Raw genomic sequence first — 55,215 nt, 5'->3', positions numbered from 1 at the left:
GCGATCTTCCCGGCGTCATGCAGCACTTCAACATCCCGGCGAGCACCTTCGACGAGGAGGCCATCGCGACCGGCCAGCTCTTCGACGGCTCGTCAATCCGCGGGTTCCAGGCGATCCACGAGTCGGACATGAAGCTCGTCCCGGATCTGGAGACCGCGTATCTCGATCCGTTCCGCGATCGCAAGACCCTCATCATCAACTTCTCGATCGTGGATCCGTTCACGGATGAGCCGTACTCCCGCGATCCGCGCACCGTGGCGTCGAAGGCCGAGGAGTACCTGAAGTCGACCGGCATCGCAGACACCGCGCTGTTCGCCGCGGAGGCCGAGTTCTACATCTTTGATGACGTGCGTTTCAAGACCACGGTCAATTCCGGCTTCTACAGCATCGATTCCGATGAGGCGGTGTGGAACACCGACCGCGACGAGTCCGAGTTCGGCGGCAACCAGGGCTACAAGACGCGCCTGAAGGGCGGCTACTTCCCGGTCCCGCCGAACGACCAGATGGCGGATCTGCGCGACGAGATCTGCGCTGTGCTGGAGGAGACCGGTCTGCAGGTCGAGCGTGCTCACCACGAGGTCGGCACCGCGGGCCAGCAGGAGATCAACTACCGCTTCAACACTCTGCTGCAGGCGGCGGATGACGTCATGAAGTTCAAGTACGTCGTGAAGAACTGCGTGTGGGACGCCGGCAAGACGGCGACCTTCATGCCCAAACCCCTGTTCGGTGACAACGGCTCCGGGATGCACACCCACCAGTCGCTGTGGAAGGACGGCGAGCCGCTGTTCTACGACGAGCGCGGCTACGGCGGTCTCTCAGACCTCGCGCGCTGGTACATCGGCGGGATCATCGAGCACTCCCCCTCGCTGACGGCTTTCACCAACCCCACGGTGAACTCCTTCAAGCGCCTGGTGCCCGGCTACGAGGCCCCGGTGAACATGGTCTATTCGGCCCGCAACCGCTCCGCCGCGATCCGCATCCCGGTCACCGGCGCCTCGGCGAAGGCGAAGCGTGTCGAGTTCCGTGCACCGGACCCCTCGGCCAACCCGTACCTGGCCTTCGCGGCGCAGCTGATGGCCGGCATCGACGGCATCCGCAACCGCATCGAGCCGCCCGAGCCGATCGACAAGGATCTGTACGAGCTGCCCCCCGAGGAGCACAAGCAGATCAAGCAGCTGCCCGAGTCCCTCGGCGAAGCCCTGGATGCTCTCGAGCTCGATCACGACTACCTCACCGAGGGTGACGTCTTCCCGGCGGACCTCATCTCGACCTGGATCGAGCTCAAGCGCACCACGGAGATCGATCCGTTCCGCTACCGCCCGCACCCGCACGAGTTCGAGCTGTACTACGACATCTGAGTTTCAGCTCCCTCGAAAGAGGCCCCCGATGTGCATCACTGCAGATCGGGGGCCTTTTCTTGAGCTTCCGTGAGCGCTGACAGATTCTCCCGCGCCGTTCAGGGCAGGTGGTCCATCGCCTCGCAGGGGCTGGAGCCGGGCTGGGAGCGGTGGATCTCCATGGCGAGGCGGCCGACGAGGGCGATCAGATCGTCGGATTCTGAGTCATCGAGCGCCACCAGCAGTTGCTTCTCGGCCGCGGTGACCCGCTCTTCGTATCGGGCCAGCACGGCGCGGCCCTGGCTGGTGGGAACGATCTTGCGTGCCCTGCGGTCCGTGGGCGCCGGGACGCGTTCGACGACTCCGGCGTCGACCAGATCGTCGAGCAAGTAGGTCAGCACCGTCCGGTCGATGACCAGATGCGTGCCGAGCGCCTGCTGATTGGGTGGATCTCGATGCGCGACGGTCGAGAGCACCTGGAAGCCGCGCACGCCGGAGGGCATCCCTTCAACGGCCTCCTCGAGGAGCGTCTGGTAGCCGCGGAGCACCATGCCCAGCTGCCATCCCAGCTCTCCCGGCGGGGCGACAGATGCACCGCTCTCTGCCGGTGTGCTGGTGTCGTTCATGCCGTCGATGATACCTGTCGATGATCGCTCCACCAGATCATCTGTCAGTCATATAGTCTGCTCAGCAACCTATATGTTGCGGTGTGCGGCGGTGCAGAGGTGCAGCCCGGCCACTCGCTCCTGACACCTGGAGAGACCATGGAAATCGGCGCCTACAGCTTCGGCGACACCCCTTTCGACAGCACCAACCAGCAGAAAGACACTGCGACCGCGACCCGCAATCTGCATGAGGCGATCCTGCACGCCGATGCCGCAGGCCTGGACTACTTCGGCGTCGGCGAGCACCACACGATGAGCATGCCCGCCTCCTCCCCCGGCACCGTGATCGCGGCTGCCGCCGCGGCCACCTCACAGATCATCCTGGGCAGCGCGGCCAGCATCATCGGCACCGACGACCCTGTGCGCATCTTCCAGCAGTTCGCGATCGCCGACGCGATCTCTGGCGGCGGGCGCATCGAGATCACCGCCGGTCGCGGCTCCTCCGTGGAGACCTTCCCCCTGTTCGGCCACGACCTGAACGACTACGACGAGCTCTACGCGAACAAGCTCGACCTGCTGATGACCCTGAACAACAGCCGCGAGGGGATCGTCACCTGGAAGGGTGAGCGACGACCAGACATCCCGGGCCTCGCGGTCGTACCGCGGCCCGCCTCCGGGAAGCTCCCGATCTGGCTCGCCACCGGCGGCAACCCCGGCTCCTCGGCCCGCGCCGGACAGCTCGGACTGCCGATCTCCTACGGGATCATCGGCGGCGCGCCCGAACGCTTCGCTCCGCTGGCCGAGCTGTACCGGCGCTCCGCTGCCGCGGCGGGCCACGCCGGGGCTGACATCAAGGTGTCCGTCGCCGCACTCGGACTGGTCGCCCCCACCAAGGACGAGGCACTCGAGCGGATGTATCAGGGCTGGTACAACCTGAATGTGGAGATGGGTCGGCTGCGCGGCTGGCCCGAGCCCGACCGGAACACCTACCTGGTCCAGGCCGAGGCTCCCGGCGCCTACTACGTCGGCGATCCGGACGAGGTCGCCGAGCGGATCGTGCACCTGCACGGATTCATGGGCCACACCCGCCACTTCCTCCAGATGGACATCGGCGGACTCGCCCAGGAGCACTTCTTGGAGTCACTCACCCTGCTGGCCAGCGAGGTGAAGCCCCGCGTTCAGCGGCTGCTCGCACGACAGCGCTGAGTCCTCCGGCCACGGCGGATCCGCGGCGGTCTCCTCGATGCTCACCGCGGCGTGCGCATGCTCTCCTGGACCCGACTGGCCTCAACGGCCCGGATGAGGTGAAATAGGGGCATGAGCAGTATCGAGATCACCGTCATCGACCGCGAAGGCGTCGAAACCCCCGGCGTCGATTGGGAGGACGACGAGTCCCTCATGGAGTGCCTGGTCCGCAACAGCTTCCCGATCCTCGCGATCTGTGGTGGCAATGCGTCCTGTTCCACCTGCCACTCCTTCCTCGACCAGGTCTCCTTCGTGACCGCGGGCGAGATCGATGAGGACGAGGCCGACGTGCTGGACAGCCTGAACGACTCGGAGCGCGAGCCCACCTCCCGGCTGACCTGCCAGATCGCCTGGGACACGGACCTCGCCGGCGCCGTGGTGCGGATAGGCCCGTTCTGATCCACGCTCGGCCTTGAGTCACCGCCGGCTCTGAATCACCGCCGGCACTGACCCACCGTCGGTGCCGGGCGCGGAATGTGCCCGGTCCGACCCTCGGACCTCAGCTCTCCGGATCGTCCCCGAACACCCGTACCTCTTGGGCGCAGCGGCAGGCCACGGCGAGCCGGCGAGCCCAGTCCAGCGCCTCCTCGCGAGTGGCGAGGTCGAGCACGGCGTAGCCGCCCTCGATATGGCGGGTCTCGGCGTAGGTGCTCTCGAGCACGGTGCCGGTGCCGTCGACCATCACCGGCGGCACGCTCTCGTCGATCCCGCCACCGAATACCCACACGCCGGCCGTCTTCGCCTCACGCACCACAGCGTGGGAGGCGTCCGCGACCGCCTCCAGCTCCGGTCCTCGCACGGTCATCGCACTGCTGGGGAAGGAGATCAGGTACTTCGACATCGGGCCCGCCTTTCGTCGGCCGCGGGGCGTTCATCCCGCGGGGCACTCTCTCCGCGCAGTCCTGCCTGCGTGCTGGAAGTCTCCTCCCTGGACGCAGCCGTCGCTAGCCCGCCGCGAGATCCCGTCGTCGCAGGGCCAGCAGCCCGGCCACCCCGAGCACGGCAGCCAGCCCGCCCATCACCAGCAGCGGCAACCCCTCGAATTCCACCGATGGCAGCAGCGGGACGTGGTTCAGCGGGGAGAGGTCCTTCACCCAGTCCGGCAGCCCCAGCATGTCGCCGAGGAAGGTGACCAGGGCAGTGAAGATGACGAGCAGCCACGCGAGCCCTGTGGCGCGCAGATGCAGTCCGTAGGTGGCCAGTGCGAAGGCGCCGAAGAGCGCGATCGCGGGCAGGTACGCGAGGGCGGCGAGAGTCATCTCCCCGATCCATGAGGCGTCATCGGTGGCTGCCCACACACCGATCCCTACCCCGAGCCCGAGCAGCACCTGCATGAGGGCGACCTCGAGCAGCACCACCAGGGACCACGTCGCCGCCAGGTGCACGCGTGAGGTGCCGGCCACCAGCACCCCGGCCAGTCGTCCGGCGATCTCCTCGGTGCGCATCCGGAGCACCCCGGAGACGATCAGGGCGACCGGCCCGATGGCGAGCATCATCAGCACGAAGGCGGAGAACGAGCCGGTGAGGTCGTCCACGGAGATCGGGGCGAATTCCTGGATCGTCGGCATCTGCTCGACGAGGTCCGTGAGCGAGGAGGCCAGCGAGCCGAAGGCGAGGGCGAACAGGAACAGTCCGATGCCCCAGGCGAGCATCGACCCGGTCACCAGGCGCCGAGCGAGACCGCCAGGAGCCAGCAGCGCGGGCGAGGCGCGGCGCGGCCCCGCAGAGGCGGCGCGCAGCCCGGCTCCCACATCCCGGCGCCGGGACAGGGCCCCGGCGAGCACCAGCAGGACGACCACCGCGGCGAGGGAGACCAGCAGCGGCCACCAGCGCAGGTCCACGAACACACGGGTCTGCTGGGCCCAGGCGAGTGGTGAGAACCAGGAGAGCCAGGAGCCCTGTCGGTCGATCACGTCCCCGATGCCGCGCACCATGAAGGCCAGAGCCAACAGTCCCAGCGCCATCCCGGAGGCAGTGCCGGCATGCTCGGTCAGCTGGGCGACCACGGCGGTGATCGCAGCGAAGACCATGGCCGTCAGTGCGGTTCCGAGGCCGAGCGCGAGTGACCCTGGGAGCTCTCCGCCCACCCAGAGGGTGCCGAGAGTGATCGCCGCACCGAGGGCGAGGTTCGCGAGCGTGACGATGATCAGTGCCGCGGCAGCGGGTGCGAGCCGTCCCGTGGGCAGCGCCCGAGTCATCTCCAGGCGGCCGGCCTCCTCCTCGCCGCGGGTATGGCGCACGGTGAGCAGCACGCTCATGATCGCGGCGGGGATCAGGATGTAGAGGAACAGCTCATTGGCGACCATCGCCCAGAAGGTGTACTGCCCGGTGGCGAAGTAGGGCCCGGTCATCATCACGGCCGAGGGATTGTCCAGCAGCATCGCTCTCGCATCGAGCGCTCCCTGGTCGGGGTACGCCTCTTTCATCGCGTATACCGAGGCGGGAACGAGCACGAGCATCGCGAGCGTCCAGACGATGATCGTGCGGCGCGAGATCCGTCCGTAGAGCCGGACCAGGGCCCCCAGGCCCGTGAGCGGCGAAGCCTTTGCCGGGTTCGCCCGGTGAGTATGGACGGCAGGGGCGTGGGTGGTGGCGTTCATGATTCCTCCACTCCAGCGGCCTCTCCCGCAAGGTCATCGCCGTAGTGGCGCAGGAAGAGATCCTCGAGGGAGGGCGGGGTGATCGTCAGCCCGGTGACTCCCAGGCGGGTCAGCACCGGCAGCACGTCGTGGAGCGCTGCGTCGTCGACGTCGAAACGGAGCCGCTCTCCGTCGATCGTCAGGTCGTGCACACCGTCCATGGTGGTGAGCGGGGCGGGATCCGCATTCGAGGTGGCGGCGACGGTCGAGCGGGTCAGGTGCCGCAGCTGGGCGAGGGTCCCGGATTCGACGTCCTTGCCGGCGCGGATGATCGTCACCGTGTCGCAGAGCTTCTCGACCTCGGCGAGGATGTGGCTGGAGAGCAGCACGGTGCGGCCGTCGGCCCGCAGACGCGCGACCTCATCGGTGAAGATCGCCTCCATCAGGGGATCCAGTCCCGAGGTGGGCTCGTCCATGATGTAGAGATCCACGTCCCGCGACAGCGCCGCGACCAGTGAGACTTTCTGCCGGTTGCCCTTGGAGTAGGTACGGGAGCGTTTGGTGGGATCGAGTTCGAAGCGCTCGACGAGCTCTCCCCGGCGGCGCCGGTGGGCGGCGCCCTGCTCACCGCGGGTGAGCACATCGATCGCCTCTCCCCCGGTGAGGTTCGGCCAGAGGTTCGTATCCCCCGGCACATAGGCGAGGCGGTGGTGGATCTGCACGGCATGGGACCACGGGTCCATCCCGAGCACCTCGGCGGTGCCCGAGCTGGCTCTCAGCAGTCCCAGCAGCACGCGGATGGTGGTGGACTTCCCGGCGCCGTTGGGACCGAGGAAGCCGGTCACCTGGCCGCGCGGCACAGTGAGGTCGAAGTCGTCCAGCGCGCGGGTGGAGCCGAAGGTCTTGGTCAGGCCGCGGACCACGATCGCCGCATCGGCGGGAGCCGATGCTGCCGTGGCCGGCTCGGAGGCTGCGGGCTCGGGGCTGGTGGCGGGTGCGGTGGTCATGAGGTGGTCCCTTCGGTCGTCGTCGGTGCCTGCTCGCCGCTTGCTGCCGCGCCGCGATAGGCATCCAGCAGAGTGCTGTCCTGCAGCAGCGGCGTGGTGAAGAGCTCGAGCATGGGGAGGAGCAGGGCGTCGGTGTAGCTGCGGATCCAGGTGGGGAGGTCGGCGAGATCGAGATGATCGCGCTGGGCAGGCAGCTGGAGCAGCAGGGCCCCGAGCGCCATCTCCGTGAGCACCCGGGCGCGCGCCTCGGGGTCACGGCTGGGACTGACCAATCCGGCCTGAACGCCCTGCTCCAAGTAGTCGGCGGCGTCGCGGACGAAGTCCGTGACCAGCTGCTGAGCCAGGGGTCCGCCGGCCTGCAGCCGGCGCAACACATAGCCGATCACCGGGGCGTAGCGCTCGACCTCGGCGAGCTGGGCGAGCATCACGCCGGAGCCGCCGGTGAAGGTCTCGAGCTTGGTCTCATGGGTGACCTCAAGAGCCCGTCGGTCGCAGACCTCGAGGAGATGTTCGCGAGAGCCGTAGTGATGGATGATCAGGCCGGCGCTGACCCCGGCGTCCTGGGCCACAGCTCGCAGCGGCGCACTCAGCCCGTCCACGGCGAAGCGCTGCAGGGCGGCGCGGAGGATGCGTTCCTCGGCGGATGGGGTGAACTCCATCGACGCTCCCTCGACACGATACACAGCACGGTTGAACTGATGTTCAGTAGGCTATACGCGTGTTCAATGCGTGGCAAGGGGAGGTTCGGAGTAGTCCGAAAGGGGGCGCTCAGCCCAGGCTGTCGATCCCGCCCTTGCTGCGCAGCAGCGAGAGCAGCAGGTCCTTGGGGCCGGAGGCCGGCGGGAGCGCGCACTCGTCGGGCTCGAAGGACCAGGCCGCACGGAGCGAGCGGAACACCTCGAACTCCGCATCCCCCGTCTTCAGCGGTACCGCCTGATAGCCGCCGGCCTCGGGCAGATGGATGACGAACGCGCCGGTCAGCTCCGGCATCTCGCGGGTGGTGCCGTCGTCATCCAGCAGCAGCTCGGCGCGGCACACGGCCACGCCCTGCAGGGCGTAGTCCCCGCGCACCTTCTTCGAGGTCTTGATGTCTGCGCTGAGCACGGTGTTGCCAATCTTCACGATCGCATCGGTGGTGCCGGCGTAGCCCACGGTGTGGTTCACGACCGTCTGCTCGATCGCGAGGAACTCCGGCTGATAGTCCTCCAGGAAGCGTCCGTAGCCGTCCAGGCGCACCTCGGCGCGGGCGATCAGGGCGTGGGGATCCTTCTCGTCGGCGAAGCTCCCCTGGGCGGTGCGCATCGCGTCGATGAGCCCTTCGATGTGCGCGGAGTCCGGACGGGTGCCGCTGGTGCCCCAGTCCTCGCAGGCGGTATGCACCAGGGTGCCGAAGTCTGCGGCGGTGCGGGTGTACTCCGGGGCGGCGGCGGCGATGCGCTTCTGTGTGCCCCAGCGGTCACGGGTCACCCGGGAGATCTCGGCGGAGGCCCGCTGCGGGTTCCGATCCAGCCAGGCGTACATGTCCAGTGCCCGTTTGGAGGCCATCGTCGCGTACCAGCCCTGGAGGAAATCCTTCGCCCGTGCGCCGGCGACGGTCGTGATCGAGGGGTACATCAGCGGGCCGTCGGGCTCGAGACGGTACATGCGGCCGCGCGGGGTGTCGGCGCTGAGAGAGGGCGTGGTCATGAGTCCTCGGGAGGTGGGCTGGCATCGCCGGAGCGACGGAGAGGGTGGACGACGACCACCGTACGCCGCCGCCCGGCCGGGCGGGCTCAGCCGGCGTGAGGACGCGCCGTTCCGCTCCCCCGGATCACACGGGTGTTGCTCAGGCTCCTTCTTCCTCACCGAAGATCAGGCGTTCGGCGATGACCCGGGCACGGCGGGTCAGCCGGAAGTAGCGCTCTTCGAGCTCCACGGCGGAACCGTCCTCGCCATCGATCAGCAGCGCCAGGGCCCGCAGGTCGTAGCGGTCGGTGGGCAGCACATCTCCCTCGCGTCCCTTCCACAGGAACAGCCCGCGCCGGATCTGCCAGGCCAGGGTCCAGGCCTCGGCGAGCTCCTGGGCTTCGCGGGTGGACAGCAGCTCTGCGTCCGCAGCAGCCCTGAGCTGGTCCAGGGTGCGAGGGGTGCGCAGGCCCTCGATCTCGTGGCCGTGCTCGAGTGCGAGGATCTGGGCAGTCCATTCCACATCCGTCATCCCACCGCGACCGAGCTTCACGTGGAGGGACGGGTCGGTGTTGCGAGGCAGCCGCTCGGACTCCACCCGTGCCTTCATCCGCGTGATCTCCCGCCGGGAGGATTCCGTCAGCCCTCCCTGGGGATAGCGGTGGCGGTCCATCTCCGCGCTCAGCTGCTCGGCGACCGCCTCGGAGGCGACGACGGGCCGCGCCCGCAGCAGGGCCTGCTTCTCCCAGGTCGCCGCATCCCGGCGGTAGTAGTCGCTCCAGGAATCCTGGCTGCGGGCGAGCGGGCCCAGCTTCCCCTCGGGTCGGAGGTCCGCGCTCACGCGCATATCCGAGCGGGCAGTGGGGGCGTTGAGGATCTTCTGGGTCTGGGTGGCGACGGCGACGGCGATCTCGACCGCTGCCTTGCCGGATCCGCGGTCGATCACGAGGAACTGGACGTCGGCGTCCGAGGAGTAGCCCATCTCGCGGGCGCCGAAGCTGCCCAGCGCGATGATCGCCATCTCGATCTTCAGCGCGCGGGCGGGAGCAGAGCGCTTCTCCCGCAGGCGCAGTGCGGTCTCGACATCCACCTCCGGCTCGCTGTCGAGGGTCTCGCCCTCCTCTCCCACCACCTCCCGGTCTCGGGCCACGACGTGCAGGGCGACCAGCATCCCCGCCTCGAGCACCGCCTCGGCGAGGTCGGTGAGGGCCCGGGCCACCTCGCGCGGGCTCGCCACGCCCGTGAGATGGGCCAGGGCGATGCGCAGCAGCTCCCGGCTGCGGGTGCGGCGCAGCACGTCGCGGGCGACGTCCGCATCGTCGACCCGGGAGATGACGGCAAGGAACTCCCGTCCCAGGACGTCGCGGGCAAGGGGGCGGAGCTGCTCGTCGCGGGCGAGCCAGCGCACTCCCTCGGGGATCTGCTCGAGCTGCTCGCCGACGAACCGGCCGGAGGAGAGCACCCGGGTGAGGCGTTTGGCGGCGAGCCCGGAGTCCCGCAGCAGGCCGAGGTACCAGTGGGCGGAGCCGATCGTGTCCGAGAGCCGGCGGAAGCCCAGCAGGCCGAGGTCCGGATCGACGCCGTCGGCGAACCATTCCAGCATGGCGGGCAGCAGCTGCCGCTGGATCTTGGCGCGTCGGGAGATGCCCTCGGTGAGCGCCGAGATGTGGCCGAGTGCCCGCGAGGGGTCGCGGTAGCCGATCGCCGCCAGGCGCGCGGCGGCGTCCTTCTCGCTGAGTCGGATCTGCCCATCGCTGAGCTGCGAGGCGGTCAGCAGCAGCGGCCGGTAGAAGATCTCCTCGTGCAGCTGCCGCACCCGGCGCCGGGTGCGCTGGTAGCGCTGATGGAACTCGTCGGTGGACAGCCCCACGCTGCGGGCGAGACGGCGCAGATCGGAGGCTGCGGTGGGCAGCACCTGGGTGCGGCGCATGCGGTGCAGCTGCAGGCGGTGCTCGATGCAGCGCAGGAAGCGGTAGGCCTCGTCCATCTCGGCGACATGGTTGCGCGAGATGTACCCGCCCTCACCGAGGCGGGCGAGGGAGTCGAGGGTGGAGCGGCCCTGGAGCACCTCGTCGGCGCGTCCATGCACCATCTGCAGCAGCTGCACGGTGAATTCCACGTCCCGCAGCCCGCCTGGACCGAGCTTGAGGTTCCGATCGACCTCCGCCCGCGGGATGTGTGCGACTACTCGGCGACGCATCGCCCGGGCATCCTCGACGAATCCGTCCCGGGTGGAGGCCTGCCACACCCAGGGCTCCACCATGGCCTCGAACTCGCGGCCGAGCTCGTGGTCCCCGGCGGCGGCACGGGCCTTCAGCAGCGCCTGGAACTCCCAGGACTTCGCCCACTCGGTGTAGTAGCGGCGGTAGGAGGGGATGGTGCGTACGAGAGGTCCGTCCTTCCCTTCGGGGCGGAGGTTCGCATCGACCTGCCATAGCGAGCCCTCCCCCGTGCGTTCGGAGCAGGCGCGGGCGAGCTCGCGGGCCAGGGCGGAACCGATCGTGATGGCAACTTCTTCCCCCACTGCGTCCGCCTCTGCACCCTCCTCGGCGTTGTGCGCGACGGGGGCGACGACGTGCATGACGTCGACGTCGGAGAGGTAGTTGAGCTCGCGGGCACCGGTCTTGCCGAGGGCGATCACCGCCCAGCGCACCTTCTCGTGACCCTCCGTGGTGGCGCGAGCGATCGCCGCACCGGCCTCGAGCGCCGCATCGGCGAGGTCGCTGATCGCGACCGAGACCCGGGGCTGCAGCGCCGTCGGGTCCGCAGCGCAGACGTCCGCGGCGGCGATCTGCGCGAGCCGGCCGTGGTAGGCGATGCGCAGGGCGTCTCGCACCTCCCGGCCGCTGTCCCCAGCGACTGGAACGTCGGCCTCGGGATCCGCGCCGACGGCCTCGAGCAGCGTGCGCCGCACCTCGGAGCTGGTCATCGAGAGCTCGTCATCGCCTTCGCGCAGCAGGGTCAGGTGCTCCGGATGGCGGGCCAGGAAGTCACCGAGGGCGACGGAGGTGCCCAGCAGCGTGATCAGGCGGTGCCCGGGGGTGCCGGTCGTCCCGATCCCGCCGAGGAACTCCTTCATCAGTGCCCGCTGGCCCGCCTCCTCGGCGGCTTCGGCCAGGCGCAGCAGCCCCAGCACCGCGTCGTCGCCGTCGGCGGTGCGGCCCAGTGCGCGGGCGGCGTCGCTGCCGAGGCCGGCCAGCGCCGGTTCGGCGAGGAAACGGCGCACCCGATCGGTGCTGCTGAAGCCGAGACGTGCCAGGGCCCCGGTAGAGGTCGACGGTTCGCTGCTCACGTGTTCTCCTTACCAGTCGCCCCCTGCTCAGACGCGGCTGAAGGTGGAGCGCAGCTCGTAGTCGGTCACCTGCTCGCGGTACCGCTGCCATTCCTGGCGCTTGTCCCGCAGGAAGAACTCGAAGACCTGCTCGCCGAGGGTGCTCGCCATCAGCTCGGAGCTCTCGAAGACCTCCAGGGCACGGAAGAGGTCGGAGGGCAGCGGGTCGATGCCCATGGCCCGACGTTCACGCTCGGAGAGATCCCAGACCGCGTCCTCTGCCCCTTCGGGCAGCTCGTACTCCCCCTCGATGCCGGCCATGCCGGCGGCCAGCAGCACCGAGAAGGCGAGGTAGGGGTTGGCCGAGGAGTCCAGACCCCGGAACTCCACGCGCGAGCTGGTGCCCTTGGTGGGCTTGTGGAAGGGCACCCGCACCAGGGCGGAGCGGTTGTTGTGCCCCCAGCACACGTAGCTCGGTGCCTCCTGCGCACCCCACAGCCGCTTGTAGGAGTTCACCCACTGGTTCGTCACGGCGCTGTACTCCGGGGCATGGCGCAACAGCCCGGCGATGAAGTGCCGCCCGGTGCGCGAGAGTCCATACTCGGCGCCCGGCTCGTGGAAGGCGTTCTTCCCGCCCTGGAAGAGCGAGAGGTGGGTGTGCATGCCGGAGCCAGGCTGGTCGATCATCGGCTTGGGCATGAAGGTGGCGACCTGGCCCATCGACAGCGCGACCTCCTTGACCACGGTGCGGAGGGTGACGATGTTGTCGGCGGTGGTCAGCGCGTCGGCGTAGCGCAGGTCGATCTCGTTCTGGCCGGGCCCGTTCTCGTGATGGGAGAACTCGACCTGGATGTTCATCGCCTCCAGGTGCTGGATGGCGGTGCGCCGGAAATCCTGGCCCTGACCGCGGTGGACGTGGTCGAAGTAGCCGGCGTTGTCGATCGGCCGCAGCGCCTCGCCCTGCGCGTAGGGCTCCTCGAAGAGGTAGAACTCGATCTCCGGGTGGGTGTAGAACTCCAGGCCCTTCTCCTCGGCGCGGGCGAGGGCCTGGCGCAGCACCCGCCGCGGATCCGAGGCGGCCGGTTCACCGTCGGGGGTGAGCACATCGCACATCATGCGGCCAGTCGCGTTGGTCTCCCCGCGCCAGGCCAGCAGCTCGAAGGTGCCCGGATCGGGACGCAGGATCATGTCCGATTCGTAGCTGCGGGTGAGGCCCTCGATGGTCGAGCCGTCGATCCCGATGCCCTCGGTGAATGCGGTCTCGAGATCCGACGGGGAGATCGCGATGGACTTCAGCGTCCCCGCGATATCGCAGAACCACAACCGGATGAAGCGCACGTCCTGATCGTCGACGGTGCGGATGACGTCATCGTGAAGATGTCCCATGTGACCAGTGTGCCTCAGGCTCTGCGCCTGCCGACGACGCAACGCCCCGGCATCCGAATGCTGGATGCCGGGGCGTTGATCTCACGGCTGGAGCACTCAGCCGGCCTGCGGCATGGCTGCTGCTCCGTCGACGTACCACTGGCCGTCATCGCCCTTGAGCAGGGAGAGCCCCATATCCGTGCCCATCATGCTGATGCTGGCGGTGCCATCACCGTTGTCGACCGCCTCGATCATGGAGCGTTCCATCATGTCTGCGGTCGCAGGGTCGACTCCCATCTCGCCCGAGGACTCCGTGAAGCTCGTGACGCACGCGTCGAGCTCGCTGCCCTCGAAAGGCTGGTCGTTCATCGGGTTGGTGATGAGCGAGCATGCGGTCTCTCCGTCGCCACCGGCGGCGGCCTGCAGGAACTCGAAGAAGCGGTCGCCTGCTGCAGTGAGGTCCTCCTCGGAGAGCGCCTCGCCGGCGGCAGCATCGTCGCCCTCGCCCGCAGCGGCGTCGTCGCCCTCCTCTGCAGCCGCGCCCTCATTCGCGCTCGCGTCGCCGCCTTCTTCCTCGGACTCTGCGGGATCGGCCTCTTCGGCGGGGTCTGCCTCCTCGGCCGGCTACTCCTCCGCGACCGCAGGGTCTTCGGTCTCGGTCTCTCCGCTCCCACCGCATGCCGCGGCTCCGGCGATGATGGCGAGGGCACCCAGCCCTGCGGCGGGTCATGCTCAGAAGGGGATGGAGAAATACCATTCCTGGTCATCACCCTGCACCATAGGGATGTCGACCGGCTCCTCGAGCAGGCTGAGCGAGACGGTCCCGTCGCCGTTGTCGGAGGCCCGGACCATCGAGGCGTCTATCACGTCGAAGCGGCCCGGCACCAGCAGCTCGGAGTAGGAGGCGAGCGCGCGCTCCACCCCGTCGACGCAGTCCTGGAGCCGTGCGCCCTCGGGAGCGGCGTGGGTGGTGGGGTCCAGCACGAGGCGGCAGGCAGAATCCCAGTCCTGGTCGTCCAGCAGCTGCAGGCCCTCGACGAAGCGCTGGGATGCGGACTCGAGCTGTTCGTCGCTGAAGGGACTGCCGGTCTCCTCACCGCCGCCGTCGCTCGGTGCGGCGGCGCCCTGCTCGGTCGTCTCCTGGCCTGGGGCGTCCTGGGGCGAAGTGCTGGTCGACGGCGACTGAGGTGGTTCCTGGTCGCCGCCGGTGCAGGCCGCGGCACCCAGCGCGAGCGCGAGCGCCCCGGAGCCTGCGGCGATGCGGCGGCCGATGCCGTGCGTCCTCGATCTCACGTCGCCTTCTCCCTCTGACCGACCGATGCGTGGGTCGGCACCAGGGTGACACATTCCTGGGCAGTCCATGGGAACAGGCCGACGGTCGGCGGCGACGCGAAGTCGTGGGGGGCAGCTCTGACGGCGATAGGCTGGAGCGCAGTTCCCCACCCGTTCACTGCCCAGGAGCACCTCGTGAGCACTGAGTCCCCCGCCGGTCCGGCGAAGATCCGTCTGCGTCATCTGCAGCTCGCCAAGTCGCAGGGTCAGCCCTTCGCGATGCTCACCGCCTATGACCAGTTCGCCGCTCAGGTCTTCGAGGCGGCCGGGATCGAGGTGCTGCTGGTCGGGGATTCCGTGGGCAGCACGGTGCTGGGGCATTCCTCCACCACGTCGACCACTCATCAGGACATGCTCACCTTCACCGCTGCGGTGGCGCGCAGCGTGCATCGCCCTCTGGTGATGGCCGATCTTGCCTTCGGGACCTATGAGAGCGGCCCGGCTGACGCGCTGCGCCACAGCGTCGAGCTGATCCGCGCCGGCGCAGAGGTGGTCAAGCTCGAGGGCGGCGCCGAGGTCACTGCGCAGGTTCGGGCGCTGGTCGATGCCGGGATCCCGGTCTGCGGGCACCTCGGATTCACCCCGCAGTCGGTGAACTCGCTCTCGGGTCACCGGGTCCAGGGCCGTGACGAGGCCGGCGCCGAGAAGCTCCTCGCCGACGCCCTCGCCCTCCAGGAGGCCGGAGCCTCCGCGATCGTGCTCGAGCTGGTCCCTGCGGCGGTTGCCGCACGCGTCACCGAGGCGGTCTCCGTGCCCACCATCGGGATCGGGGCCGGGCCGGACTGCGATGGTCAGGTGCTGGTCTGGCAGGACATGGCCGGGCTCTCCGGCTTCCAGGGGAAGTTCGTCAAGGCGTTCGCGGATCTGCGCGGAGACCTCCAGCAGGCCGCGCAGCAGTACCGCACCGAGGTGCGGGAACGCAGCTACCCGGGCCCCGAGCACTCCTTCGAGTAACCCAGGAAGCACTCCGGCGGGAGTACCGGGAAGCTCAGTGCGCGGTATCGGGCTTCGCCGGCGGAGTGCCGTAGTCCTCCCAGTCCTCGTCGGCGTCTTCCCACTTCTCATTGCGGGCGGCCGCGGTCTGCAGCGCCCGCTCGGCCTCCTGCCGGGTCGCGTACGGTCCCATCAGCTCCGCGCCGGAGGACTGCCGCCCCTCCTCCACGCTGCCGGTGCTGAGGTTGTAATAGAACTGCGTGCCCTCGCTCACGTCGGGCTCCTTCTCCGTAGGTGACAGACTGGTGGGCATGACTGTAGAGCAGGAATGGACCCGTCCAGAAGGCCGCGCACTGCTGGTGCCCGGCACCATCGGCCCCCGGCGCGGCGTGCCGGTGAAGATCGAGCGCCCCGAGTACGTCGACAAGGACGAGGCCGTCTCGGACAGCGGCCCCCGCGTGCAGACCCCTGAGATCATCGAGCGGGTGCGTGAGGCCTCGCGCATCGCTGCCCTCGCCCTCCAGGCCGCCGGCGAGGCCGCCCAGCCAGGAGTGACCACGGACCGCATCGACGAGATCGTCCATCAGGTGCTGATCGAGAACGGCGCCTATCCCTCGACGCTGGGCTACCTGGGCTTCGAGAAGTCCTGCTGCACGAGCCTGAACGAGATCATCTGCCACGGCATCCCGGATTCGACCGTGATGGAGGCCGGGGACATCCTCAACGTGGACGTCACCGCCTTCATCCACGGCGTGCACGGGGACTGCAACGCCACCTTCGCGGTGGGCGAGATCCATCCCCGCGCGCAGGATCTGATCACCGTCGCGCACGAGACGATGATGCGCGGCATCAAGGTCGCCAAGCCCGGGCGCGAGGTGAACGTGATCGGCCGCGTGATCGAGAAGTTCGTGGCCCGCCACGGCTACGAGTCGGTGCAGGACTACACCGGCCATGGTGTCGCCGAGGGCTTCCACAACGGGCTGATCATCCCCCACTACGATTCCGCCCCGATGTTCGACGATGTCATCGAGGAGGGCATGACCTTCACGATCGAGCCGATGGTGACGATCGGCTCGCAGGCGTGGGAGCAGTGGGACGACGGGTGGACCGTGGTGACCAAGGACCGCTCCTTCACCGCGCAGTTCGAGCACACGATGGTCATCAACGCCGACGGTCCCGAGCTGCTGACCGTCGTCTGAGCCGGCGCGGACCCCGCGCCGGCGACACCCGTGCGCCGGGTATTCTGGATCGCTGTGAGCACCGCCACGTGCGGCGCACTGATCAGCGGGGATCCAACATGCCCCGCCTACGGCAACCAGGAGACACGATGAGCAAGAAGGCCTTCGGGATCGATATCGGCGGCAGCGGCATCAAGGGGGCCCCGGTGGACCTGGCCACCGGCGAGCTGCTCGCGGAGCGGGTGCGGATCGCCACCCCGCAGCCCTCCACGCCCGACGCCGTCGCGAACACGGTCGCGGAGCTGATCGCCTCCTTCGACATCGACGATGACATGCCGGTGGGCGTCACCTTCCCTGCCGTGATCCAGGCCGGAGTGGCCCAGACCGCCGCGAATGTGGACAAGTCCTGGATCGGGACCGACGTCGATGCGCTGCTCACCGAGCGCACCGGCCACGACGTGTTCGTGGTCAACGACGCCGACGCCGCCGGGATCGCCGAGATGAAGTTCGGCGCCGGCCAGGACACCTCCGGCGTGGTCCTGGTGATCACGCTCGGCACCGGAGTGGGCAGCGCGACCTTCGTCGATGGACGGCTCGTGCCCAACACCGAGCTCGGCCACCTGCTGCTGCACGGAGACTCCGCCGAGAAGTACATGGCCAGCTCCATCCGCGAGAAGGAGGACCTCGACTGGGAGACCTGGGGCGGCCGGCTCCAGGAGTACTTCTCGCACGTCGAGTTCCTGTTCAGCCCCACCCGGATCATCGTGGGCGGTGGAGTGTCCAAGAAGCATCAGAAGTTCCTGCCGCTGCTGGATCTGAAGACCGAGATCGTGCCGGCGGAGCTGCGCAACGAGGCCGGGATCGTCGGCGCCGCAGCCCTCGCCCGTCGCGAGCAGAAGTCGTTGCACAAGGGCGCGAAGAAGTCCGGCGAGACGTCGGCGAAGAACGATGAGAAGTCAGCGAAGAAGGCTGCGAAGAAGGAGAAGGCAAAGCGCGAGGCGGCGAAGTAGTCCGCCGCCTGCTGCGCGCTGTCTACTGCCCGCGTCCTGTTGCGCGAGGCCTGCGCCGCGTCCCCTCGGGGTCGCGGCGCCTTGCGTCACGGCGCACTGCCTTGCAGCGCAGGCGTCGCGACGGATTGCCCCGAAGGGCGGACCAGCCGACCTATAAGCCGGGTTCTGTAATCGGCAGCCATCCCTCTACGATCGCCGTTGCCGACGACCTCCAGCGGTCTACCCAGGGACTCGGGCCGGTGCCCTCGAACATCCCCTGTCTGACCTTGCTCCCGGTGGGGTTTACCGTGCCGACCTCGTCACCGAGGCCGCGGTGGTCTCTTACACCACCCTTTCACCCTTACCGCCGCTCCCCGAGGGGTGCGGTGGCGGTCTGCTTTCTGTGGCACTGTCCCGCGGATCACTCCGGGTGGGCGTTACCCACCACCGTTCCGGATGGAGCCCGGACTTTCCTCGGCCTCGAAGCCGAAGCCTCGAGAACGCGGCTGCCCGGCCGACTGGTCCGGGGGCAGTCTACGTGGAGCGGCACTCACCCTGCGCTCCAACGCCGAGCAGTCCAGCCGACGTGCGGAACATCTCCTGGCCCCTGACCTGCCCATGCCCTGCCGTCGGCCCAGAATGGACTCGTGCTGATCCTGCTGCCGCCCTCGGAGGCCAAGACCCGTCCCGCCGAGGACGGCGCCGCTCCCCTGGAGCTCGCGACGCTCGGCCTGCCGCAGCTGACCGCGGCGCGCAGCACCGTCCTGCGAGCTGCGCAGCGCACCGCCGCCGCGTCCGACGGTGCTGTGAAGCTCGGTGTTCCTGCCTCCTCCCCCGAGCTGCTGGACCGTATGGCGCGGATCGAGTCCGAGCCGGCCGCCTCGGCCCTGTCCGTCTACTCCGGCGTGCTGTACGACCAGCTCCGGGAGGACCATTCCCCCGCCGAGGATCGCCGAGTGCTGGTCCAGAGCGCATTGTTCGGGCTCGTCGACGCCAGCACGGACCGGATCCCCGCCTACCGGCTCTCCGCCGGCTCTACCCTGTCCCGCCTCGGCAAGGCGGGGTCCTGGTGGGCGCCGCGGCTGAAGCCCCTCATCGCCGAGCTGCGCAGCGAGCAGGCCGAGAGCGGCTCTCCGCTGGTCATCGATTGCCGCTCCGGCTCGTACCGCTCGATGATGACGATGCGCAGCGGCGAGGGTGTGCGGGTGCTCGAGGTGTCTCCGGTCCAGGAGCGCGCCGGGGTACGAAAGGTGATCTCCCATGACGCCAAGCGGTATCGCGGACTCGTGACCGGGGCGCTGCTGGAGGCGGAGCGCACACCGACCTCGGCCGATGAGGTCGTCGACGTCGTCCGCAGCGCATTCGGGACGCAGCTGCAGGTCGAGCTCGACGGCGACCGGTTGGTCATCGTGGACAGGGTGGGCTGAACCCACCTCCTGTCGGCGCGCTCATTCAGCCGGCGCGGCCGCCCCAGGGATCCGAGGTGTGCTCGCTGATCAGCACCTCGAGGCCAGGCAGCGCCTCGGCGAGCAGCTCCTGTGCCAGCGGGAGCCAGAGCGCCTCGCTCGCAGCATGAGGGACATCGATCAGCGCCGGCACCGCCGCGTGATCGGCAGACACTTCGAGATGCTCGAGCGCCGGATGATGGCGCAGGTCCGAGGTGATGTAGACGTCGACCTCGGCGCCGGCGGCGGCCTCGAGGAACGAGTCTCCTGCCCCCGGGCAGACTGCCACACGGCGCACCGGCCGGTCTGCGTCCCCGGTATGGAGGATCCCCCGGGCGGTGGCAGGGACGAATCCAGCGATCGCCAAGCTCAGCTCCCCCACCGTCGTCGGCACAGGAAGGGTGCCCACCGCGCCGAGACCGAAGCGGTGGGAGCCGTGGGCCGCCGCGGCGGGCACCTCCCCCGGGATCAGCGGGGTGGCATCCTCGAGACCGAGCTGTGAGATCCAGGCTCCGACGGTGCCGCGGGTGGACCGGTCCACGTTCGTGTGCCCGCACCACAGGGCGGTGCCATGGCGCAGCAGGTGGGTGACCACGGCACCCTTGCCGTCGTCGGCCGGGAGGAAGCTGGCCCCGCGCAGCAGCAGCGGATGGTGGGTGACCAGCAGCTCTGCACCGCGATCCACTGCCTCGCGCGCGACCGCGACCGTCGGATCCACCGCGAGCAGCACACGCTGCACCGCGGCGTGCCGCTCCCCCAGGACCAGGCCCACCCGATCCCAGGGCTCCGCCCAGGAGAGGGGGTAGGCGTCCTCGAGGGCGCCGATCACGGAGCTGACGTTCAGCAGTTCTGCCATAGCGCTCACGCTCCCAGGGTCTGTGCTTCGACCAGCGCGGCCTGATAGGCCTTCCATGGCATCAGCACGCACTTCACGCGGGCCGGGAACTTCGCCGCGCCGAGCAAGGCGATGCTGTCGCCGATGAGGTCCTCATCGCCGTCGAGCCGGCCGCGGGAGCGCATCGCCGCTTCCATGTGGTCCTGCGCGGGGGCGACCTCGTCGAGGGTGCGACCGATCAGGAGGTCCGCCATCATCGAGGCGGCGGCACGGCTCATCGCGCAGCCGACGGCGTCATAGGAGATGTCCTCGATTCGTTCACCGCCCTCGGCGAGCTGCAGGCGAAGCGTGATCTCGTCCCCACAGGTGGGGTTCACGTGATGGACCTCGGTGTTGAACGGTTCACGCAGCCCGGCATGCAGGGGGCGCTTGTCGTGCTCGATCACGAGCTCGGTGTACAGGGAGGACAGCTGATTGCTCATGAGAAGGATCCGAAGAAGTCGATGGTGTGGGCGACGCCGGCGACCAAGGCGTCGACCTCGGCGGCGGTGGTGTGGACGGAGAAGCTCGCCCGGGTGGTGCCGTGCACCCCGTAGCGGCGATGCAGCGGCCACGCGCAGTGGTGGCCCACGCGCACCTCGAGACCGAGGGAGTCGAGCACCTGGCCGACGTCATGCGGGTGACGGCCAGCAACGTCGAAAGCGACTGCCCCGGTGCGCGACGGAGATGCTGCCGGGCCGATGATCCGTACCCCGTCGATCGCGGCGAGGCCGGTCAGCGCCTGCTGGGTGAGGGCCTGCTCATGGGCGGCGATGCGCTCCATTCCGAGCGCGTCGAGGTAGTCGCAGGCTGCTGCGAGTCCCACGGCCTGCGAGATCGGCGGGGTGCCTGCCTCGAAGCGGGCGGGCGGCTCCGCGAAGGTGGAATGGTCCATGTGGACCAGCTCGATCATCGAGCCGCCGGTGAGGAAGGGCGGCATCGCTGCCAGCAGCTCGTACCGTCCCCACAGCACACCGATCCCGCTGGGGCCCAGCATCTTGTGCCCGGACAGGGCCACGAAGTCCACCCCGAGCGCGGCAACGTCGAAGGGCATGTGCGGGGCGGACTGCGCAGCATCGAGCACGGTGAGTGCCCCGACAGCCCGCGCGGCCTCGACCAGCGTCGCGACCGGGTTCACGGTGCCCAGCACGTTGGACTGGTGGGTGAAGGCGATGACCTTGGTGCGCTCGGTGACCAGCGAATCGAGACCCGTGAGGTCGAGGGTGAAGTCGTCCGTGACCGGGATCCAGCGCAGGGTCGCGCCGGTGCGTCGGGCGAGCTCCTGCCAGGGCACCAGGTTCGCGTGGTGCTCCATCTCCGTCACCAGGATCTCGTCCCCCTCGCGCACCCGCAGCCGGGCCGGGGTGGACGCGTCACCGTTGCCGAGGGAGTACGCGACCAGGTTCAGCGCCTCGGTGGCGTTCTTGGTGAACACCACCTCGTCAGGCGACGGTGCGCCGAGGAAGTCGGCGATGCGTTCGCGGGCGCCTTCGTAGGCGTCGGTCGCCAGGCCCGCCATCCGGTGGGCGCCGCGCTTCACCGCGGCATTGTCATTCAGGAGATACGCGACCTCAGCGTCGATCACCTGGCGGGGGCGCTGCGAGGTGGCACCGCCGTCGAGGTAGATCATGGGCGTGTCCGGATCGAGCATCCGGGTGAGGATGGGGAAGTCTGCGCGAATCGCGTCGACGTCGAACTCTCTGCTGGGTGCACTCACCTGCGCGGCTCCTCCTTCAACGGGGCTCCGGCCGAGGCTCCGCGAGCTGCGGAGCACGCCGGTCATGGCTGCCCTGCCAGTATAGGAAGCGCCCAGGTGAGCGGGCCGGGTCGTGAGACCCTGTGCACAGCCCGCCATCCCTGCGACCCTCCGGAGGCACCGCCATCGAAAATCTCATCCTGCTCGCCATGGCCGTGGCAATCCTGACCTCGGTCGTCGTCATCATCGGACGGCTGCTGGTGCGGCGCCAGCGCGCCCGCGAGGAATGGGAGAAGAACGGACGGCCCGAAGCGCCGGAGAAGACTTCCGAGGAGAAGGCGAAAGAGCGCCAGACCGGCGTGATCTGGGGCTGCCTGATCGTCGCAGTGCCGGTGGCGCTGGTGCTGCTGTACACCGTGACCCGGTGAGGGCTGCGGGAAGTGATCCGGTGGGTCGTGAGGGGCTCGAACCCCCGACCTCCTGGGTGTAAACCAGGCGCTCTAACCATCTGAGCTAACGACCCGGGCGGGGGCGAACCCCCGTGGCACCCCTTGTGAGGGGTGCCGTGACGCTCCCGCGGGAGCGTCAGCGCGGCTCAGTTGACGCGGCTGGCCAGGCGGGTGCCGTTCCAGTCCGGCGCGAGGCTGACCGAGCTCATCACCCGCAGTCCGGCGATGCTCGCGCTCTCCTGAATGTCTCCCGGCATCACGTGACCGGGACGACCTGCCTTGGGGACCAGCATCCACACCGGCGCACCGGGCTCGATGTTGCGCAGGGTGTCGACCATGGCGTCGGTGAGGTCACCGTCGCCATCGCGCCACCACAGCACGACGGCGTCCACGATCTCCTGAGTGTCCTCGTCCTCCAGCTCGTCGCCGATGAGGTCCTCGATCGCATCGCGCAGGTCAAGATCGACATCATCGTCGTAGCCGATCTCCTGCACGATCTGACCATTGGTGAAGCTCAGCACCTCGGCGAGGGAGCTGGACGAAGTGGCGTCTGCCGACGGTGACAAGAAAGGACTCCTTAAGAGCGGGGGTATAGCGAACTCGGCAGCGACGGGGGCCTGCAGGGCCCGAGGCCGTGCTGCGCGGGCCTGATTCTATGTCACGCGCACCTCACATGCATTCCGGGACGAGGGTCCCGGACCACGGCACCGAAGAATCCGATGTCCGACGTGTCACAGATATGGGGCGAGTGTGAAGGTCCCGCGCCCTCCCGGCGAAGGTAGGCTTGCACGCACCGAGGCCGACGGAGCAGGGCCCAGCGGCGATTCCCGCTCCCCCGGCCGGTCCGCCCCCTCCCGTAGAGAGAAGGACAGTGTGACTTCGCACGAGACTCCTCGTCCCATCGGCATCAACCTGCCGAGCCACGCCCAGGATCCCGATCCGGAAGAGACCCGGGAGTGGTTGGATTCGTTCGACGGTCTCGTCGAGCACCGCGGTGCCGAGCGCGCCTCCGAGATCGTCCAGAGCGTCATCCAGCACGCCCGCGAGGAGGACATCCACCTTCCGGAGTCCCTCACCACGGACTATGTGAACACCATCTCGGTCGAGCAGCAGCCGGAGTATCCCGGTGATCTCGAGCTCGAGAAGGAGCTGCGCAACATCAACCGCTGGAACGCGGCGATGGTGGTGCACCGCGCGCAGGCCCCCGGAATCGGCGTCGGCGGACACCTCTCGAGCTACGCCTCGATTGCGACGATGTACGAGGTGGGCTTCAACCACTTCTTCCGCGGCCGGAACCACCCCGGCGGCGGCGACCACGTCTTCTTCCAGGGACATGCCTCCCCCGGCATCTACTCGCGCGCCTACATGATGGGCCGCCTCTCTCAGGACCAGCTCGACGGCTTCCGCCAGGAGTTCTCGAGCGAGCACGGGATGCCCTCTTACCCGCACCCGCGGGCGATGCAGGACTTCTGGGAGTTCCCGACCGTCTCGATGGGCATCGGCCCGGTCGCTGCGATCGAGCAGGCCTCCTTCGACAAGTACCTCAAGAACCGAGGTCTGAAGGACACCAGCGATCAGCACACCTGGGCGTTCCTCGGCGACGGCGAGATGGATGAGGTCGAGTCCCGCGGCGCGCTGCACATCGCCGCCAAGGAGCACCTGGACAACCTCACCTTCGTGGTGAACTGCAACCTGCAGCGTCTGGACGGCCCGGTCCGCGGCAACGGCAAGATCATCCAGGAGCTGGAGAGCCAGTTCCGCGGTGCCGGCTGGAACGTCATCAAGGTGATCTGGGGCGCGGGCTGGGATCCGCTGCTCGAGGAGTCCACCGACGGCGCGCTCATCGACCTGATGAACGCCACCCCCGATGGCGACTACCAGACCTACCGCGCCGAGTCCGGCGGGTTCATCCGTGACAACTTCTTCGGCCGCGATCCGCGGACCAAGGCGCTCGTCGAGGATATGTCCGACGAGGACATCTGGTGGAAGCTCAGCCGTGGCGGCCACGACGCGAAGAAGATCTACGCCGCGTTCAAGCAGTCCATGGAGAGCAACGGCAAGCCCACTGTGATCCTGGCCCACACCGTCAAGGGTTACCGCCTGGGCAAGAACTTCGCGGGCCGCAATGCGACCCACCAGATGAAGAAGTTCACCCCCGAGGATCTCAAGGCCCTCCGCGACACGCTGCGGATTCCGATCAGCGATGAGCAGCTCGAGTCTGCAGACAGCGTCTACGACGCACCGTTCTACCTGCCGGAAGCCGACTCACCGGTGATGAAGTACCTCAAGGAGCACCGCGCGGCACTCGGCGGCCCGGTCCCCTCGCGCCGCACCGAGCACAAGCCTCTCGAGCTGCCCGGCGACAAGGCCTACGAGGTCGTCAAGCGCGGCTCCGGCAAGCAGGAGATCGCCTCGACGATGGCGCTCGTGCGTCTGCTGAAGGACCTCATGCGGGACAAGGAGACCGGCAAGCGCTGGGTTCCGATCGTTCCCGACGAGGCCCGCACCTTCGGGATGGATTCGCTGTTCCCGACGGCGAAGATCTACAACCCCGACGGTCAGAACTACCTGTCGGTGGACCGCGACCTGCTGCTGGCCTACAAGGAGTCGACCTCCGGCCAGATCAAGCACATGGGCATCAACGAGATCAGCTCGACCGCGGCCTTCACCGCGGCGGGCACCTCGTACGCCACGCATGACTTCCCGATGATCCCGTTCTACATCTTCTACTCGATGTTCGGGTTCCAGCGCACCGGCGACTTCTTCTGGGCCGCCGGGGACCAGATGGCCAAGGGCTTCGTGATCGGTGCGACCGCCGGCAAGACGACGCTCGCCGGCGAGGGCCTGCAGCACATGGACGGCCATTCGCCGATCCTCGCCTCGACCAATCCCGGTGCGGTCATCTACGACCCGACCTACGGGTACGAGCTCGGCCACATCATCCGCGACGGTCTGCAGCGCATGTACGGCGTGGACGACCGTATCGCGGAGGTCTTCTACTACATCACGGTCTACAACGAGCCGATGGTGCAGCCCAAGGAGCCCGAGGGCCTGGACGTCGAGGGGCTGCTCAAGGGCATGTACCTGAACCAGGCGAAGCCCGAGGGTGAGGGCCCCGAGGCACAGCTGCTCGCCTCCGGCGTCGGTGTTCCGTGGGCGCTGCACGCCCGCGAGCTCCTCTCCGAGGACTGGGGCGTGAAGGCGAACGTCTGGTCGGTCACCTCGTGGACCGAGATGCGCAAGGAGGCTCAGGAGGCCGAGAAGCACAACCTCCTGCACCCCGAGGATCAGCGCACGCCGTGGATCTCCCAGCGGCTCGAAGGCGTCGAGGGTCCGTTCATCGCGACCTCCGACTACGACTTCATGGTCCCGGACATGATCCGCGAGTGGATCCCGGGCCGCTACGGCGTGCTCGGCGCCGACGGCTGGGGCTTCTCGGACACCCGTCCGGCCGCCCGCCGCCACCTGAAGATCGACGCGCACTCCATGGTCGTCAAGGCCCTGCAGCTGCTCGCCAAGGAGGGCAAGGTGGACCCCTCGGTGGTGCGCCAGGCCATCGACAAGTACGACCTGACGAACGTGAACGCCGGCCAGTCCGGCTCGTTCGGCGGCGAGTCCTGATCACCCCGTCGGGCCGTCTGTCCTGGTGACAGAGGGCCCGACGGACTCTCCCCTGTCGGCCCGCCTCGTCCTCCGAGCGGGCCGTCCCCTTCTCTCCCTGGAGGTACCAGTGCTCGCGATCGTCTGTCCCGGACAAGGGGCCCAGAAGCCCGGGTTCCTGAGCCCATGGCTCGAGCTCCCCGGCGTCCCCGAAGCGCTCTCCGCGCTCTCCGAGCCCGCAGGCATCGATCTGCTCCGTCATGGCACCGAGTCCGACGCGGACACCATCAGGGACACCGCGGTGGCTCAGCCGCTGCTGGTAGCGGCCGGCATCATCGCCGCCTCCTCTCTGTACCAGGAGCAGGGACTCGCCTCCGCTGACGCCTTCGCCGGCCACAGCGTCGGGGAGCTCACGGCTGCTGCACTGGGCGGGGTGCTGAGCAACGAGGACGCGATGCGTCTGGTCGCCGTCCGTTCCCAGGCGATGGCGAAGGCCGCAGCCGCGGAGCCCACCTCCATGGCCGCCGTCGTCGGCGGCACCCGCGAGGACGTCCTCGCCACGATCGAGCGCCACGGACTGCACGCCGCGAACATCAACTCCGCCGCGCAGGTGGTCGCCGCCGGGGCGAGCGACCAGATCACCGCCCTGGCCGAGGACGGCCCCACGAAGGCCCGGGTGATCCCTCTGCAGGTCGCTGGCGCCTTCCATACCCCGTACATGGCCGGGGCCCGCGAGGAGCTGGCGGCCTTCGCACCTGGCGTGCACCCATCGGACCCGGCGGTCCCGCTGATCTCCAACGCCGGCGGCGAGGTCATCACCACCGGTGCGCGCTACCTGGAGCTGATCGTCAATCAGGTCGCCTCCCCCGTCGACTGGGAGGCCTGCATGGCTGCGCTGCGCGAGCGCGGCGTGACCGCGCTGATCGAGGTCGCCCCCGCCGGAACCCTCACCGGGCTCGCCAAGCGCGAGCTGAAGGGGATTGCGCTGGCGAACCTCAACACCCCCGACGATCTCGAGTCGGCCCGCGCCCTGGTGCGCGAGCACGCCGGCACCGCTTCCACGGACCAGGAGAACTGACATGGCCGTCGCCCTCACCCCTCAGCAGACCGTCCCCGGCTCGCAGGTCCTCGCCTATGGTGCGGCCCGCGGCGATGTCGTCGTGCCCAACGATGATCTGGTCGGACCGATCGACTCCTCCGATGAGTGGATTCGGCAGCGCACCGGCATCATCACCCGCATGCGCGCCAGCAAAGACGTCGGCGTCAAGGACCTCTCGCTGACCGCGGCGAAGGAAGCCCTGGAGAAGTCCGGCATCGAGCTGGAGACGCTCGATGCGATCATCGTCTCCACCATCTCCTTCCCGTACCCGACCCCGTCGCTGGCGACACTGCTGGCCGGAGAGCTGGGCCGTCCCGACGTCATCGCCTATGACATCTCGGCTGCCTGCGCGGGCTTCGCCTACGGGATCGGTCAGGCCGATTCGCTGATCCGCTCGGGAGCCGCACGCAACGTCCTGGTGATCGGTGCGGAGAAGCTCTCCGACTTCGTGGACCCCACCGACCGCTCGATCTCCTTCCTGCTGGGTGACGGCGCGGGCGCCGCGATCGTCGGCCCCAGCGACACCCCGAAGATCGGCCCCACCGTGTGGGGCAGCGATGGCGACAACTGGAACACCATCCGGATGACGAACTCGCTCGTGAACTTCCGCGACGGCGACGGCCCCTGGCCCACCCTCGAGCAGGATGGCCGCACCGTGTTCCGCTGGGCCGTCTGGCACACCGCCGAGAAGATCCGCGAGATGCTCGACAAGTCCGGGATCGGCATCGAGGACATCGATGTGTTCGTTCCCCACCAGGCGAACATGCGGATCATCGACGAGCTCGCCAAGCAGCTGAAGCTGCCCGAGTCGGTGGTGATCGGCCGGGATATCGCCGAGACCGGGAACACCTCCGCCGCCTCGATTCCGCTGGCCACGCACCGGCTGATCGAGGAGGGCGCCGCCAAGAGCGGGGACGTGCTGGTGCAGTTCGGCTTCGGTGCCGGCCTCGCCTACGCGGGCCAGGTCGTGATCCTGCCCTGATTCGACGCGGGCGCACTGTCACCCGCATCACGCCTCACGGGGGACACGATCCCCGCTAGCCAGTTACCCCGCGGTAGCACGGGTAGTCTGTGACCGCCACACATCCGTACACCTGAAGGAGCACCCATGGCACACACCGAGAACGAGATCCTCGCGGGCCTCGCCGAGATCGTCAACGAGGAGACCGGTGTCGCCACCGAGGACGTCAAGGCTGAGAAGTCCTTCACCGACGACCTCGACATCGACTCCATCTCGATGATGACCATCGTGGTCAACGCCGAAGAGAAGTTCGACGTCCGCATCCCCGACGAAGAGGTCAAGAACCTCGCCACCGTCGGCGACGCCGTCAAGTACATCGCGGGCGCCCAGAACTGAGCCCCGCCAGACGCCCGGGACGATATCCCGTCCCGGGCGTCGCCGTTTCGTCTGCCGCCCCGACCCGGAGGTCCGTATGCCCGCTCCCCGTTCCCGTGTCGCCGTGACCGGCCTCGGCACCGTCAACCCGCTCGGCGGTGACGTGACCTCCACCTGGGAGGCAGCCCTCGCCGGGACCTCCACCGCGCGCACCTTCGACAACGACTGGAAGGAGCGCTACGGGCTGTCCGTGGACTTCGCCTGCCAGATCGTTCCCGGCGCGCTCGACTCCCTCACTCGGCCCGAGGCCAAGAAGCTGGATCCCTCGGGCCAGTACGCGATGGTCGCCGCACGCGAGGCCTGGGCCGACGCCGGCACCCCCGAGGTCGCCCCTGAGCGGCTCGGAGTCGTTGTCGGCACCGGCATCGGCGGGATCTGGACCACCCTCGATCAGTGGGACGTGGTGCGTGAGCGCGGCGCCCGCCGGGTCAACCCCTTCACCGTCCCGATGCTGATGGCGAACTCCTCGGCCGCGAACATCTCGATGGAGCTCGGCGCCCGCGCCGGCGCCCACACCCCCGTCTCCGCCTGCGCCTCCGGTTCAGAGGCCGTGGCCCTGGGGATGGGCATGATCCGCGACGGCCGGGCCGATGTGGTCGTCGTCGGCGGCACCGAGGCATCGATCCACCCGATGACCATCGCCGCCTTCGCAAACATCCGTGCCCTCTCGAACCGCGTCGACGATCCGCAGACCGCCTCCCGTCCCTACGACGTGGACCGCGACGGCTTCGTCCTCGGGGAAGGCGCAGCCATTCTCGTGCTCGAGAGCGAGGAGCACGCCGCCGCCCGCGGTGCCCGCGTGTACGCCTACGCCTCCGGGCGCGGCATGGCCGCAGATGCTCATCACATCTCGGCCCCCTCTCCTGAGGGCCAGGCGAGCGCCATTCGCGAAGCAGTCGAGGATGCGGACGTCGCGGCACAGGACATCGTGCACCTCAACGCCCACGGCACCTCTACCCCGCTCGGGGACATCGGTGAGCTCAACTCCGTCTCCACCGCGCTCGGCGGGATCACGGACCAGATCGTGGTCAGCTCGACCAAGTCGATGACCGGTCACCTGCTGGGCGGCGCCGGGGCGCTCGAGTCCGTCTTCTCGGTCCTCGCCTCGCACCACCGTCTCGCACCACCGACGATCAACATCGAGAACCTCGACCCCGACACCCCGATGCAGATCGTCCGGGACACTCCCGCGGACCTGCCGGGTGGCGACATCGCCGTGCTGAACAACGCCTTCGGCTTCGGCGGCCACGACATCGCTGTGGTGTTCACCAGCGCCTGAGCCGCCGCCGTACGGCCGCAGGGCACCGCGTGACGTGACGCCGTGCCCTGCCGGCCCTGCCGAGATCGACGTTCGGAACAGATTCCCCACCGGATCCTGTACCGAACGTCGATCTCGTTTCATGAGTTGCCCGGAAAGCGTGCGGGCCGGGGCGCTCAGCTCACGCGGTGCAGCCACCTCATCGGCACACCCTCGCCGGCGTGACGGTAGATCTCGAGGTCTTCGTCCCAGGGGGCGCCGAGCGCGATGTCGAGCTCATGGCGGAGGGCATGCGGGTCAGTTCCCGCCCGCTCCATGCAGCCGCGCACATGGTCCTCGGTGAGGACGATGTTCCCCGCGTGATCGGTGGCCGCATGATGGATCCCCAGCTCGGGGGTGCAGCTCCAGCGCGCGCCATCCATCGCGGCGGTGGCCTCCTGAGTGACCTCGAAGCGCACCTCGTTCATACCGCGCAGTGCGCTGACCAGCTGTGCTCCCGTGTCCTCGCGTCCTCGCCAGGTCAGCTCCGCACGTTGCAGCCCGCGGCTCACCGGCTGCTCCTCCCAGCGAATGCGAGTGGGCATGCCAAGAACTCCGCTGGCGGCCCATTCGATATGCGGCGTGAGGGCCCGCGGCGCGGAGTGAATATACAGAACGCCCTGAGTCATCTCGTTCCTTCCGGTCTCCGATGCGTCTTCCCCAACGAATCGGTACCGCGGATGGATCTGAGAACACAGGTGTGTCGAGGTAGAGCTTAGAGGGTCTCCCTGATCTGGCGCAATGCGCGCTTCTTGACCGACCGCTCGAGACCGTCGATGTAGAGCGCGCCGTCGAGATGTCCGACCTCGTGCTGGATCAGGCGCGCGATGAGCCCCTCTCCCGCGAACTCGATCTCCTCGCCCTCGAGGTTCGTCCCGACGCACCGCGCATAGGCGGAGCGGGTGCGCGGGTAGAACAGCCCGGGCACCGAGAGGCAGCCCTCGTCATCGTGCTGCAGCTCCTCGGAGAGCTCGACGATGACAGGGTTCAGGATGTATCCGAGCTCCTGCTTCTCCACCAGGTGCCAGGAGAAGGCGCGCAGGTTCACACCGATCTGGTTGGCGGCGACACCAGCGCGGCCCTTGTCATCCACGGTGTCCAGCAGATCGCGCACCAGGGTGCGGGTGCCGTCGGTGATCTTCGTGATCGGATCGCAGGCGGTGCGCAGCACGGGGTCGCCGACGATACGGATGGGGCGGATCGTCATGCTTTCGGCTCCTGCTCGCTCTGTTCGGCGCCGAGCACGCGGTGGGTGACCTCCACGCCGGGGACCACGGTCCGTTCGACTGTGCAGCCAGCGGCGACCGCACGGCCGAACACCTTCACCACGGTCGAGATCTCGCTCTCGGTGAGTCCCTCGAGCGGGAGCTGCACCTCTTCGGCGATGCTCAGGTAGCGGTTCTCGGCCTTGTCGGAGGTCCCGTGAGCCCACAGGCGCATATCGAAGCCCTCCCCCAGGCGGCGGGCGAGGTTCACGTCCGAGCTCATCCCGGCGCAGCCGATCAGCGCGAGCTTGAGCAGCTCACCGGGGTTGATCTCACCTTCGCCGTGGCCGATCGGGATCTCGACACCGCGCTGGTTGCGACCCATCAGGGTGCGCTCCCCGGAGCGGTCTGCCCAGACGCTGCCGGGACCGAAGTTCTCCGGAAGCTCGAAACGATCATCGGGGACGGTGGACATCGTCCTTCTCCTTCACGAGAACCATCAGAAAATGAGACAGCCCCGGAAATCTCCGGGGCTGTGCTCCTGCAGTGGGCTCCCGCACTTGGATTCGAACCAAGAACCGCTCGATTAACAGTCGAGTGCTCTGCCGTTGAGCTATGCGGGATCGACCTGAGCAACAGTAGCAGGATCTGCCCGGTGCGCGCATCTCCGTTCTGCCCTCTCACCGGCCACTATGACGAAGGTAACGACTTTCTCTTCGAGATGAGAAGGCGGGCGAGGGAGTCCGTACGGGCGGGCCTGGTGCGGTAGATTCGGGTGCGCTCCGCACGGAGCGGATGGCCCAGTAGCTCAGCCGGTCAGAGCAGCGGACTCATAATCCGTCGGTCGCGGGTTCAAGCCCCGCCTGGGCTACTTGACCAGCAGGTTTACCCGCTTCGGTACATTCCGGAACGGGGAGGAGCGAGTTTAGAGCGAGGAATGATCTCTCGCATGTCGCGCGAGAGCCCTCGCCGCAACAGAGCGCCACTGTCTGAAGTGCTTGAGCCGCAGAGGCTGGCCAGGATCGTTCGTTCGGCTCAGGTCTCCCAACGCACCTTTTCAGCCGACTTGTCACGTCGCCATCCGCGCCAGACGGGGTGGCGCAGCCGACCGTCCTCGGTGCGCTCGGTGAATTGCACCTCCCCCACAAGATCCGCACGCACCCATTCCGCATCCCGGCGATCCGCGGAGGGAACGTCGTCCACCGGCGGAGTCTTCCGGGGGCGAGAGGAGAGCGTTCTCGCGATCTGCTCGAGGTCGCGGTCGCTGAACCCGGTGCCGACGCGGCCGGCATAGCGCAAGACGCCCTTCGAGTCCGGGACCGCGAGCAGCAGGGAACCGATACCCCCGGAGCGACCGCCCTTGCCATGTCGCCATCCGATAACGACCACCTCCTGATGCCGGACGTTCTTGATCTTGATCCAGGTGCGACTGCGTCTTCCTGGCCGGTAGACGCCCGTCTCCGTCTTCGCCATGACCCCTTCGAGGTGGAGCTCCTGCGAGAGCTCGATCGCGTGGTCGACGTCTCCGTGGTCTGCGTGCGGCAGCTGGATGCGCTCGGTTGCGTCCACCGCAGCGAACAGAGCGTCGCGCCGTTCGCGGTACGGGCGGCGGAGCAGGGAATCGCCGCCGCGCATGAGCAGGTCGAAGAGCATCACGTGCACCTCGACATCCTGTCTGGCTCGGTCGACATCGCGTTCACGCGTGAGACCGAGCCGCTGCTGGAGTCGGGAGAACGAGGGCCGGTCACGTGAGTCGAGAGCGACGATCTCTCCGTCGAGGACGGTTTCGCCTGCGGCGAGGATCTCGGGCTCGATCACGTCCCGCAGCTCGGCGAGCTCGGGGAAGGTGGCGGTCAGTTCCTTGCCGCCGCGGCTGGTCAGGCGAATATCGTCCGGAGTGACGGTGGCGATGACGCGCACTCCATCCCATTTCATCTCGAAGGCCCAGTCGTCCTGGTCACGGATGTCGTCCCGGCTGCCGACGGTGGCGAGCATCGGAGCGATCGGCTCCCCCATCCCAGTGGACGCGGAGCGGGACGCAGACCTGGCGGTGGACGACGAGCGGGAAGACTCGCTCCGGGACGAGCGCCGCTCCTCGGCCGTGGGCACCTGCCCCTCAGATTCCGGCTGCTCCTTCATGAGGTGCAGCAGCCAGTTGGCGTCGGCCTTCTCCTTCGCCGCCGCGGAACTCTTCTTCCCGCCCATGCCGCCGGTGTGGAGGAACGCGAAGCGGCGTGGGGTCCCGCCGAGGCCGCCGTCCGCGCGGCCATGACAGACCACGATGACCTCCTTGCCCTCTCGCCACTTCTCGATCTTGATCGTGCCGGTGTCCCAGAGGGTGACGTCGCCTCCGCCGTACTCGTCCTTGGGGATGGTGCCCTCGAAGGTGCCGTATTCGAGCGGATGGTCCTCGGTCTGCACGGCAAGGCGGTTCACTTTCACGTCGAGCGGGGGCCCCTTGGGGACGGCCCAGGAGACCAGCACCCCGTCGTGCTCGAGGCGGAAGTCCCAGTGCAGGCTGGAGGCGTGATGCTCCTGGATCACGAACATCGGTTGATCCGCATCGAGCGCGTCCTGGGCGGCAGGGGGGCCCAGTCGCGCCTCCGGGAGTGGTTCGGGAGTCTTCGTGGCATCTCGTTTGGAGCGGTAGAGCTCCAGCCGGTCCCGCGCCTGCTTTGTAGGCGAACCGTTGTCGGTTGAAGCTCCCTGTCCAGTGCTCTTGCCCACGTGGGCGCCCAGGGCCGCGATCGGATCGTTGCCGTCCTCGACCCGCTGCAGCACCTCCTCGAGCTCGAGCTGGTCGAGATCGGGGTCAGCGATCTCCTCCCACGTGCGGGGAGCTGCGACGGTGGGGCGCAGCCGGCCTCGCAAGGAGTAGGGGCACACGGTGGTCTTGTGTCCATTGTTCTGCGACCAGTCCACGAACACCTTGCCAGCGCGCAGAGACTTCTTCATGTCGCTGACGACGTGATCAGGATGGTCCACTGCAAGTGCTCTTGCGAGCTCGTGAGCGACCTGCGCGATCTCCTCTGCCGAGGCGGTGCCATCCAAGGGTGCGTAGAGATGGATCCCTTGGGAGCCCGAGGTGACCGGAGAGGACTCCAAGCCCATGTCCTCGAGGATCTCGCGGCACCAGCAGGCGACGCGGGCACAGTCCGCGAGGCCGGCGCCGCTCCCCGGATCAAGGTCCAGGACCAGGCGGTCAGGATTTGATGGAGTCAGATCCTCGTCGAATCGCCATTGCGGTGTGTGGATCTCGAGGGAGGCCAGCTGGGCGAGCCACACCAGCACAGCGGGCTCGTCGATCAGCGGGTATGCAGAGGTGCCATCGCTGTGCTCGATGTCGGCGCGCGGCACCCAGTTCGGCGCATGGTCCTCGAGGTCCTTGCGGAAGAAGGCCTTGCCGGGGTGCTCTGCTGTTCCCACCCCGTCGACCCAGCGTTTGCGGGTCGCGGGTCTCCGCGTCGCCTGCGGGATCATCACCGGTGCGATGCGCCGGTAGTAGTCCAGCACCTCGCCCTTGGTGGTGCCCGTCGAGGGGTAGTAGACCTTCTCGAGGTTCGAGACCTTCAGCGTGCGGCCGTCGATCCTGACGTTCTGCTCCCTGGTAGCCATGGGTCCATGGTGCCCCCGAACATTCGCTGCGTCACGGAGCCCGCTCCTTCGCGACCGACCGATCGGACCTGGCCAGGATGCGGTGGCCGTGATGTCATGGGGCATGCGCGCGATATGGAGTGGTGAGATCACGTTCGGGCTCGTCAACGTCCCGGTGAAGCTCTACGGGGCGACCCGGTCGCACGACATCTCCTTCCACCAGGTCCACGACGACGACCAGGGACGCATCAAGTACCAGCGGATCTGCGAGGTGTGCGGGCGCGAGATCGACTTCGAGCACATCGACAAGGCCTACGACGATGGCGACAAGACCGTGGTCCTCACCGATGAGGAGCTCGACGCTCTTCCAGCCGAGGACAACAACGAGATCGACGTCGTGCAGTTCGTGCCCGATGAGCAGGTCGATCCGATCCTGCTGGGAACCTCGTATTTCCTCGAGCCCGTGGGACGGTCCTCGAAGGCGTACGTCCTGCTGCGCCGAACGCTCGAGGACACCGAACGCACCGCGATCGTCAACTTCACATTGCGCACGAAGACCAGGCTCGGCGTGCTGCGGATTCACGGGGACCTGCTCGCCCTGCAGACGCTCCGCTGGCCGACGGACCTCAAGGATGTCGACTTTGCGCCGTCGAAGACGAAGATCAGCAGCAAAGAGCTGAAGATGTCTGCCTCGCTGGTCGAGCAGTTCAGCGGGAACTTCGAGCCGGAGCTGTTCTCCGACGAATACCAGGAGCAGCTGCGCGAGCTGGTCGAGGCCAAGCTCGACGAAGGCGACTCCATCGATACCGATGCGACGTTCGGCAAGGCCGGCTCGAGCGATGATGCCGAGGGTGGCGACGGGGGCGGAAAGGTCATCAGCCTGATGGATGCCCTGGAGCGCAGCGTGCAGAAGCGTCGAGGGGCAGGTTCGTCGACCGAGAAGCCGGATGCCACGCGATCCCACTCTGGAAAGAAGACAACCGGCTCGAAGAAGAAGTCTTCAGGCTCGAAGAACACCGCGACGAAGAAGACAGCGACAAAGAAGTCGAGCTCCTCCAAGAAGTCCGGCTCCACGAGCAGGTCAGGGAAGAAATCAGCGTGAGCGCTTCCCATCGCGCACCATGCGGGACCTGGAAGACCACCAAGTACGTGAGGCGCTCACCCTGCCCGCCGCACCCCTTGGGAATCCTGGACCGACTCAGCAGTTCTCAGGCGCGGGTGACGGTGGTCTTGACCGGGGTCGGGTTCTGGAAGATGTCGAGTACCGGGCAATGCGCATCGACGGCCTCGCGCAGCTCGTGGTAACGCTCGTCCGTCTCCGGCCCTGAGAGCTCGATGTCGAGCCGTACCTCGGAGAATCCTGCGCGCACGGTCTCGTCGGCACCGAACAGCCGCGCCGCGTCCAGATCGGCTTCGGCCCTGATGACGATGTCGTCGAAGTCAATCCCGAGCTGCTGCGCGTAGAGGCGGTAGACGACGACCTGGCAGCCGACCAGCGCGCCGAGCGCGTACTCGACCGGGCTGGTTCCGGCGTCGTCTCCGGCCAGCGCTGCGGGCTCGTCGACGATGAAGGAATGCTTGCCGGCGCGCACCGTCGTCGCCACGGACCCCACGCCAGCACCGTCGACCGCATAGTTCAGGTGGGCGTTGGAGCGCTTGGCATCGATGCGACCGGCCCACGCGCTTCCTGCGTTCGCGAGGCGGGCGGCGCGATCCTCGGCGGTGATCTCGGGGACGACGGACTGGATGCTGGCTGTAGTGGTCATGACGTCGACGATAGAAGTGCCTGTGGTCGGCACCAAGCCCCATGAAATCTGCCGTCATGGCCCGTCATCTGAAGCCACCAGCGTTGCAGGCCGGGGTCCTCGCACAAGATCCCGGAGCAGGATCAGCACAGCTCCGACGTCGCTGACCTTCCAGGCTGGCCCCCATGATGACCTCGCACCTCTCCTTCCCTGCACGGAGCCGCCCCGCTGGGGCCACTGCTGTGAGCGCGCCGTTGGCGGGCACGCGGGAGGCGGGACTCGTCGCACTCACTCGCTGATCAAGAGGGGAGGTGAGGCCGGGGCCTCGGGCACGTCTCTCAAGCAGGTGGTGGTGCCACTGGGTCGCGGCGCTCGGCCCGCTCTTGCGCCGTTCACAGCCACTCCCGTGCTCGCGCATACCGTGCGGCCTCGCGCCGGTTGCGGGTCTGCGTCTTGTGCATGGCGTTGGAGAGATAGTTGCGGACGGTGCCCTCTGCGAGGTGGAGGCGGGCGGCGATCTCGGCCACCGAGCTGCCTTCGAGAGTCTCGCGCAGCACGTCGAGCTCCCGATCGGTGAGCGGGGAATCATCCAGCACCGCCAACGCAGAGATCTCGGGGTCGATCCAGCGTCTGCCGGCGTGCAGGGTCTCGATCACCTCGGCGATCAGGGCGGGATGGGCCGCTTTGCTCACGAATCCGCTCACCCCCAGCTTCAGGGCACGGCGGAGCACCCCGGGGCGGGCGTGCCGGGTGAGCATGAGGATCACCTGCTCGGGCCGGCGCCGCCGGATGACCTCCACCGCGTCGAGACCATCCATTCCCGGCATCTCGAGATCGATGACCAGCACATCGGGTTCATGCTCCATGACTACGTCGATGGCGGCAGCGCCATCTGCCGCCTCACCCACCACCTCGATGTCCGCCTTCAAGGGCAGCAGGGACGCCAGGGCAGAGCGCAGCAGGGCCTCGTCGTCCGCGAGCACGATCCGGATCATGAGTGTCTCCGTCCGGTGGGCTCCACCGGCGCCGGGGCAGGGAAGTGCACTGCGGTGCGGAACTCGCCCTCCCCTTGCGTCGCAGTGAGCACGCCGCCCTCGCTGGCGACCCGGGCACGAAGGGTCTCCAGGCCGCGCAGGGCCGGCAGTCCCCCGTCGGCCGCGCCATCGTTGACGACCTCGATCCCGCTGTCGGTGAGTGTGATCGAGGCGCGGCTGGCCTGGGCATGGCGCAGGATGTTCGTCGTCGATTCGCGCAGCACCTGGCTCAGCAGCTCCCCGATCCCGGGGCGAGTCTCCCCGCGTCGGGTGATCCGCACCGTGATACCCGCGGCGTCCAGGAGGTTCCGGGCGTTCTCCAGCTCGGCCCGGAGGTTCAGCGTGCGCTGGGCGTAGGCGAGGTTCTTCGTCTCCTTGATGGTCTCCTCCACGTGCGCGTACACCTCGCGGAGCTCGGTGATCGCGCGTGCGGGGTCTCGACGGACGAGCTCCTCGGCGAGTGCCACCTTCAGGTTCACCACGTGCAGGGTGTGCCCCTGGATGTCATGGAGCTCGCTGGCGAAGCGCATCCGCTCATGCAGGATCCCCAACTCCGCCTCCGCCTCCTGCGCGATCTCCAGATCGTCGATGATCCCCCAGTAGCCCTGGATCAGGAGCATCACCGCACCCACGAAAGCGCTCAGCCCACCCGGCATCACCACGAAGCGCACCACGTCGACCCAGGTGATCGGCTCGCTCAGGAAGTACAGGCCGCCGATCGCGGCGATCAGCACCCCCATGGCGACGATCCAGATCAGATGCCGCCTGCGCAGGTGGGGGATCAGCACCCCGCTGAGGATCGCGGCGCCGAAGAACGCCACCGGGTTGATAGCCAGCACTGCGCTGAGAATCCAGATCGCGTAGGAGAAGACCACGGCGAGCGCCGTGGAGCGCGGATACCGGGTGGGCTCGAACTCCAGCAGCACCAGGAAGGTGACCAGCACTCCCAGGCTGAGCACGAGCGCCTCCTGCCAGCTGCCCGAGGTGACGGCGACGATCGCCAGCGTCACCGGGGCGATGGCCACCACCGTGGTGAGCACCGTGGCGCGGTGGAGGCGTCGCCGTGCGGCGATGGAGGTCGAGGACAACGGCTCTGCCTCCGTTCCTGGGGTCCGACAGGTGCACTGGTCCGCCCATCATCTCGGATCCCCGCTCCCACCGGAAGTGACGAGAAGTCATGCTCGTCGGTGACAGTGCGGGACTGCCGCGGCAGCGCCCACGAGCGTGGAATAGCGGCATGAACACACCCACAGTCATCGACGTCGAACAACTCAACATCAGCTACGGCGACTTCCACGCGGTCAAGGACCTCACGTTCTCGGTCCGGCGCGGCGAGCTCTACGCTCTGCTCGGCACCAATGGCGCGGGCAAGACCTCCACCCTGGAGGTCATCGAGGGTCATCGACCTTCGACCTCCGGGAAGGTCAGGATCCTGGGTGAGGATCCGCTGGACCGTCGGGCCGTGCGCCACCGCACCGGCATCATGCTTCAGGAGAGTGGCTTCGCCGCTGATCTCAGCGTGATCGAGACCCTGACCTTGATCGGAGGGCTCTCTGGCCGTCAGGACCAGCCCAGCCGGTTGCTGGACCTGGTCGGGCTGACCGCGAAGGCAGATACCCGTGTCTCCTCCCTCTCCGGGGGTGAGAAGCGCCGACTGGACTTCGCGACCGCCGTCTACGGATCGCCGGAGCTGATCTTCCTCGACGAGCCCACCACCGGGCTCGACATCCAGTCTCGCGACGACCTCTGGGAGTCCGTGGATCGGCTGCGTGAGGACGGGGCGACCATCGTGCTCACCACGCACTATCTGGAGGAGGCCCAGCAGCGGGCCGACAGGATCGGGCTGATGCACGAGGGCACCCTGCAGAGGCAGGGCACCGTGAGCGAGCTGACCCGCACCCTTCCCGGGACCATCAGCTTCGCCCTCGAGGAGGCGCTGGTCCCCCAGCTGCCGTTGCAGAGCTCCCCCGCTGGCCAGGGCAGGCAGCTGGTACACACCGAGAACCTCCAGCAGGACCTTCACGTCCTGCTCACCTGGGCGCATGCGAGCAACACGATGCTGCACGACCTCGACGCGGGACCCACCCGCCTCGATGACGTCTTCCGCGCCGTCTCCCGTCACTGACCCGCCGTCCGCACCACACCCCAAGGACAAACAGATGTTCACCATCGCCCGCAGCGAATTCCAGCAGATCCTCCGCAACCGACTCGTCTTCTTCAGCGCGACCGTGATCCCGGTGGGCATGAGCATGCTGCTCATCACCCAGCGTGATCTCTTCAGCCAGTTCCCCGCCGGCATGGGACTCCTCGCCGGGGTCTTCATGATGATCCTGATCAGCATGGGCCTGTACACCACAGCGGTCTCCACGCTGGCCGCCCGTCGCCAGACCCTGTTCCTGAAGCGTCTGCGCTCCACGGCGGTCAGCGACGCCGCCGCCCTGGCCGGCATCCTCGGCCCGCCCGCCCTCATCGGGTTCGTCCAGGTCGCCGCGGTGCTCACCGTGCTGGCGGTCCTCACAGAGGTTCCCGCGAGCATCCCGCTGCTGATCCTCTCCGCCCTCTCCCTGGTGGCGATGATGGTGGGCTTGGCTCTGGCCACGGCGGGAATCACCACCTCCCCGGAGCATGCTCAGATCACCACCCTCCCGCTCACCATGGGCACCTCCGCGGTGGCCTTCTGGATCGGGCTGACCGGCACCGAGGAGCTCGCCATGCTCAAGCGGCTGCTGCCCGGAGGCGCCGCGACCGAGCTGACCATCAATGCCTGGAACGGGGGCACCGGACTGGTCGACAACCTGCTCCTGCTGCCGCCGACCATCGCCTGGATCGCCCTCGGGATCGCACTCGCTCAGCGATTCTTCCGGTGGGAGCCCCGGCGCTGAGCCCGCTTCACCAGACACGCCACGCAGAGGCACGCACACAGGCGCACACAGCCAGCAGGAGGACCCATGAAGAATCACGATCACCATTCAGCCCCGTCGACGTCTGCAGGACCCCGCGGCGGCAGCACCGACTCCACGCTTGTCGAAGACATCCTGCTCCTGCTCTTCCAGCCATCGTCCGGAAGCATCGCCGGGGAGAACACCCTGTTCTACATCCTGGGAGGAGCATCTCTCACCGAGCTCGCGCTGCGCGACCTGGTGCAAACGACCACTGATGGCACAGACCGGATCACCTCCCGCGCGACCCCACCACCCGAGGAGGTCCTGCTCCGCCCGGCATGGGAGTATCTGGCCAGGAGATCCCGCTACCCCCAGACCGTGATCGCGGCTGTCGGGCCGAACCTGCGAAGCCAGGTGATGGAGACGCTGCTCCTGAAGGGGCATCTGCACCAGACTCGCACCACGTTCCTGGGCTTCGTGCCCCGGAACAGGATCGAGCTGGGAAGCTCCCGTCGGGAGGAACTGCTCTCTCACGTCCGAGCGGTGCTGGTGGACGAAGCGGCGGCCGATGCAAGGACGGCAGCGCTGATCGCGCTGCTCTCCGCGAGCGCACAGCTCCACCAGCTGGACCCCGACATCCCCTGGACCTCGGCGGTCATCCAGCGCGCGCGTGGATACGAGTCCGGACACCACAGTGCGCAGGCAGCAGGACTCGGCGTCTCCCAGTCGACCTTCCTGATCATCAGCGCGCTGGCGGCAGCGGCCGCCGCTGCTCCACGGAGCAGCTGACGCACCAGGCCTCCCGGAGTGAACCAGCGATCACCGGCGGTGCGACTGGCCGCACCTGCTCACCAGGTGCGGCCAGTTCGCGGCGGTGCGTACGGTCAGCCCGACTGCCGCACACACCCCGCGCTCGGCGGCGACAGACGAGCCCGTAGGCTCGCCATAGGCATGACCGTGACGGTCCGCCTCGAGGAGGCCGACGATGGACAGCGAGGCGGAGGACAGCGACCGCGACCCCCTGGCCACATATGTCCGCCTGCATGCGATGCGGGCGCTTGAGGGCGTGCGGCAGTTCGACGCTGCGCCGTCGGTCGAGGTGGTCCATGACACCCGCACCTCGCTTCGCCGGCTCCGGGCGACCACGCGCACGTTCCCGCAGTCCTTCCCTGACCTCCTCGATGACGACGCGGACCTGCAGTGGGTGGCTCTCGGGTTCGGCGCTGTGAGGGACGCCGACGTGCTCGCCGAGCTGCTGCTGCACCTGGCTGAGCTGCTCAGCCCTGACGCGGCCGACGCGCCGTCCAGCGAGCAGCATGCACTGGCCGTGGCGCTCACCTCCGCACGCGAGGAGGCGATCCAGGACCTCCGCGCTCATGCCGAGCACGAGCGCTGGACGCGGGCCGTCCGCCAGCTCGAACTGTGGACGGTCGCTCCGCCTGCCCTTGCCAGCACGGAGCTGGAGGGCACGACGGAGGACACGTTGCGCCGCGCCCGGGACACGGTCAGGCGCCGGCTCTCCACCTCAGAAGGCCAATCCATCGCCCTCCACTCGGCGCGGAAAGCCGCCAAGCGCTGGCGCTACGCGGCCGAGCTGCTCGCCCCGGTGGAGCCGGCCGCCCAGGAGCATCTGGAGGTAGCGCAGCAGGTGCAGGATGTACTCGGGGAGCTGCAGGACACCGTGATCGGCATCGAGTTCCTGGAGACGGTTCACCGACCTGGCTCGCACGGCACTCTGACCGGGCGCCTGCTGGACGCGCTGAGCAGTTCCCGGTCCCGGCTGGTGACGCGCGCCGGGACGCTGCTCTGAGCGCCGGACTTCGGCGGGAGCGGAGCTCGCTCAGTCATCTCCTGCGCGCAGCGCACGGCGCTTGACCTGTACCTGCGCCAGGCGCGCCATGATCTCCTGATGCCGCTCGCCATCCCCGGGGTCGGTGCGCTGGAGTCGCTGTTTGAGCACCGAGTACTCACGGGTGATCGACAGTTCGGTGAGGCGGTCCAGCAGGGACCCGGCGAGCTTGCGGAGGTCCTCCTCGTCCCGGGCCGGCAGGTCGAGGTTCGCGATCTCGACGATCATCGGCCGGATGGTCTCGCCGGCGATCTCGAGGACCTGCTCGAGGTACCGGGCAGCGTGCAGCTCTCCCGTGACGGCATCGAGGAGGGTGCCGGCGGCGAGCATCACGTCCCACACCCCCTGCAGGGTGGGCACGTGGAAGGAGTCATCCGGGAGCGAGGCCACCTTCTCGGCGTCCAGCAGCTGCGGTGCCTGGAGCATGACCGCGAGCGACTGCGTCTCGACCTGCCCCACGGGGTCGCGGGGGTTGACCGCATCCGCCAGGCGCGCGGCCGGCAGGGCGTGCCCCGCGCCGTCGACCCCGCCGTGATCTCCAGGCCGTTCGGTCATCGGTGCCGGTTCCTCGGCCCGGTGACCACCGCGTCCTTCGCTGCGGGCCGCGTCATGCACGGCGCGCAGCACCGTGCGCTCCTCCATGCCCAGCCACCCGGAGAGCCTCCGAGCATACTCGGGACGCATCGCGCGATCCCGGATCTGAGCCACCACCGGCGCAGCCATCCGCAGCGCGGTGACCTGACCTTCGACGGTGTCGAGGTCCACCTGGGCGATCGCTGAGCGGATCGCGAACTCGAACAGGGGCCGACGCTTCGCGATGAGGTCCCGCACCGCCTGATCGCCTTGCTGGATCCTCAGCTCGCAGGGGTCCATGCCCCCGGCCTCGACCGCGACGTAGGTCTGGGCCACGAAGCGCTGGTCCTCCTCGAAGGCGCGCAGCGCCGCCTTCTGGCCGGCGGCGTCGCCGTCGAAGGTGAAGATGACCTCGCCTGCCAGGCCGCGGCCGTCCGTGTTCAGGCGCAGCCCGGCGGAGGCGTTGGAGTCCCCCATGACCCGGCGCACGATCTTCACGTGCTCGGAGCCGAAGGCGGTGCCGCAGGAGGCGACGGCGGTCTTGACCCCCGCGAGGTGGGCGGCCATCACGTCGGTGTATCCCTCGACCACCACCACCTGGTGCTGGGAGGAGATCTCCTTGCGGGCGATGTCCAGGCCGTAGAGCACATTGGACTTGTGGTAGATCGCGGTCTCGGGGGTGTTGAGGTACTTGGGGCCCTTATCGGACTCCAGCAGTTTCCGGGCGCCGAAGCCGATGGTGTTGCCGGTGATGTCGCGGATCGGCCACACCAGGCGGCCGCGGAAGCGGTCGTAGACGCCGCGCTGGCCCTCGGAGACCAGGCCGCTCGCGACGAGCTCCGGCTCGGTGAAGCCGCGGGAGCGCAGCACTCCGGTGAGCGAGTCCCAGCCCTCGGGGGCGAAGCCCACCCCGAAGGTGGCGGCGGCCTCCTGGTCGAAGCCGCGTTCGGTGAGGAACCTGCGACCCACCTCGGCCGACGGCGTGGAGAGCTGTTCGCGGAAGTACTCCTCGGCGATGGCGTGCGCATCCAGCAGCCGGCGTCGGGTCCCGAAATCGGGTCGGTCGGCGCTGCCGCCGCCGCTGTCCTCGTAGTGCAGCTGGACGCCATAGCGGCCGGCGAGCATCTCGACCGCTTCGACGAAGCTGAGGTGGCTGATCTTCTGGACGAACGAGATCACGTCCCCGCCCTCGCCGCAGCCGAAGCAGTGCCAGTGACCCAGCTGCGGGCGGATGTTGAACGAGGGAGTCTTCTCGTCGTGGAACGGGCACAGGCCCTTCATCGAGCCGATCCCGCCGGTGCGCAGCGTGACGTGCTCGGCGACGACCTCGTCCAGGCGGGAGCGTTCCCGCACCAGCTCCACGTCGGCGCGACGGATCAGTCCCTGGGCCACCCGCTCAGAGCTCCGATCCGAGGCCGGGCAGCGGGGTGTCCGCAGCGGTGATGTGGGTGAGGTCACGGTCGAAGAGCTCTGCATGGAGTCGGCGGGCGGTGACGTCGGTGTAGGACGCGATCTGGTCCACGACCACCCGGCGCCGCACGTCGTCGTCCGTGGCGCTCTGCCAGAGCTCGGCGAACAGGGGGCTGAGGTGCTGGGTCCCGGTGTTCCAAAGCCGCGAGTACAGATCGCGAATGATCTCCTCCTGCGCTTCGTACACCGGCTGCTGCGAGGCGGAGGACATCACGTACGCCGCGGCCAGGCCCTTGAGCACGGCGATCTCGAGATGGGTCTGGTCCGGCACCACCATCTCCCCGGCGTATCGCGACATGGCGTCCTGGCCGTGGGCGGCACGGGTGGCGGTGATCGCGGAGCGGGTGAAGCGGCCGATCAGCTGGCTGGTCATGTCCTTCAATGCGGCGGCCGAGCGCATCGATCCGTCGAAGGTGGGCATCCAGGAGGGTTCTGCTTCGAGCCGTGTCAGCGCTTCATCGAGAGCGTCGAGGGACTCTCCGGGCATATACCAGTCCTGGACCACGTAGAGCGCCGCAGCCCGCTCCATCGGATCGTGCAGCCGCTTGAGATCCAGGCTCAGGCCGGTGATGGCGTCCTCGATGTCGTGCACCGAATAGGCGACGTCATCGGCGAGGTCCATCACCTGCGCCTCGAAGCACTGCCTGCCGGCCACAGCTCCCTCGCGGGCCCAGGTGTAGACGTCGAGGTCGTCGGCGTAGGCACCGAACTTCACGGAGCTCGGGTCGGGGCCCTGGCCGCGGGTCCACGGGTATTTGATCGCCGCGTCGACGCTGGCCCGGGTGAGGTTCAGGCCATAAGGGCGATCCTCCCCCACGACCTTCGGCTCCAGCCGGGTGAGCAGGCGGAGGGTCTGGGCGTTGCCCTCGAAGCCGCCGAAGTCTGCGGCAAGCTCGTCGAGGACCTTCTCACCGTTGTGCCCGAACGGCGGGTGACCGAGGTCGTGGGAGAGGCAGGCGGCGTCGACGATATCGGGATCGCAGCCGAGCTCCGCCCCGATATCACGGCCCACCTGGGCGACTTCGAGCGAATGGGTGAGGCGGGTGCGCACGAAGTCGTTCGACCCGGCGCCGAGCACCTGGGTCTTGGCACCGAGTCGACGCAGCGCCGAAGAATGCAGCACGCGCGCGCGGTCTCGCTGGAAGGGCGTGCGGGCCTGTGACTTCGGGGGCTCAGGAACCCAGCGTTCGAGGTCGGGCGCCGAATAGCCGGCCGGAGGCAGGGTGGTCATGCGCTCATCCTCCCGAGGTGTCGAGCTCGGCCTCGTGGAGGCGGGCGGCGTGCTCGGTGCTGAGCTCACGGGAGGTCATCCAGCCGTCGGGGACATGGGCCTTCTTCGGTGTGCCCGCCCGGCCTCGCGGACCTTCGACAGCGGCACCGGGGTACGGGCTGGTCAGATCCAGTTCGGCGATCTTGGCGTCGAGGTCGGCGAGGGATTCCATGGTCGCCAGCCGGTGGCGCATCTCGCCGCCGACGGGGTAGCCCTTGAAGTACCAGGCGACGTGCTTGCGCAGGTCTCGCAGGGCCCGGCCTTCGTCCTCGTAGAACTCGATCAGCAGCTCCGCGTGGCGGCGCAGGATCGCGGCGACCTCGCCGAGCGTGGGCTGGACCCGGTCGGGCTTGCCGGCGAAGCCCGCGGCGAGATCCGCGAACAGCCAGGGCCGTCCCTGGCAGCCGCGGCCCACCACCACGCCGTCGCAGCCCGTCTGGTCCATCATCCGGATCGCGTCTTCGGCGGACCAGATGTCGCCGTTGCCGAGCACCGGGATGTCGGTGATCAGCTCCTTGAGCTCGGTGATCGCCTCCCAGCGTGCGGTGCCCGAGTAGTGCTGGACGACGGTGCGGCCGTGCAGCGCGATCGCGGCGGCGCCGACCTCCTGGGCGATCAGTCCGGCGTCGCGGAAGGTCTGGTGCTCGTCATCGATGCCGATGCGGGTCTTGACGGTGACCGGCACCTCGGGGCCCGCGGCCTCGACCGCAGCGGTCACGATCCGGGTGAACAGCTCCGTCTTCCAGGGCAGCACGCCACCACCGCCGCGACGGGTGACCTTGGGGACGGGGCAGCCGAAGTTCAGATCGATGTGGTCGGCGAGGTCGCGCTCGCGGATCATCTCCACGGCGCGGCGCACGGTCGCGGGGTCCACGCCGTACAGCTGCACGGAGCGGGGAGTCTCCCGCTCGCCCATCGTCACCAGGCGCCAGGACTCCTTGTGGCCCTCGACCAGCGCACGCGTGGTGACCATCTCGCCGACGAACAGGCCGCCGTCGTCGTCGCTGTGCAGGGCGCCGAACTCGCGGCACAGCAGACGGAACGCCATATTCGTGATCCCCGCCATCGGTGCGAGCACCACGGGGGTGTCGATCGTGTGCGGTCCGATCGTCAGAGCGCGACGGCGCTCAGGAGCGGCGGTCGCGGGAGCGGTGGGCCGGTCGACGGCGTGGTGGCTCACGCGGGACGGGGCATTGAGGGTGGTCATCATCTCGATTGTCCCACCTGACCCGGTCGCTCGGGAGGGGTGACAGGGGTGATGTGCATCGAGTCGTGCTGGGGAGGAGGGGTGCGGGCGGTAGGTCCCGGTCAGATTCCGCGCCGTGCAGGAGAATGAAGGCAGCGGCGCAGCGCCCTTCCCTCCCCCGGCGCCGTCGAGGCAGTCACCGGGTCGAGGCAGTCATGAGAAGGAGGCGCGAGATGTCCGCATCAGCCGCAGGGGTCCGGGCCGCGCCCCGGATCGGATTCGTCTCCCAGGTCGAGCACACTCCCGGTGACGGCGCGAGCCGCGGCGCCGTCAGCGGCGGTCTCGCCGAGGGGATCGACCTCTTCATCGCCGCAGAGGAGCTCGGCTATGACGTCGGCTATGTCCGCGTGCGCCACCTCCAGGCCGCCCTGGCCGCTCCCCTGCTGTTCCTCGCAGCGCTCGGCCAGCACACCCACCGGATCGAGCTCGGCACGGCCGTGATCCCGCTGCGCTTCGAGAACGCGGGCCGGCTGGCCGAGGATCTGGCCACTGCAGATCTGCTCACCGGAGGCCGGCTGCGGCCCGGGGTCAGCTCCGGCTATTCGGCGAATGACGCGATCTACGCCCGTGCCTTCGGCGCCCTCCGCGATGCGCGCCCTGACCACGTGGATCGGATCCTGCACGATCTGGTCTCGCTGCTGGACGGCGAGATCGTGGCCGGCGCCGACACGCACGTCGAGGGCGTCGACCGCGGGAGACCGCTGAAGGTTCAGCCGCAGGTTCCGTCGGTGCGGGCACGGCTCGCCTATGGTGCGGCGAGTCCGCACCGGGCGGCTCTGGCCGGCACGATGGGCCTGGGGCTGCAGCTGGCCACGATGGCTCCCGACGACGAGTCGGGGCGGTCCTTCGAGCAGCTCCAGCTGGAGGCGCTGACCGCCTACCGGGAGGCCTCACGCGACGCCGGCTTCGGTGAGGGGCACGTGATGGTCAGTCGCCAGATGATCCCGGTCCGGAGCGAGTCGGAGCTCGAGCGCTATGTCTCGCTGCTTCCGCGGGAGCGGGCGGCAGATCCTGCCGTCACCGGGGAGCATCACGGCGCGGAGATCGGCGGACACCCCGCGGTGTACAGCCGGATCGTGCTGGATGATCCCGCGATCGTCGCACAGGCGCTGATCGCGGACGCGGTGGTGCAGGCGGCCGACGAGATCGTGCTCGTGCTGCCCTTCGGTGTTCCCGCCGCAGATCAGCAGCGCGTGCTGCAGACCTTCGGACAGGATGTGGTCCCCCAGCTGCTGGCTGCGATCCGCTGAGCATTGCCGGCCCTCATCACACCTCGATGCCCGGTCTTCGTCCTTCGGCGCCTGGTCACAAGGCCGGGGCCTCCGGGCCGTCGCTCATCCGCCCACCAGCCGCCGTCGGGCCCGGGAATCGACCAGCACCGTGACGTTGTCGCTGATCTGCTCGGCCGTGCCCACCCCGGCGGGGAGTGCCCGGACCTGCGGATCCTCCACCTGCTCGAGCAGCAGAGTCGACAGGTCCCGCACTCCCAGATGCGGACGCTCGAAGAAGCCCTCGGTCGCGGGGTCGAGCGTCGGGAGCCCTCGAGCGCCCTGCACGGCAGCGAGGAGTTCCGCTGCATCCGCGAGGGCGGTCTGGCGGGCACGCCAGTCCCGCGCCCGCAGCACCTCATGCAGGGCGCTGCGCAGCGCTCCGCCTCCGGGCAGCATCGCGGCGGAGTGCGCCAGCCATTTGCCGTAGGGAGGCCAGCGCCGATGCAGAAGATGTGCAAGGTGCAGCATCGTGCGCACGTGCCGGGCCGCGATCACCGCGGAACCGTCCTCGTCGCCGCGCAGTCCGGCCCGGCCCACGTCAGGAAATTCCTGACCGAGCCGGTGCCAGTCCGCGGCCAGCACATACAGCCATACATCGCGGGGGTACCAGGTCAGCCGCTCGCGAAGCGTGCTGAGCACACCGGGACCGTCGTGGAAGACGGGGCCCGAGGTCACCTCGAGCGCGGCCTGCCCGGTGAGCGAAAGCCAGTCCTCGAGCCCGAGCCCCGCCGGTCCGACGAGCAGGTCCGCATCGATGCCGACCCGTGAACTGGCGAAATCGGCGGCGGATGCCACCTCGACCCGCTGCCGGATCACGGGCTCCCAGGTGGTCTCGAACCTGGTGGGCAGGCCTCGCCAGTGCTCAGGCAGCTCGCGCTCCAGCAGCGCATCGACAGCGGGAGCGTGACCGTCCTCGACCAGGAGCGTCAGCCGCAGGCCCCAGTCGTGGTCCCTCGACTGCGCATCGTCATAGCCGAGGACGTCGGACCCGGAGCCGAGCCGGGCCGCGGCGACCTCGAGACCCGGCCGGTGCTGCGCGAGCAGCGGCCGCACCACCTGCTCCCAGTACGCCCGGGAGAGCTCGATGCCGGAGCCGGGCTCATCATCCATGCGCTCACTCTGTCACTGTTCGCCCGGCGTCGAGGGGGTATCTCTCGAGGCGCGTGCCCGTCCTTGCCGAGGCGTGTGATCGCGCTTCTCGAGCAGCCTGCCTCCGCGGCTATCGGAGGAGGCGGCTCACCCGGCGTCCAGGCCGTTCAGGCTCCGAGCAGGCGCGTGGCGAGGTAGGACTCGACCTGGTCCAGCGCCACGCGCTCCTGCGCCATGGTGTCGCGCTCGCGGATGGTCACGGACTGGTCCTCGGCGGTCTCGAAGTCCACCGTGATGCAGAACGGGGTGCCGATCTCGTCCTGGCGACGGTAGCGGCGACCGATGGCCTGGGTGACGTCCATCTCGACGTTCCAGTGCTTGCGCAGCTGGTCGGCGAGCTGGGTGGCCCGCGGGACCAGGTCCTCGCTCTTGGACAGCGGCAGCACCGCGACCTTGACCGGGGCGAGGCGCGGATCGAGCTTCAGCACGGTGCGCTTGTCGACCCCGCCCTTGGCGTTGGGGGCCTCGTCCTCGGTGTAGGCATCCACCAGGAACGCCATCATCGATCGGGTCAGGCCGAAGGAGGGCTCGATGACGTACGGGGTGTAGCGCTCGTTGTTCGCCTGGTCGAAGTACTGCATCTTCGTGCCGGAGCCCTCGGTGTGGCTGTTGAGGTCGAAATCGGTGCGGTTCGCGACGCCCATGAGCTCGCCCCACTCGCTGCCCTGGAAGCCGAAGCGGTACTCGAAGTCGATGGTGCCGGTGCTGTAGTGCGCACGCTCATCCTCGGGCACGTCGAAGCGGCGCAGGTTGTCCGCGTCGATGCCGAGATCGATGAACCAGTCCCAGCAGGCCTCGACCCATTCCTTGAAGTAGTGATCCGCCTCGGCGGGCGGGGTGAAGAACTCGATCTCCATCTGCTCGAACTCGCGGGTGCGGAAGATGAAGTTGCCGGGGGTGATCTCGTTGCGGAAGGACTTGCCCACCTGGCCGATGCCGAAAGGCGGCTTCTGGCGGGTCGCGGTGACCACGTTGAGGAAGTTCACGAAGATGCCCTGGGCGGTTTCGGGGCGGAGGTACGTCAGGCCGGCCTCGGTGTCGACCGGGCCGAGGAAGGTCTTGATCAGACCGGAGAACTGCTGGGGGTCGGTGTACTCGCCGCGGGTGCCGCAGTTGGGGCAGGGCACCTCGGCCAGGCCGCCCTCGGGCGCGCGACCCTTCTTCTCCTCGAAGCCCTCCAGGAGGTGATCCTCGCGGAAGCGGTTGTGGCAGCTCTTGCACTCCACCAGCGGGTCAGTGAAGGTCGCGACGTGGCCGGAGGCCTCCCACACGCGCTTGGGCAGGATGATCGAAGAGTCCAGGCCCACCATGTCGCCGCGGGACTGCACGAAGGTGCGCCACCACTGCTTCTTGATGTTCTCCTTGAGCTCCACGCCGAGCGGTCCGTAGTCCCATGCGGAGCGGGTACCGCCGTAGATCTCACCGGCCGGGAAGACGAAGCCGCGCTTCTTGGCGAGTGCGATGACGTTGTCCAGCGTGCTGGCGGGGGCCTTGGCCACGGGGATACTCCTGGTGACGGGGTGGGTCGGAACCGCCCCAGCATAGTCACCTCCCGCGCTGTGAGGGTCCCCACGCCAGCGGTTCTGAGCGGGGCGTCGACTTGCGCACCGCCTTTTCACTGGTGAGAATGATTGTCATGTCGCTTCGCTCCCGCCTCACTCGACGCTCCCTGTTCGCCGCCACCGGCCTCGGCCTCGGCGCCGCCCTCCTCACGGCATGCGGGGGCGAGAGCAGCGGCGCCGACGGGAAGCTGTCGGTCGTGACGTCGGCATATCCCCTCTCCTACCTGGTCACCAGGGTCGGCGGGGAGCACGTCACCCTCGAGGACCTCTCCTCGCCGGGCGTCGACGCCCATGGCCTGGAGCTCTCCGTGCAGCAGGTCATGACCATCGAGCAGGCGGGTCTGGTGCTGCAGATCCCCGGCTTCCAGGCCGCGCTCGACGATGCCGTCGCCTCTCACGGCGGGGATAACGTGCTCGACGTCTCCTCTGCGATCACCTTGCTGCCGGCCGGCGGCGGCGACTCCCACGAGGACCACGCCGGGGAGACCGAGGAGGAGCACGCCGAGCATGCCGACGGCGACCACGCCTCCGACGGCGGTGGCGAGGGTGAGGATCATGAGGGCCACGACCACGGCCCGAACGACCCCCACTTCTGGCACGACCCCGTTCGCATGGCGGATCTCGCGGACGCCCTCGCGACCCGCCTGGGCGAGCTCTCTCCACAGAACGCGCAGTCCTTCACCGACGCCGCCGGGACGCTGCGGACTGAGCTCGAGGAGCTCGATGCCGAGCTCACCGAGTCCTTCAGCGCGGTCGAGGGCGAGAAGCCGTTCATCACCAGCCATGCCGCCTACATCTACCTGGCTGAGCGCTACGGGCTGCACCAGATCGGCATCACCGGCGTGGACCCGGAGACCGAGCCCTCCCCGCAGCGCCTCCTCGCGCTCGAGCAGGTCGTGAAGGAGGAGGGTGTCTCGACGATCTTCTTCGAGACCTCCGCCTCGCCCAAGGTCGCCCAGACCCTCGCCCAGAACCTCGGCATCGACAGCGAGGAGCTCGACAACCTCGCGACCCACCTGAGCGAGGAATCCGATTATCCTCAGGTGATGCGAGAGAACTGCACCAAGCTCGTCGCGAGCTGGACGTGAGCGGCCGCCCCGCACCGCTTGATGGTCTGCCCCCCGTCATCGAGGTGGAGGGGGCCTCTGTGTCCCTCGGTGGCCAGCGGGTGCTCCATGACGTCGACCTCCGCATCGTCCCCGGTGAGCTGGTGGCGCTGCTCGGCGCCAACGGCTCCGGGAAATCGACCCTGCTGCGGACCGCGGTGGGGATCCTGCCGTTGGAGTCCGGCTCCGCACGGCTGTTCGGCGAGCCCGTGCAGCGCAGCATCGCCCATGATCGTCTCGGCTATGTGCCGCAGGATTCCGCCGTGGGGGGTTCCATCCCCGCCACCGCTCAGGAAACCGTCGCGAGCGGCCTGCTGGGGGCCCGGTCCTGGTGGCCCAGCCGCCGTGACTCCCGGATCGCGAACGCGCTCGAACAGGTCGGGATGTCCGATCTGGCCGGCCGTCCCCTCACCAGGATGTCCGGCGGGCAGCGACGCCGCGTGATGATCGCCCGCGCCCTGGTGCGCAGCCCCGAGCTGCTGGTGCTCGATGAGCCGTTCTCCGGTGTCGACCTGCCCACCCAGGACCTCATCTCCCAGCTCTTCCGCGAGCTGTCCGCCGCCGGCACCTCGATCCTGGTGGTCCTGCACGAGACCGGTCCGCTGACCGGTGACATCCATCGCGCCGTGGTGCTCGATCACGGCCAGGTGGTGCATGACGGTCCCGTCGAGGAGCGCCCTCGCCTCCATCCCGGCCATGGCCATCCAGAGGATGCCGCCCCGCTCGACCAGTGCCTCGGCCAGGAGATGAACCCCCTATGATCACGCCGATCGACATCCTCACCTCCGACCTGCTGCGCTACCCGCTGATCATCGCTGTGCTCATCGGGCTCACCGCACCGGTGGTGGGCACCTATCTGGTCCAGAAGCAGCTGTCCCTGCTCGGTGACGGGCTCGGCCATGTGGCCCTGACCGGTGTAGCCGTCGGCTGGCTGGTCGGCGCCTGGATCTCCGCCACGCCCGCGGACCTGCTGGCGATCCCCGGGGCGCTGGCCGCGTCGGTGATCGGGGCGCTGCTGATCGAGTACGTGCGGGAGGTCAGCCACACCAGCCGCGATGTGGCGCTCGCGATCCTGTTCTACGGGGGCATCGCCGGCGGCGTGGTCATCATCCAGCTCGCCGGCGGCACCTCCCAGAACCTCATGGGCTACCTCTTCGGCTCCCTCTCCACCGTGACCGCGCCCGATGCCGTGATCTCCTTCGTGCTCGCCGCCGTGGTGCTGGTGATCGGGGTGGGCCTCTCAGGGCTGCTCTCTGCGGTCACCGCGGACGAGGAGTTCGCTCGGGCCTCCGGCCTGCCGGTGCGCGTGGTCAACATCCTCGTCGCCGTGATGGCGGCGCTGACCGTCACCCTGTCGATGCGGATCGTGGGCGCGCTGATGGTCTCGGCGCTGATGATCGTGCCCGTCGCTGCGGCGCAGCACTTCGTGGTCGGCTTCACCCGCACCATGCGCACCGCCATGGTCATCGCGGTGCTGTGCGCCCTCGGCGGGCTTCTGATCACGGTGTACGTGGATCTGCCGCCGGGCGGTGTGATCGTGCTGCTGACGATCGCCGTCTACGCCCTGGGTCTGGTGTACCGCGCGCTGCGCCCGGCACGCGAGCTGCCGACGGTGGGCGGCCCCGGACCCTTCCGGTCCAGCACCATGCCCGCCCCTGCACGTGCAACGCCCCACCACTGATGGAATGTCCCGATGACCGTGGGCGATAATGGTGGAATGCAACGGAACACCCGCCAGCGAACCGCGATCCTCGAGACGCTCTCGCGGCAGGACGATTTCCGCAGCGCCCAGCAGATTCATGAGCAGATGAAGGCCGACGGCGAGACCGTGGGCCTGGCCACTGTCTACCGCAACCTCCAAGCCCTCTCCCGGTCCGGACGGCTCGACGTGCTGGTCGCGGCGGACGGCGAGTCGCAGTACCGCCAGTGCGAGGACACGGGGCATCATCACCACCTGGTGTGCCGGGAGTGCGGCCGCACCGTTGAGTTCCTCGCCCCGAAGCTCGAGAACGCGATGACCGCGATCGCCCACGAGCACGGCTTCACCGACGTGGACCACACCCTGGAGGTCTTCGGGCTGTGCGCGGACCACGCAGGGCAGACCGGAGAGCCCGACGAGGACTCCGAGGAGGACCTCGATGAGGACCTGGATGACGACGATGATGAGGATGAGGGCCGGGCACGATGATGGAGTGGGTCGGGAACCTGCCGCTGCTGCCTGCAGTCGCATTCCTGTATGTGGTGATCTGGTGCCGTGCCGGCGCCACCTATCTGCTGGGACGCGGTGCCCGCAAGGCTGCGGACCGCGGCCGCATCGCGGCCTTCCTCGACTCCCCGGGCGTCACCCGAGCCACAGCGCTGGTCAACCGCTGGGGAGCTCCCGTGGTGGCGCTGAGCTTCCTGACGGTCGGCTTCCAGACCGCCGCCAACGCGGCGGCTGGTCTCACCGGGATGCCGGCGAAGCGGTACCTCCCCGCCCTCGCGGTCGGAGGGCTCGCCTGGGCCTTCATCTACGCGACCGTGGGCCTGGTGGCATTCGCCGCCTGGTTCGAGCTGTTCCTGGTCTCCCCCTGGGGTGCCGTCGCAGTGCTCGCACTGGTCGTCGTGCTGGTGGCCGTGCTGCTGCGTCACCGTCGCCGCACCGGCGGCGTGAGCGCAGCAGTCACCGCGGACGAGCCCGCTGAGGTCTCACCCGCCACCCACGACGCCCACCGCTGAGCCTCTCCGGCTGACTTGGCCTCGCTCAGCCCGGTGCGACCTCCCGCTCCGGTACGTCGACCGCGCCTCCGTAGCGGCGATCGCGCCGTGCATACTCCGTGATCGCTCGCCACAGCACCCGGCGATCGACATCCGGCCACAGCTCGGGCACGAACACCAGCTCCGCGTAGGCGGCCTGCCAGAGCAGGAAGTTCGAGGTGCGCTGCTCGCCGCTGGTGCGCAGGAAGAGGTCCACGTCGGGCATCTCAGGATCATCCAGGTGGCGTGCGAAGTTCTTGACGGTGACGCCCTTGGGGCTGAGACGCCCGGCTCTGGCCTCCTCGGCGATCTCCCGGACCGCGTCGATGATCTCGGCCCGCCCGCCGTAGTTCACGCACATGTACAGCGTCATCCGGGTGTTCCCGCGAGTGAGCTGCTCCGCCTCGCGCAGCTCTCTGATCACGCTCCCCCACAGCCGCTGCTCACGACCGATCCAGATGATGCGCACCCCCCACGAGTTCAGGGTGTCGCGCTGGCGACGCAGCACCGAACGGGAGAAGCCCATCAGGAAGCGGACCTCCTCCGGGGAGCGCTTCCAGTTCTCGGTGGAGAAGGCATAGGCGGACAGGTGCGTCACGCCGATCTGCAGCGCGCCGGCGACCACGTCCAGCAGCGCGGCTTCCCCGGCTTCATGTCCCGCGGTGCGGGGCAGGCCCTGCTGGTTCGCCCAGCGCCCGTTGCCGTCCATGACCACGGCCACATGGGCGGGGATGGTGGGGGTGGGCAGCTGCGGGGGCCTCGCACCGCTGGGATGCTCGTACGGCTCCTGGTACCCGTGATGGGCGGCACCGGGCATGTGGTCCTCCTGGATCGATCGCAGCAAGCAGGGTGGGTCGAGTGCCCGCTCAGCGCTCGACGTAGTGCAGGGAGCGTACGGAGCGCTCGAGATGCCAGGTCACCGTGTCGGTGATCAGACGGCCCGCCTCCTGCATGACGGATTCCTCGCTCTGCAGCACATTCTCCCAGTCTCCGGCGAGCAGGAAGATCAGCTGCTCGATCGTGGCCTGACGCACCGCGATCGCTCCCGCCCGACGGCAGGGCGTGCAGACCAGGCCACCGGCACGGATGTCGTAGGCGTGGTGGGGGCCCTCTGCACCGCAGGAGGCGCAGACCTTCAACTCCGGCGCCCATCCCGAGACG

The 55,215-nt window shown here is 68.6% G+C and carries 53 protein-coding genes, 3 tRNA genes and 1 other RNA gene (2 of these 57 cut by a window edge); 25 read left to right on the top strand and 32 right to left on the bottom strand.

Features of this window, described 5'->3' with window-relative positions; translation table 11 throughout:
- Window positions 1-1,358, top strand: the 3' portion of a protein-coding gene (glnA, locus tag ABD893_RS11325; RefSeq protein ID WP_345079892.1) for a type I glutamate--ammonia ligase. The gene continues 73 nt to the left of window position 1, outside the view; only the last 1,358 of its 1,431 coding nucleotides appear in the window; the start codon falls outside the window, past its left edge; it ends in the stop codon at window positions 1,356-1,358.
- A gap of 98 nt (window positions 1,359-1,456) precedes the next feature.
- Here glnA and ABD893_RS11320 read toward each other — a convergent pair whose 3' ends face one another.
- Window positions 1,457-1,963, bottom strand: coding sequence for a MarR family winged helix-turn-helix transcriptional regulator (locus ABD893_RS11320; protein WP_345079889.1), 507 nt, complete (start codon window positions 1,961-1,963; stop codon window positions 1,457-1,459).
- A 138-nt stretch (window positions 1,964-2,101) separates the two neighbouring features.
- On the opposite strand from ABD893_RS11320, the gene ABD893_RS11315 reads away from it, so the two are divergent.
- Both ABD893_RS11315 and ABD893_RS11310 read left to right on the top strand, forming a co-directional pair.
- Window positions 2,102-3,148, top strand: a complete 1,047-nt coding sequence (locus ABD893_RS11315; protein ID WP_345079886.1) for an LLM class flavin-dependent oxidoreductase — start codon at window positions 2,102-2,104, stop codon at window positions 3,146-3,148.
- A 111-nt stretch (window positions 3,149-3,259) separates the two neighbouring features.
- Window positions 3,260-3,586, top strand: coding sequence for a 2Fe-2S iron-sulfur cluster-binding protein (locus ABD893_RS11310; RefSeq protein WP_345079883.1), 327 nt, complete (start codon window positions 3,260-3,262; stop codon window positions 3,584-3,586).
- A gap of 100 nt (window positions 3,587-3,686) precedes the next feature.
- Here ABD893_RS11310 and ABD893_RS11305 read toward each other — a convergent pair whose 3' ends face one another.
- The 9 genes from ABD893_RS11305 to ABD893_RS11265 all read right to left on the bottom strand — a co-directional run bounded on the left by ABD893_RS11305 (window position 3,687) and on the right by ABD893_RS11265 (window position 14,367).
- Window positions 3,687-4,028: a YciI family protein gene (locus ABD893_RS11305; RefSeq protein ID WP_345079880.1), complete on the bottom strand. Its 342-nt coding sequence runs from the start codon at window positions 4,026-4,028 to the stop codon at window positions 3,687-3,689.
- Between the two features lie 103 nt (window positions 4,029-4,131).
- Complete coding sequence (locus tag ABD893_RS11300; RefSeq protein ID WP_345079877.1) at window positions 4,132-5,787, bottom strand: ABC transporter permease; 1,656 nt, start codon at window positions 5,785-5,787, stop codon at window positions 4,132-4,134.
- On the bottom strand, window positions 5,784-6,773 hold the full coding sequence (locus tag ABD893_RS11295) for an ABC transporter ATP-binding protein (RefSeq protein WP_345079874.1): 990 nt from the start codon (window positions 6,771-6,773) through the stop codon (window positions 5,784-5,786). The genes ABD893_RS11300 and ABD893_RS11295 overlap by 4 nt, the downstream gene beginning before the upstream one ends.
- On the bottom strand, window positions 6,770-7,432 hold the full coding sequence (locus tag ABD893_RS11290; protein ID WP_345079871.1) for a TetR/AcrR family transcriptional regulator: 663 nt from the start codon (window positions 7,430-7,432) through the stop codon (window positions 6,770-6,772). The genes ABD893_RS11295 and ABD893_RS11290 overlap by 4 nt, the downstream gene beginning before the upstream one ends.
- Before the next feature lie 109 nt (window positions 7,433-7,541).
- Entirely contained in the window at window positions 7,542-8,459 is a 918-nt protein-coding gene (locus ABD893_RS11285; protein WP_345079868.1) for a hypothetical protein, read from the bottom strand.
- A 139-nt stretch (window positions 8,460-8,598) separates the two neighbouring features.
- Window positions 8,599-11,730 (bottom strand): bifunctional [glutamine synthetase] adenylyltransferase/[glutamine synthetase]-adenylyl-L-tyrosine phosphorylase, encoded by a 3,132-nt coding sequence (locus ABD893_RS11280; protein WP_345079865.1) that lies wholly within the window; start codon window positions 11,728-11,730, stop codon window positions 8,599-8,601.
- A gap of 27 nt (window positions 11,731-11,757) precedes the next feature.
- Complete coding sequence (locus ABD893_RS11275) at window positions 11,758-13,095, bottom strand: glutamine synthetase family protein (RefSeq protein ID WP_345079862.1); 1,338 nt, start codon at window positions 13,093-13,095, stop codon at window positions 11,758-11,760.
- Between the two features lie 96 nt (window positions 13,096-13,191).
- Window positions 13,192-13,443 carry a hypothetical protein gene (locus ABD893_RS11270; RefSeq protein WP_345079859.1) on the bottom strand — a complete coding sequence of 84 codons (252 nt, stop codon included), beginning with the start codon at window positions 13,441-13,443 and terminating at the stop codon, window positions 13,192-13,194.
- A 363-nt stretch (window positions 13,444-13,806) separates the two neighbouring features.
- Window positions 13,807-14,367, bottom strand: a complete 561-nt coding sequence (locus tag ABD893_RS11265; protein WP_345079856.1) for a hypothetical protein — start codon at window positions 14,365-14,367, stop codon at window positions 13,807-13,809.
- 174 nt (window positions 14,368-14,541) lie between these two features.
- Here ABD893_RS11265 and panB point away from each other — a divergent pair, with 174 nt between their 5' ends.
- On the top strand, window positions 14,542-15,360 hold the full coding sequence (gene panB / locus ABD893_RS11260; RefSeq protein WP_345079852.1) for a 3-methyl-2-oxobutanoate hydroxymethyltransferase: 819 nt from the start codon (window positions 14,542-14,544) through the stop codon (window positions 15,358-15,360).
- Between the two features lie 34 nt (window positions 15,361-15,394).
- Here the strand turns inward: panB and ABD893_RS11255 are convergent, their stop codons facing one another.
- Window positions 15,395-15,613 carry an SPOR domain-containing protein gene (locus ABD893_RS11255; RefSeq protein WP_345079849.1) on the bottom strand — a complete coding sequence of 73 codons (219 nt, stop codon included), beginning with the start codon at window positions 15,611-15,613 and terminating at the stop codon, window positions 15,395-15,397.
- A 37-nt stretch (window positions 15,614-15,650) separates the two neighbouring features.
- Between ABD893_RS11255 and map the strand changes: the two genes are divergently transcribed.
- Both map and ppgK read left to right on the top strand, forming a co-directional pair.
- Window positions 15,651-16,538 (top strand): type I methionyl aminopeptidase, encoded by an 888-nt coding sequence (gene map, locus ABD893_RS11250; RefSeq protein ID WP_345079846.1) that lies wholly within the window; start codon window positions 15,651-15,653, stop codon window positions 16,536-16,538.
- A gap of 128 nt (window positions 16,539-16,666) precedes the next feature.
- Entirely contained in the window at window positions 16,667-17,527 is an 861-nt protein-coding gene (gene ppgK, locus ABD893_RS11245) for a polyphosphate--glucose phosphotransferase (protein WP_345079843.1), read from the top strand.
- Between the two features lie 138 nt (window positions 17,528-17,665).
- Here ppgK and rnpB read toward each other — a convergent pair.
- An RNA gene (gene rnpB / locus ABD893_RS11240) (RNase P RNA component class A) lies at window positions 17,666-18,028 on the bottom strand.
- Window positions 18,029-18,153: 125 nt separating this feature from the next.
- On the opposite strand from rnpB, the gene ABD893_RS11235 reads away from it, so the two are divergent.
- Entirely contained in the window at window positions 18,154-18,933 is a 780-nt protein-coding gene (locus tag ABD893_RS11235; protein ID WP_345079840.1) for a YaaA family protein, read from the top strand.
- Window positions 18,934-18,958: 25 nt separating this feature from the next.
- Here ABD893_RS11235 and ABD893_RS11230 read toward each other — a convergent pair whose 3' ends face one another.
- The 3 genes from ABD893_RS11230 to ABD893_RS11220 are packed head-to-tail and all read right to left on the bottom strand — an operon-like array spanning window position 18,959 to window position 21,542.
- Window positions 18,959-19,807 carry a Nif3-like dinuclear metal center hexameric protein gene (locus ABD893_RS11230; protein ID WP_345080785.1) on the bottom strand — a complete coding sequence of 283 codons (849 nt, stop codon included), beginning with the start codon at window positions 19,805-19,807 and terminating at the stop codon, window positions 18,959-18,961.
- A gap of 5 nt (window positions 19,808-19,812) precedes the next feature.
- Window positions 19,813-20,268 (bottom strand): Fe-S cluster assembly sulfur transfer protein SufU, encoded by a 456-nt coding sequence (gene sufU / locus ABD893_RS11225; RefSeq protein ID WP_345079837.1) that lies wholly within the window; start codon window positions 20,266-20,268, stop codon window positions 19,813-19,815.
- Window positions 20,265-21,542: an aminotransferase class V-fold PLP-dependent enzyme gene (locus ABD893_RS11220; RefSeq protein ID WP_345079834.1), complete on the bottom strand. Its 1,278-nt coding sequence runs from the start codon at window positions 21,540-21,542 to the stop codon at window positions 20,265-20,267. The genes sufU and ABD893_RS11220 overlap by 4 nt, the downstream gene beginning before the upstream one ends.
- Window positions 21,543-21,730: 188 nt before the next feature.
- Between ABD893_RS11220 and ABD893_RS11215 the strand changes: the two genes are divergently transcribed.
- The gene (locus tag ABD893_RS11215; protein WP_345079831.1) at window positions 21,731-21,949 is read left to right on the top strand and encodes a hypothetical protein; all 219 of its coding nucleotides are present in this window, start codon (window positions 21,731-21,733) and stop codon (window positions 21,947-21,949) included.
- 21 nt (window positions 21,950-21,970) lie between these two features.
- Here ABD893_RS11215 and ABD893_RS11210 read toward each other — a convergent pair.
- A tRNA-Val gene (locus ABD893_RS11210) sits at window positions 21,971-22,044 on the bottom strand.
- Window positions 22,045-22,116: 72 nt separating this feature from the next.
- Window positions 22,117-22,536: a DUF3052 domain-containing protein gene (locus tag ABD893_RS11205; protein ID WP_345079828.1), complete on the bottom strand. Its 420-nt coding sequence runs from the start codon at window positions 22,534-22,536 to the stop codon at window positions 22,117-22,119.
- 307 nt (window positions 22,537-22,843) lie between these two features.
- Between ABD893_RS11205 and aceE the strand changes: the two genes are divergently transcribed.
- The 5 genes from aceE to ABD893_RS11180 all read left to right on the top strand — a co-directional run bounded on the left by aceE (window position 22,844) and on the right by ABD893_RS11180 (window position 29,344).
- Window positions 22,844-25,591 (top strand): pyruvate dehydrogenase (acetyl-transferring), homodimeric type, encoded by a 2,748-nt coding sequence (gene aceE / locus ABD893_RS11200; RefSeq protein ID WP_345079825.1) that lies wholly within the window; start codon window positions 22,844-22,846, stop codon window positions 25,589-25,591.
- Between the two features lie 109 nt (window positions 25,592-25,700).
- Window positions 25,701-26,648: an ACP S-malonyltransferase gene (locus tag ABD893_RS11195; protein ID WP_345079822.1), complete on the top strand. Its 948-nt coding sequence runs from the start codon at window positions 25,701-25,703 to the stop codon at window positions 26,646-26,648.
- 1 nt (window position 26,649) lies between these two features.
- Complete coding sequence (locus ABD893_RS11190) at window positions 26,650-27,651, top strand: beta-ketoacyl-ACP synthase III (protein ID WP_345079820.1); 1,002 nt, start codon at window positions 26,650-26,652, stop codon at window positions 27,649-27,651.
- Between the two features lie 126 nt (window positions 27,652-27,777).
- Entirely contained in the window at window positions 27,778-28,026 is a 249-nt protein-coding gene (locus ABD893_RS11185; RefSeq protein ID WP_345079817.1) for an acyl carrier protein, read from the top strand.
- A gap of 76 nt (window positions 28,027-28,102) precedes the next feature.
- Window positions 28,103-29,344, top strand: coding sequence for a beta-ketoacyl-[acyl-carrier-protein] synthase family protein (locus ABD893_RS11180; protein ID WP_345079814.1), 1,242 nt, complete (start codon window positions 28,103-28,105; stop codon window positions 29,342-29,344).
- 155 nt (window positions 29,345-29,499) lie between these two features.
- On the opposite strand, the gene ABD893_RS11175 is transcribed toward ABD893_RS11180, so the two are convergent.
- From ABD893_RS11175 to ABD893_RS11160, 4 genes are all read right to left on the bottom strand, one after another.
- Window positions 29,500-29,991 carry a DUF3145 domain-containing protein gene (locus ABD893_RS11175; RefSeq protein WP_345079812.1) on the bottom strand — a complete coding sequence of 164 codons (492 nt, stop codon included), beginning with the start codon at window positions 29,989-29,991 and terminating at the stop codon, window positions 29,500-29,502.
- An 86-nt stretch (window positions 29,992-30,077) separates the two neighbouring features.
- Complete coding sequence (gene def / locus ABD893_RS11170) at window positions 30,078-30,569, bottom strand: peptide deformylase (protein WP_345079809.1); 492 nt, start codon at window positions 30,567-30,569, stop codon at window positions 30,078-30,080.
- A complete protein-coding gene (locus ABD893_RS11165) occupies window positions 30,566-31,042 on the bottom strand; it encodes an OsmC family protein (RefSeq protein WP_345079805.1) in 477 nt (158 codons plus the stop codon). Before ABD893_RS11165 ends, def begins: the two co-directional genes overlap by 4 nt.
- A 76-nt stretch (window positions 31,043-31,118) precedes the next feature.
- Window positions 31,119-31,190, bottom strand: a tRNA-Asn gene (locus ABD893_RS11160).
- Between the two features lie 174 nt (window positions 31,191-31,364).
- On the opposite strand from ABD893_RS11160, the gene ABD893_RS11155 reads away from it, so the two are divergent.
- A tRNA-Ile gene (locus ABD893_RS11155) sits at window positions 31,365-31,438 on the top strand.
- Between the two features lie 164 nt (window positions 31,439-31,602).
- Here ABD893_RS11155 and ABD893_RS11150 read toward each other — a convergent pair.
- On the bottom strand, window positions 31,603-34,182 hold the full coding sequence (locus tag ABD893_RS11150; protein WP_345079802.1) for an ATP-dependent DNA ligase: 2,580 nt from the start codon (window positions 34,180-34,182) through the stop codon (window positions 31,603-31,605).
- Between the two features lie 103 nt (window positions 34,183-34,285).
- Here ABD893_RS11150 and ku point away from each other — a divergent pair, with 103 nt between their 5' ends.
- On the top strand, window positions 34,286-35,263 hold the full coding sequence (ku, locus tag ABD893_RS11145) for a non-homologous end joining protein Ku (protein ID WP_345080782.1): 978 nt from the start codon (window positions 34,286-34,288) through the stop codon (window positions 35,261-35,263).
- Between the two features lie 106 nt (window positions 35,264-35,369).
- On the opposite strand, the gene ABD893_RS11140 is transcribed toward ku, so the two are convergent.
- From ABD893_RS11140 to ABD893_RS11130, 3 genes are all read right to left on the bottom strand, one after another.
- Window positions 35,370-35,927 (bottom strand): OsmC family protein, encoded by a 558-nt coding sequence (locus ABD893_RS11140; RefSeq protein ID WP_345079799.1) that lies wholly within the window; start codon window positions 35,925-35,927, stop codon window positions 35,370-35,372.
- Window positions 35,928-36,298: 371 nt separating this feature from the next.
- Complete coding sequence (locus ABD893_RS11135) at window positions 36,299-36,901, bottom strand: response regulator (RefSeq protein WP_345079797.1); 603 nt, start codon at window positions 36,899-36,901, stop codon at window positions 36,299-36,301.
- Window positions 36,898-38,028, bottom strand: coding sequence for a sensor histidine kinase (locus tag ABD893_RS11130; protein WP_345079794.1), 1,131 nt, complete (start codon window positions 38,026-38,028; stop codon window positions 36,898-36,900). The genes ABD893_RS11135 and ABD893_RS11130 overlap by 4 nt, the downstream gene beginning before the upstream one ends.
- A gap of 149 nt (window positions 38,029-38,177) precedes the next feature.
- Here ABD893_RS11130 and ABD893_RS11125 point away from each other — a divergent pair, with 149 nt between their 5' ends.
- The 4 genes from ABD893_RS11125 to ABD893_RS11110 all read left to right on the top strand — a co-directional run bounded on the left by ABD893_RS11125 (window position 38,178) and on the right by ABD893_RS11110 (window position 41,632).
- Entirely contained in the window at window positions 38,178-39,065 is an 888-nt protein-coding gene (locus tag ABD893_RS11125; RefSeq protein ID WP_345079791.1) for an ABC transporter ATP-binding protein, read from the top strand.
- Window positions 39,066-39,099: 34 nt separating this feature from the next.
- Window positions 39,100-39,822, top strand: a complete 723-nt coding sequence (locus ABD893_RS11120; RefSeq protein WP_345079788.1) for an ABC transporter permease — start codon at window positions 39,100-39,102, stop codon at window positions 39,820-39,822.
- 66 nt (window positions 39,823-39,888) lie between these two features.
- Window positions 39,889-40,611: a GOLPH3/VPS74 family protein gene (locus ABD893_RS11115; protein ID WP_345079785.1), complete on the top strand. Its 723-nt coding sequence runs from the start codon at window positions 39,889-39,891 to the stop codon at window positions 40,609-40,611.
- 196 nt (window positions 40,612-40,807) lie between these two features.
- On the top strand, window positions 40,808-41,632 hold the full coding sequence (locus ABD893_RS11110; protein WP_345079783.1) for a CHAD domain-containing protein: 825 nt from the start codon (window positions 40,808-40,810) through the stop codon (window positions 41,630-41,632).
- 30 nt (window positions 41,633-41,662) lie between these two features.
- Here ABD893_RS11110 and dnaG read toward each other — a convergent pair whose 3' ends face one another.
- The 3 genes from dnaG to dusB are packed head-to-tail and all read right to left on the bottom strand — an operon-like array spanning window position 41,663 to window position 46,191.
- Window positions 41,663-43,636, bottom strand: a complete 1,974-nt coding sequence (gene dnaG / locus ABD893_RS11105; RefSeq protein WP_345079780.1) for a DNA primase — start codon at window positions 43,634-43,636, stop codon at window positions 41,663-41,665.
- 4 nt (window positions 43,637-43,640) lie between these two features.
- Window positions 43,641-44,945, bottom strand: coding sequence for a deoxyguanosinetriphosphate triphosphohydrolase (locus ABD893_RS11100; protein ID WP_345079777.1), 1,305 nt, complete (start codon window positions 44,943-44,945; stop codon window positions 43,641-43,643).
- A gap of 4 nt (window positions 44,946-44,949) precedes the next feature.
- Window positions 44,950-46,191, bottom strand: coding sequence for a tRNA dihydrouridine synthase DusB (gene dusB, locus ABD893_RS11095; protein WP_345079774.1), 1,242 nt, complete (start codon window positions 46,189-46,191; stop codon window positions 44,950-44,952).
- Between the two features lie 212 nt (window positions 46,192-46,403).
- Between dusB and ABD893_RS11090 the strand changes: the two genes are divergently transcribed.
- Window positions 46,404-47,480 carry an LLM class flavin-dependent oxidoreductase gene (locus tag ABD893_RS11090; protein WP_345079771.1) on the top strand — a complete coding sequence of 359 codons (1,077 nt, stop codon included), beginning with the start codon at window positions 46,404-46,406 and terminating at the stop codon, window positions 47,478-47,480.
- A gap of 84 nt (window positions 47,481-47,564) precedes the next feature.
- On the opposite strand, the gene ABD893_RS11085 is transcribed toward ABD893_RS11090, so the two are convergent.
- Together ABD893_RS11085 and ABD893_RS11080 are read right to left on the bottom strand one after the other, a co-directional pair.
- Window positions 47,565-48,611, bottom strand: a complete 1,047-nt coding sequence (locus ABD893_RS11085) for a DUF4037 domain-containing protein (protein ID WP_345079768.1) — start codon at window positions 48,609-48,611, stop codon at window positions 47,565-47,567.
- A 146-nt stretch (window positions 48,612-48,757) separates the two neighbouring features.
- A complete protein-coding gene (locus tag ABD893_RS11080) occupies window positions 48,758-50,149 on the bottom strand; it encodes a glycine--tRNA ligase (RefSeq protein ID WP_345079765.1) in 1,392 nt (463 codons plus the stop codon).
- Between the two features lie 137 nt (window positions 50,150-50,286).
- On the opposite strand from ABD893_RS11080, the gene ABD893_RS11075 reads away from it, so the two are divergent.
- From ABD893_RS11075 to ABD893_RS11055, 5 genes are read left to right on the top strand one after another with little or no spacing between them, the layout of a single operon-like run.
- Window positions 50,287-51,300, top strand: coding sequence for a metal ABC transporter substrate-binding protein (locus ABD893_RS11075; RefSeq protein WP_345079762.1), 1,014 nt, complete (start codon window positions 50,287-50,289; stop codon window positions 51,298-51,300).
- A 59-nt stretch (window positions 51,301-51,359) separates the two neighbouring features.
- Window positions 51,360-52,079, top strand: coding sequence for a metal ABC transporter ATP-binding protein (locus ABD893_RS11070; protein WP_345079759.1), 720 nt, complete (start codon window positions 51,360-51,362; stop codon window positions 52,077-52,079).
- Window positions 52,076-52,999, top strand: coding sequence for a metal ABC transporter permease (locus ABD893_RS11065; RefSeq protein WP_345079756.1), 924 nt, complete (start codon window positions 52,076-52,078; stop codon window positions 52,997-52,999). Before ABD893_RS11070 ends, ABD893_RS11065 begins: the two co-directional genes overlap by 4 nt.
- Before the next feature lie 36 nt (window positions 53,000-53,035).
- Entirely contained in the window at window positions 53,036-53,506 is a 471-nt protein-coding gene (locus ABD893_RS11060) for a Fur family transcriptional regulator (RefSeq protein WP_345079753.1), read from the top strand.
- Complete coding sequence (locus tag ABD893_RS11055; protein WP_345079750.1) at window positions 53,503-54,036, top strand: DedA family protein; 534 nt, start codon at window positions 53,503-53,505, stop codon at window positions 54,034-54,036. The genes ABD893_RS11060 and ABD893_RS11055 overlap by 4 nt, the downstream gene beginning before the upstream one ends.
- A 25-nt stretch (window positions 54,037-54,061) precedes the next feature.
- Here the strand turns inward: ABD893_RS11055 and ABD893_RS11050 are convergent, their stop codons facing one another.
- A complete protein-coding gene (locus ABD893_RS11050; RefSeq protein ID WP_345079747.1) occupies window positions 54,062-54,871 on the bottom strand; it encodes an isoprenyl transferase in 810 nt (269 codons plus the stop codon).
- Between the two features lie 49 nt (window positions 54,872-54,920).
- Window positions 54,921-55,215: the 3' end of a DNA repair protein RecO gene (gene recO / locus ABD893_RS11045; protein ID WP_345079744.1), read on the bottom strand. It continues 440 nt past the right edge of the window; 295 of the gene's 735 nt are visible here — the last part of the coding sequence; the start codon falls outside the window, past its right edge — the gene reads right to left on this strand; it ends in the stop codon at window positions 54,921-54,923.

It is taken from the genome of Brachybacterium paraconglomeratum (assembly GCF_039541415.1).
Taxonomy (GTDB): Bacteria; Actinomycetota; Actinomycetes; order Actinomycetales; family Dermabacteraceae; genus Brachybacterium; species Brachybacterium paraconglomeratum_A.
This window is presented reverse-complemented; position numbering and strand designations above follow the sequence as displayed.

What these genes read in the sequence shown, in the direction of transcription:
- ABD893_RS11320 (WP_345079889.1), bottom strand. Translation starts at nt 1,963, where the DNA reads ATGAACGACACCAGCACACCGGCAGAGAGCGGTGCATCTGTCGCCCCG.
- ABD893_RS11315 (WP_345079886.1), top strand. Translation starts at nt 2,102, where the DNA reads ATGGAAATCGGCGCCTACAGCTTCGGCGACACCCCTTTCGACAGCACC.
- ABD893_RS11310 (WP_345079883.1), top strand. Translation starts at nt 3,260, where the DNA reads ATGAGCAGTATCGAGATCACCGTCATCGACCGCGAAGGCGTCGAAACC.
- ABD893_RS11305 (WP_345079880.1), bottom strand. Translation starts at nt 4,028, where the DNA reads ATGTCGAAGTACCTGATCTCCTTCCCCAGCAGTGCGATGACCGTGCGA.
- ABD893_RS11300 (WP_345079877.1), bottom strand. Translation starts at nt 5,787, where the DNA reads ATGAACGCCACCACCCACGCCCCTGCCGTCCATACTCACCGGGCGAAC.
- ABD893_RS11295 (WP_345079874.1), bottom strand. Translation starts at nt 6,773, where the DNA reads ATGACCACCGCACCCGCCACCAGCCCCGAGCCCGCAGCCTCCGAGCCG.
- ABD893_RS11290 (WP_345079871.1), bottom strand. Translation starts at nt 7,432, where the DNA reads ATGGAGTTCACCCCATCCGCCGAGGAACGCATCCTCCGCGCCGCCCTG.
- ABD893_RS11285 (WP_345079868.1), bottom strand. Translation starts at nt 8,459, where the DNA reads ATGACCACGCCCTCTCTCAGCGCCGACACCCCGCGCGGCCGCATGTAC.
- ABD893_RS11275 (WP_345079862.1), bottom strand. Translation starts at nt 13,095, where the DNA reads ATGGGACATCTTCACGATGACGTCATCCGCACCGTCGACGATCAGGAC.
- ABD893_RS11270 (WP_345079859.1), bottom strand. Translation starts at nt 13,443, where the DNA reads ATGAACGACCAGCCTTTCGAGGGCAGCGAGCTCGACGCGTGCGTCACG.
- map (WP_345079846.1), top strand. Translation starts at nt 15,651, where the DNA reads ATGACTGTAGAGCAGGAATGGACCCGTCCAGAAGGCCGCGCACTGCTG.
- ppgK (WP_345079843.1), top strand. Translation starts at nt 16,667, where the DNA reads ATGAGCAAGAAGGCCTTCGGGATCGATATCGGCGGCAGCGGCATCAAG.
- ABD893_RS11230 (WP_345080785.1), bottom strand. Translation starts at nt 19,807, where the DNA reads ATGGCAGAACTGCTGAACGTCAGCTCCGTGATCGGCGCCCTCGAGGAC.
- sufU (WP_345079837.1), bottom strand. Translation starts at nt 20,268, where the DNA reads ATGAGCAATCAGCTGTCCTCCCTGTACACCGAGCTCGTGATCGAGCAC.
- ABD893_RS11215 (WP_345079831.1), top strand. Translation starts at nt 21,731, where the DNA reads ATGGCCGTGGCAATCCTGACCTCGGTCGTCGTCATCATCGGACGGCTG.
- ABD893_RS11190 (WP_345079820.1), top strand. Translation starts at nt 26,650, where the DNA reads ATGGCCGTCGCCCTCACCCCTCAGCAGACCGTCCCCGGCTCGCAGGTC.
- ABD893_RS11185 (WP_345079817.1), top strand. Translation starts at nt 27,778, where the DNA reads ATGGCACACACCGAGAACGAGATCCTCGCGGGCCTCGCCGAGATCGTC.
- ABD893_RS11180 (WP_345079814.1), top strand. Translation starts at nt 28,103, where the DNA reads ATGCCCGCTCCCCGTTCCCGTGTCGCCGTGACCGGCCTCGGCACCGTC.
- ABD893_RS11175 (WP_345079812.1), bottom strand. Translation starts at nt 29,991, where the DNA reads ATGACTCAGGGCGTTCTGTATATTCACTCCGCGCCGCGGGCCCTCACG.
- def (WP_345079809.1), bottom strand. Translation starts at nt 30,569, where the DNA reads ATGACGATCCGCCCCATCCGTATCGTCGGCGACCCCGTGCTGCGCACC.
- ABD893_RS11165 (WP_345079805.1), bottom strand. Translation starts at nt 31,042, where the DNA reads ATGTCCACCGTCCCCGATGATCGTTTCGAGCTTCCGGAGAACTTCGGT.
- ABD893_RS11150 (WP_345079802.1), bottom strand. Translation starts at nt 34,182, where the DNA reads ATGGCTACCAGGGAGCAGAACGTCAGGATCGACGGCCGCACGCTGAAG.
- ku (WP_345080782.1), top strand. Translation starts at nt 34,286, where the DNA reads ATGCGCGCGATATGGAGTGGTGAGATCACGTTCGGGCTCGTCAACGTC.
- ABD893_RS11140 (WP_345079799.1), bottom strand. Translation starts at nt 35,927, where the DNA reads ATGACCACTACAGCCAGCATCCAGTCCGTCGTCCCCGAGATCACCGCC.
- ABD893_RS11135 (WP_345079797.1), bottom strand. Translation starts at nt 36,901, where the DNA reads ATGATCCGGATCGTGCTCGCGGACGACGAGGCCCTGCTGCGCTCTGCC.
- ABD893_RS11125 (WP_345079791.1), top strand. Translation starts at nt 38,178, where the DNA reads ATGAACACACCCACAGTCATCGACGTCGAACAACTCAACATCAGCTAC.
- ABD893_RS11120 (WP_345079788.1), top strand. Translation starts at nt 39,100, where the DNA reads ATGTTCACCATCGCCCGCAGCGAATTCCAGCAGATCCTCCGCAACCGA.
- ABD893_RS11115 (WP_345079785.1), top strand. Translation starts at nt 39,889, where the DNA reads ATGAAGAATCACGATCACCATTCAGCCCCGTCGACGTCTGCAGGACCC.
- ABD893_RS11110 (WP_345079783.1), top strand. Translation starts at nt 40,808, where the DNA reads ATGGACAGCGAGGCGGAGGACAGCGACCGCGACCCCCTGGCCACATAT.
- ABD893_RS11100 (WP_345079777.1), bottom strand. Translation starts at nt 44,945, where the DNA reads ATGACCACCCTGCCTCCGGCCGGCTATTCGGCGCCCGACCTCGAACGC.
- dusB (WP_345079774.1), bottom strand. Translation starts at nt 46,191, where the DNA reads ATGACCACCCTCAATGCCCCGTCCCGCGTGAGCCACCACGCCGTCGAC.
- ABD893_RS11090 (WP_345079771.1), top strand. Translation starts at nt 46,404, where the DNA reads ATGTCCGCATCAGCCGCAGGGGTCCGGGCCGCGCCCCGGATCGGATTC.
- ABD893_RS11085 (WP_345079768.1), bottom strand. Translation starts at nt 48,611, where the DNA reads ATGGATGATGAGCCCGGCTCCGGCATCGAGCTCTCCCGGGCGTACTGG.
- ABD893_RS11075 (WP_345079762.1), top strand. Translation starts at nt 50,287, where the DNA reads ATGTCGCTTCGCTCCCGCCTCACTCGACGCTCCCTGTTCGCCGCCACC.
- ABD893_RS11065 (WP_345079756.1), top strand. Translation starts at nt 52,076, where the DNA reads ATGATCACGCCGATCGACATCCTCACCTCCGACCTGCTGCGCTACCCG.
- ABD893_RS11060 (WP_345079753.1), top strand. Translation starts at nt 53,036, where the DNA reads ATGCAACGGAACACCCGCCAGCGAACCGCGATCCTCGAGACGCTCTCG.
- ABD893_RS11055 (WP_345079750.1), top strand. Translation starts at nt 53,503, where the DNA reads ATGATGGAGTGGGTCGGGAACCTGCCGCTGCTGCCTGCAGTCGCATTC.
- ABD893_RS11050 (WP_345079747.1), bottom strand. Translation starts at nt 54,871, where the DNA reads ATGCCCGGTGCCGCCCATCACGGGTACCAGGAGCCGTACGAGCATCCC.